Origin of the sequence: Facklamia sp. P13055, from assembly GCF_050409445.1 — a bacterium.
Classification (GTDB): Bacteria; Bacillota; Bacilli; order Lactobacillales; family Aerococcaceae; genus Facklamia.
The window spans coordinates 1-57,671 of sequence record NZ_JBNUPL010000001.1 but is presented as its reverse complement, the minus strand read 5'-3'; the positions used below and the strand labels follow the sequence as shown (position 1 = coordinate 57,671).

The 57,671-nt window shown below is 35.8% G+C and carries 50 protein-coding genes, 2 tRNA genes and 1 riboswitch (1 of these 53 running past the window's edge); of the genes, 9 read left to right on the top strand and 43 right to left on the bottom strand.

What is annotated here, in order from left to right; genetic code table 11:
- The 4 genes from queG to ACQV2O_RS00245 form a co-directional block, all read right to left on the bottom strand.
- Positions 1-1,088: the 5' portion of a tRNA epoxyqueuosine(34) reductase QueG gene (queG, locus tag ACQV2O_RS00260; RefSeq protein WP_428874738.1), read on the bottom strand. The gene continues 94 nt to the left of window position 1, outside the view; only the first 1,088 of its 1,182 coding nucleotides appear in the window; it begins with the start codon at positions 1,086-1,088; its stop codon lies beyond the left edge, outside the window.
- Positions 1,089-1,158: 70 nt separating this feature from the next.
- Positions 1,159-1,770, bottom strand: coding sequence for a 50S ribosomal protein L25 (locus ACQV2O_RS00255; protein ID WP_428872939.1), 612 nt, complete (start codon positions 1,768-1,770; stop codon positions 1,159-1,161).
- 653 nt (positions 1,771-2,423) lie between these two features.
- Positions 2,424-2,495, bottom strand: a tRNA-Arg gene (locus tag ACQV2O_RS00250).
- A gap of 120 nt (positions 2,496-2,615) precedes the next feature.
- Positions 2,616-3,383 (bottom strand): hypothetical protein, encoded by a 768-nt coding sequence (locus ACQV2O_RS00245; protein ID WP_428874645.1) that lies wholly within the window; start codon positions 3,381-3,383, stop codon positions 2,616-2,618.
- A gap of 240 nt (positions 3,384-3,623) precedes the next feature.
- Here ACQV2O_RS00245 and ACQV2O_RS00240 point away from each other — a divergent pair, with 240 nt between their 5' ends.
- From ACQV2O_RS00240 to ACQV2O_RS00230, 3 genes are all read left to right on the top strand, one after another.
- Positions 3,624-4,058, top strand: coding sequence for an HIT family protein (locus tag ACQV2O_RS00240; RefSeq protein ID WP_428874644.1), 435 nt, complete (start codon positions 3,624-3,626; stop codon positions 4,056-4,058).
- A 1-nt stretch (position 4,059) separates the two neighbouring features.
- Positions 4,060-4,419 (top strand): YtxH domain-containing protein, encoded by a 360-nt coding sequence (locus ACQV2O_RS00235; protein ID WP_428872935.1) that lies wholly within the window; start codon positions 4,060-4,062, stop codon positions 4,417-4,419.
- Positions 4,420-4,559: 140 nt separating this feature from the next.
- A complete protein-coding gene (locus ACQV2O_RS00230; RefSeq protein WP_428874643.1) occupies positions 4,560-5,531 on the top strand; it encodes a peptidylprolyl isomerase in 972 nt (323 codons plus the stop codon).
- 67 nt (positions 5,532-5,598) lie between these two features.
- Here the strand turns inward: ACQV2O_RS00230 and ACQV2O_RS00225 are convergent, their stop codons facing one another.
- The 14 genes from ACQV2O_RS00225 to ACQV2O_RS00160 form a co-directional block, all read right to left on the bottom strand.
- Positions 5,599-6,252, bottom strand: a complete 654-nt coding sequence (locus tag ACQV2O_RS00225; RefSeq protein WP_428874642.1) for an SRPBCC domain-containing protein — start codon at positions 6,250-6,252, stop codon at positions 5,599-5,601.
- Between the two features lie 8 nt (positions 6,253-6,260).
- Positions 6,261-7,208, bottom strand: coding sequence for a 3'-5' exoribonuclease YhaM family protein (locus ACQV2O_RS00220; protein ID WP_428872931.1), 948 nt, complete (start codon positions 7,206-7,208; stop codon positions 6,261-6,263).
- The gene (locus tag ACQV2O_RS00215; RefSeq protein WP_428874641.1) at positions 7,209-10,028 is read right to left on the bottom strand and encodes an AAA family ATPase; all 2,820 of its coding nucleotides are present in this window, start codon (positions 10,026-10,028) and stop codon (positions 7,209-7,211) included.
- Positions 10,018-11,286, bottom strand: a complete 1,269-nt coding sequence (locus tag ACQV2O_RS00210; RefSeq protein WP_428874640.1) for a metallophosphoesterase family protein — start codon at positions 11,284-11,286, stop codon at positions 10,018-10,020. Before ACQV2O_RS00210 ends, ACQV2O_RS00215 begins: the two co-directional genes overlap by 11 nt.
- A gap of 96 nt (positions 11,287-11,382) precedes the next feature.
- Positions 11,383-11,727: a YlbF family regulator gene (locus ACQV2O_RS00205; RefSeq protein WP_428872927.1), complete on the bottom strand. Its 345-nt coding sequence runs from the start codon at positions 11,725-11,727 to the stop codon at positions 11,383-11,385.
- 92 nt (positions 11,728-11,819) lie between these two features.
- Positions 11,820-13,946: a transglycosylase domain-containing protein gene (locus tag ACQV2O_RS00200; RefSeq protein WP_428874639.1), complete on the bottom strand. Its 2,127-nt coding sequence runs from the start codon at positions 13,944-13,946 to the stop codon at positions 11,820-11,822.
- Between the two features lie 218 nt (positions 13,947-14,164).
- Entirely contained in the window at positions 14,165-15,616 is a 1,452-nt protein-coding gene (gene glgA / locus ACQV2O_RS00195; protein WP_428874638.1) for a glycogen synthase GlgA, read from the bottom strand.
- Positions 15,617-15,626: 10 nt separating this feature from the next.
- Complete coding sequence (gene glgD / locus ACQV2O_RS00190) at positions 15,627-16,781, bottom strand: glucose-1-phosphate adenylyltransferase subunit GlgD (protein ID WP_428874637.1); 1,155 nt, start codon at positions 16,779-16,781, stop codon at positions 15,627-15,629.
- A complete protein-coding gene (locus ACQV2O_RS00185; protein WP_428872923.1) occupies positions 16,782-17,918 on the bottom strand; it encodes a glucose-1-phosphate adenylyltransferase in 1,137 nt (378 codons plus the stop codon).
- Position 17,919: 1 nt separating this feature from the next.
- On the bottom strand, positions 17,920-19,854 hold the full coding sequence (glgB, locus tag ACQV2O_RS00180) for a 1,4-alpha-glucan branching protein GlgB (RefSeq protein WP_428874636.1): 1,935 nt from the start codon (positions 19,852-19,854) through the stop codon (positions 17,920-17,922).
- Between the two features lie 489 nt (positions 19,855-20,343).
- On the bottom strand, positions 20,344-20,736 hold the full coding sequence (gene gloA / locus ACQV2O_RS00175) for a lactoylglutathione lyase (RefSeq protein WP_428874635.1): 393 nt from the start codon (positions 20,734-20,736) through the stop codon (positions 20,344-20,346).
- A gap of 20 nt (positions 20,737-20,756) precedes the next feature.
- A complete protein-coding gene (gene cdd / locus ACQV2O_RS00170; protein WP_428872834.1) occupies positions 20,757-21,164 on the bottom strand; it encodes a cytidine deaminase in 408 nt (135 codons plus the stop codon).
- Positions 21,165-21,200: 36 nt separating this feature from the next.
- Positions 21,201-22,481: a hypothetical protein gene (locus ACQV2O_RS00165; protein WP_428874634.1), complete on the bottom strand. Its 1,281-nt coding sequence runs from the start codon at positions 22,479-22,481 to the stop codon at positions 21,201-21,203.
- Positions 22,468-22,719, bottom strand: coding sequence for a hypothetical protein (locus ACQV2O_RS00160; protein WP_428872832.1), 252 nt, complete (start codon positions 22,717-22,719; stop codon positions 22,468-22,470). Before ACQV2O_RS00160 ends, ACQV2O_RS00165 begins: the two co-directional genes overlap by 14 nt.
- Before the next feature lie 140 nt (positions 22,720-22,859).
- Between ACQV2O_RS00160 and ACQV2O_RS00155 the strand changes: the two genes are divergently transcribed.
- The 3 genes from ACQV2O_RS00155 to lepB all read left to right on the top strand — a co-directional run bounded on the left by ACQV2O_RS00155 (position 22,860) and on the right by lepB (position 27,035).
- Positions 22,860-23,693, top strand: coding sequence for a DUF368 domain-containing protein (locus tag ACQV2O_RS00155; RefSeq protein WP_428874633.1), 834 nt, complete (start codon positions 22,860-22,862; stop codon positions 23,691-23,693).
- 187 nt (positions 23,694-23,880) lie between these two features.
- Positions 23,881-26,166 carry a glycogen/starch/alpha-glucan phosphorylase gene (locus ACQV2O_RS00150; protein WP_428872830.1) on the top strand — a complete coding sequence of 762 codons (2,286 nt, stop codon included), beginning with the start codon at positions 23,881-23,883 and terminating at the stop codon, positions 26,164-26,166.
- Positions 26,167-26,528: 362 nt separating this feature from the next.
- On the top strand, positions 26,529-27,035 hold the full coding sequence (lepB, locus tag ACQV2O_RS00145; protein WP_428874632.1) for a signal peptidase I: 507 nt from the start codon (positions 26,529-26,531) through the stop codon (positions 27,033-27,035).
- Positions 27,036-27,100: 65 nt separating this feature from the next.
- Here lepB and ACQV2O_RS00140 read toward each other — a convergent pair whose 3' ends face one another.
- The 10 genes from ACQV2O_RS00140 to ACQV2O_RS00095 all read right to left on the bottom strand — a co-directional run bounded on the left by ACQV2O_RS00140 (position 27,101) and on the right by ACQV2O_RS00095 (position 36,983).
- On the bottom strand, positions 27,101-27,754 hold the full coding sequence (locus ACQV2O_RS00140; RefSeq protein ID WP_428874737.1) for a YggS family pyridoxal phosphate-dependent enzyme: 654 nt from the start codon (positions 27,752-27,754) through the stop codon (positions 27,101-27,103).
- Positions 27,755-27,776: 22 nt separating this feature from the next.
- Entirely contained in the window at positions 27,777-28,712 is a 936-nt protein-coding gene (locus ACQV2O_RS00135) for an AEC family transporter (protein ID WP_428872826.1), read from the bottom strand.
- A 135-nt stretch (positions 28,713-28,847) separates the two neighbouring features.
- Entirely contained in the window at positions 28,848-30,332 is a 1,485-nt protein-coding gene (nagE, locus tag ACQV2O_RS00130) for an N-acetylglucosamine-specific PTS transporter subunit IIBC (RefSeq protein WP_428872824.1), read from the bottom strand.
- Between the two features lie 197 nt (positions 30,333-30,529).
- Positions 30,530-30,733, bottom strand: a complete 204-nt coding sequence (locus ACQV2O_RS00125; RefSeq protein ID WP_258435605.1) for a cold-shock protein — start codon at positions 30,731-30,733, stop codon at positions 30,530-30,532.
- Positions 30,734-30,922: 189 nt separating this feature from the next.
- On the bottom strand, positions 30,923-31,453 hold the full coding sequence (locus ACQV2O_RS00120) for an NADPH-dependent FMN reductase (RefSeq protein ID WP_428872823.1): 531 nt from the start codon (positions 31,451-31,453) through the stop codon (positions 30,923-30,925).
- A gap of 111 nt (positions 31,454-31,564) precedes the next feature.
- Positions 31,565-32,419 (bottom strand): glutathione S-transferase C-terminal domain-containing protein, encoded by an 855-nt coding sequence (locus tag ACQV2O_RS00115; protein WP_428874631.1) that lies wholly within the window; start codon positions 32,417-32,419, stop codon positions 31,565-31,567.
- Between the two features lie 702 nt (positions 32,420-33,121).
- On the bottom strand, positions 33,122-34,423 hold the full coding sequence (gene grdB, locus ACQV2O_RS00110; protein WP_428874630.1) for a glycine reductase complex selenoprotein B: 1,302 nt from the start codon (positions 34,421-34,423) through the stop codon (positions 33,122-33,124).
- Between the two features lie 23 nt (positions 34,424-34,446).
- A complete protein-coding gene (locus ACQV2O_RS00105) occupies positions 34,447-35,733 on the bottom strand; it encodes a glycine/sarcosine/betaine reductase component B subunit (protein ID WP_428872819.1) in 1,287 nt (428 codons plus the stop codon).
- A 36-nt stretch (positions 35,734-35,769) separates the two neighbouring features.
- Complete coding sequence (locus ACQV2O_RS00100; protein WP_428872818.1) at positions 35,770-36,168, bottom strand: GrdX family protein; 399 nt, start codon at positions 36,166-36,168, stop codon at positions 35,770-35,772.
- Between the two features lie 299 nt (positions 36,169-36,467).
- On the bottom strand, positions 36,468-36,983 hold the full coding sequence (locus ACQV2O_RS00095; RefSeq protein WP_428872816.1) for an SGNH/GDSL hydrolase family protein: 516 nt from the start codon (positions 36,981-36,983) through the stop codon (positions 36,468-36,470).
- Between the two features lie 204 nt (positions 36,984-37,187).
- Between ACQV2O_RS00095 and ACQV2O_RS00090 the strand changes: the two genes are divergently transcribed.
- Positions 37,188-37,415 (top strand): DUF3343 domain-containing protein, encoded by a 228-nt coding sequence (locus ACQV2O_RS00090; RefSeq protein ID WP_428872815.1) that lies wholly within the window; start codon positions 37,188-37,190, stop codon positions 37,413-37,415.
- A 106-nt stretch (positions 37,416-37,521) separates the two neighbouring features.
- Positions 37,522-38,052, top strand: a complete 531-nt coding sequence (locus ACQV2O_RS00085) for a hypothetical protein (RefSeq protein ID WP_428872814.1) — start codon at positions 37,522-37,524, stop codon at positions 38,050-38,052.
- Positions 38,053-38,736: 684 nt separating this feature from the next.
- On the opposite strand, the gene grdD is transcribed toward ACQV2O_RS00085, so the two are convergent.
- From grdD to grdA, 3 genes are all read right to left on the bottom strand, one after another.
- Positions 38,737-39,891, bottom strand: coding sequence for a glycine/sarcosine/betaine reductase complex component C subunit alpha (gene grdD, locus ACQV2O_RS00080; RefSeq protein ID WP_428874629.1), 1,155 nt, complete (start codon positions 39,889-39,891; stop codon positions 38,737-38,739).
- Between the two features lie 15 nt (positions 39,892-39,906).
- Positions 39,907-41,454, bottom strand: a complete 1,548-nt coding sequence (gene grdC, locus ACQV2O_RS00075) for a glycine/sarcosine/betaine reductase complex component C subunit beta (protein WP_428872812.1) — start codon at positions 41,452-41,454, stop codon at positions 39,907-39,909.
- Between the two features lie 148 nt (positions 41,455-41,602).
- On the bottom strand, positions 41,603-42,076 hold the full coding sequence (gene grdA / locus ACQV2O_RS00070) for a glycine/sarcosine/betaine reductase complex selenoprotein A (protein ID WP_258435592.1): 474 nt from the start codon (positions 42,074-42,076) through the stop codon (positions 41,603-41,605).
- Positions 42,077-42,339: 263 nt separating this feature from the next.
- Here grdA and ACQV2O_RS00065 point away from each other — a divergent pair, with 263 nt between their 5' ends.
- Complete coding sequence (locus ACQV2O_RS00065) at positions 42,340-43,584, top strand: glycosyltransferase family 4 protein (RefSeq protein WP_428872811.1); 1,245 nt, start codon at positions 42,340-42,342, stop codon at positions 43,582-43,584.
- A gap of 204 nt (positions 43,585-43,788) precedes the next feature.
- On the opposite strand, the gene selA is transcribed toward ACQV2O_RS00065, so the two are convergent.
- From selA to ACQV2O_RS00005, 12 genes are all read right to left on the bottom strand, one after another.
- Complete coding sequence (gene selA, locus ACQV2O_RS00060; RefSeq protein WP_428872810.1) at positions 43,789-45,174, bottom strand: L-seryl-tRNA(Sec) selenium transferase; 1,386 nt, start codon at positions 45,172-45,174, stop codon at positions 43,789-43,791.
- On the bottom strand, positions 45,174-47,087 hold the full coding sequence (selB, locus tag ACQV2O_RS00055; RefSeq protein ID WP_428872809.1) for a selenocysteine-specific translation elongation factor: 1,914 nt from the start codon (positions 47,085-47,087) through the stop codon (positions 45,174-45,176). Before selB ends, selA begins: the two co-directional genes overlap by 1 nt.
- A gap of 26 nt (positions 47,088-47,113) precedes the next feature.
- Positions 47,114-47,452, bottom strand: coding sequence for a sulfurtransferase-like selenium metabolism protein YedF (yedF, locus tag ACQV2O_RS00050; protein WP_428872808.1), 339 nt, complete (start codon positions 47,450-47,452; stop codon positions 47,114-47,116).
- A gap of 22 nt (positions 47,453-47,474) precedes the next feature.
- Entirely contained in the window at positions 47,475-48,452 is a 978-nt protein-coding gene (gene selD / locus ACQV2O_RS00045; protein WP_428873009.1) for a selenide, water dikinase SelD, read from the bottom strand.
- A gap of 198 nt (positions 48,453-48,650) precedes the next feature.
- Entirely contained in the window at positions 48,651-49,157 is a 507-nt protein-coding gene (locus tag ACQV2O_RS00040; protein ID WP_428872807.1) for a hypothetical protein, read from the bottom strand.
- Positions 49,158-50,366: 1,209 nt separating this feature from the next.
- Positions 50,367-50,939 carry an anaerobic ribonucleoside-triphosphate reductase activating protein gene (gene nrdG / locus ACQV2O_RS00035; protein WP_428873008.1) on the bottom strand — a complete coding sequence of 191 codons (573 nt, stop codon included), beginning with the start codon at positions 50,937-50,939 and terminating at the stop codon, positions 50,367-50,369.
- Positions 50,939-53,104 (bottom strand): anaerobic ribonucleoside-triphosphate reductase, encoded by a 2,166-nt coding sequence (gene nrdD, locus ACQV2O_RS00030; protein WP_428874627.1) that lies wholly within the window; start codon positions 53,102-53,104, stop codon positions 50,939-50,941. Before nrdD ends, nrdG begins: the two co-directional genes overlap by 1 nt.
- Positions 53,105-53,122: 18 nt before the next feature.
- A complete protein-coding gene (gene nrdF / locus ACQV2O_RS00025) occupies positions 53,123-54,118 on the bottom strand; it encodes a class 1b ribonucleoside-diphosphate reductase subunit beta (protein ID WP_428872803.1) in 996 nt (331 codons plus the stop codon).
- Between the two features lie 9 nt (positions 54,119-54,127).
- Positions 54,128-56,323 carry a class 1b ribonucleoside-diphosphate reductase subunit alpha gene (gene nrdE, locus ACQV2O_RS00020; protein ID WP_428872802.1) on the bottom strand — a complete coding sequence of 732 codons (2,196 nt, stop codon included), beginning with the start codon at positions 56,321-56,323 and terminating at the stop codon, positions 54,128-54,130.
- Complete coding sequence (nrdI, locus tag ACQV2O_RS00015; protein WP_428872801.1) at positions 56,316-56,684, bottom strand: class Ib ribonucleoside-diphosphate reductase assembly flavoprotein NrdI; 369 nt, start codon at positions 56,682-56,684, stop codon at positions 56,316-56,318. Before nrdI ends, nrdE begins: the two co-directional genes overlap by 8 nt.
- On the bottom strand, positions 56,678-56,911 hold the full coding sequence (locus ACQV2O_RS00010) for a glutaredoxin family protein (protein WP_428872800.1): 234 nt from the start codon (positions 56,909-56,911) through the stop codon (positions 56,678-56,680). Before ACQV2O_RS00010 ends, nrdI begins: the two co-directional genes overlap by 7 nt.
- A 148-nt stretch (positions 56,912-57,059) precedes the next feature.
- Positions 57,060-57,155: riboswitch (adenosylcobalamin-variant (AdoCbl-variant) riboswitch) on the bottom strand.
- 150 nt (positions 57,156-57,305) lie between these two features.
- Positions 57,306-57,402: transfer RNA gene (locus tag ACQV2O_RS00005), tRNA-Sec, on the bottom strand.
- Positions 57,403-57,671 lie beyond the last annotated feature (269 nt).

Here is a 57,671-nt window from a genome sequence, read left to right as displayed (position 1 = left end):
AGTTGGTCATAAATCATACTAATCATCGCTTGATTTTTATCTCTTTGGATTACACTAACAGCATAGGCAGCAGTTGCTCGAATCACTGGTCGTGGATCTTTTTCAATTAATTCAAGCAGATGCGGCAAGGCTGTTCGGTCCCGATAATTAGCCAAAGCGATAATTGCATTTCTTTGCAAGGGCTTCTTGCCTCGCCAAGACCCCGCTAAATGTCCAAATTGTCGTTTAAAGGCTCTATTGCTAAGTGATAACATATTCTTTAATATTGGTTTTACTTCGTCTTGGATAGGCTCCATTTCAGGATGAAGATGAAAATCAATGCCCTTGTTATAAGGACATGAAATCTGACAAATATCACAGCCATAAATGACATGAGTCATTTTTCGGCGATAGTCTTCAGCTAAATGACCTTTGGTTTGAGTCTGATAGGATAAACATTTCTGCGCATTCATCTTACCGTCACCAAAAAGAGCTTGAGTAGGACAGGCTGTCACACAACGATAACAATCGCCACAACCATATGTAACCCTTTGATCTGGCATAAAAGGAATGTTCGTGATAATTTCACCTAAATAAACGTAACTGCCAAATTCTTTAGTGACCAGCAAACCATTACGACCTATAAAGCCCAATCCAGCTCTTTCAGCCACAACCACATCAATCAATTCCCCCGTATCAACCATCGGTTTAAAACGAGCATCAGGAATTTCTGCTTGGATAAGATCAATAACCCTTTGCATACGTTCTGATAAAATATGATGGTAGTCTTCCCCCCAAGAAGCACGAGCAAAACTACCACGACGTTCTTCTTTATTAGAAGCTGGTTCCTTTCTAAAGTTACTAGGATAAGCCAAAGCAATCGAAATAATTGATTGGGCCCCTTCAAAGATTTTTTCAGGATAGATTCTCTCCTCAATGATAGGATGTTCAAAACCAGTGGTATGTCCTTTCGCCTTTTGCTCTCTTAAACTTTCCTCTAAATGGTCAAAAGGTTCCGCTGTCGTAAAACCGATCTTATCCACTCCTAAGTCTTTCAGCGTTTTTTTTAAAATGGATTTGACTTTAATAGCCTCTTCTTTTGAGATCAGTTTGTTCAACTCCTATCTAAAAAAAGCACCATAAACGACAAGCGTTTACAGTGCTTCATAATACAAATTTTTACTCTTCTTCTTCGTCTTTAGCACCAATTACTTCAGGTTCTATCACTTCAGTTTCTTCCTCTTCTTCTGGTTCTTCTGTTGGAGCAGAAACTGAAACGATTGTTTCAGTTGAATCTTCTAAGATTTCAACGCCTGCTGGAACTGCTAAGTCAGCAATTGTCTTAGTGTCACCAATTTCCATTCCAGTAACATCAATTTCAAATGAGTTCGGAATAGTGTCTGGTTTAGTTTCGATTTCCACTGTATTAAGTGTTTGTTCCACAATGCCAATTTTAACTGTTTCTTCGTTAATAATGCTTAATGGAACTTCAACAATAATCTTCTGATCAGCAGAGATAGCTTCTAGGTCAACTGAATAGAAAATATCTTTTAAAGCTGCTTTAGAAAAGTCTTTCAAGATTACTTTTTGCGTTTTACCGTCGTAGTTTAAATCAAAAACCGCGTTAGATCCTTCTTTTTTTAGAAGTGATTCGAATTCGCGACGATCAACTAATAAAGAAGTTGCTTCTAATTTTTGTCCATATAAAACTACTGGGATTTTACCTTCACGACGTGCTTGTTTAGAAGCACCGGTACCTGTCTTTGTTCTTAATTCTGCACTAATTGCCATATATAAGAGCTCCTTTATAACTTATTGCATATAGAATGCTAGATTTGCTGTAAATTTTTACACATAAATTATCATATCAAAAACCAGCTCACAATACCAGTGTTTTATGACTAGTCTTAGTGATTTTTCTATATAATTTTCTTTTTTGCCCTTATTCTTTTAAAAAATAACTACAAACTTAATTTATTTATCTTTGGTAGTGGTTTTTCTACTAGTCGTTTTATCTTTTGTTGTTACTTTTTAGCGCTTTTTTTCCTTTTCATAAATATTTGAGGGATTATCTAAATCAATATTTTGTTTATCTTGATTACCTTCTTGAGCAGCCTTAATAAGAGTATAAGTTGACATCTTATAAGCATCACTTGCAATATTTGCTTTATTGGTACTATCACAAGCAGCTAATACAAGAATGGTAATAAGAAATAAACTTACTCTTAAAAATGGGCTTTTTAATTTTCTAAGTTTTCCTTTCTAATTGCTTGTCTTATAACTAGTTAAATCTTAGTCAACCCTTGTGCGATTGTCTAGTCAATCCCCTTATTCTAGCTAGTCTAATTTAAAATAAAAAACAGCCAATCTGGCTGAACTCTCTAAAAAGTATTTTTTTAAAAAATATGAGATTTTTTGCTAAAAATCTTTAGCTTTATTACAAATACCGCCGGAGGGAATCGAACCCCCATCGAAAGAACCGGAATCTTCCGTGATATCCATTACACTACGGCGGCCTAACGATTACCTATTATACCAAACTCAAATTGCTAAAAGCAAGAAATAAGCCAATAAAAAAGGACTAACAATTAATGATGCTAGTCCTATTCTAAAAATAAGATTGTAAAAATTATCCACTATTGGTCCATGATTGAACCTTGTCTAGACCTAAGGTAAATTATTGGTGTGGTTGTGCCATCTGGATGAAGACGCTCAATTAAAATCAAACCTGCGTCATTGGCATAATAGATACGGATTGTATCTCCGTTATTCTTTGCCATCTCTTCAACAAGCAAAACATCAGTATAAATTTCTTGACCAATTGTTAGCGAGTCCACCCTACCAATTACTTTTTTCTTAATTTCTTCTTGATAGCCTGATTTAAAAATTGTTCCTTCACTTATATCTACAGGTAGAATGAGTGAAACATTGTCATCTGAAGCATCAGCGGAATACCTCAGGTCTTCCACCACCGTATAATCATCAAAGTAAGCGAGTTCATATAGACCATCGGGCTTAATTTGATAAACGTAGGCTACGGCTTTTGTATCTGTAAACTCTGCGACTTGAAAAACTCCATTTGCATCAGGCATGAATTCCATGATGATATCTTTAGTAGAGTATTCACTTCCATCTCCCACGTATTGATAATTTAAATAATGCACATAAGGAATGAGTTGCTTAAATAGACCGACATCAGGTAGAGGGTCAAAAACAGCTTCATTACTTGTTTCAAAAATTTCTTGACTAGACGGCTCGTCAGTTTGCTCTATCCCTACTTGCTCTTCTGTCGTTTCCTCTTGGCCGTGAACTATTGCTAAAGGATTTAAATTAAAAACCAGGAAAATGCCTAAAAGAGTTAAGAGCAGGTACATTTTTTGAAATTTACTTTTATTCAAATTCATTCTACCTCCCATGTAATTGTTATTATATCTATAATATATCCTTCTTCAACATAACTATTATATCATAGCTAGTTTAAAGGAGGCTTGAGTTAAAATGGAATATTTAATGAAATTAAGCCTGTAACACGCTAATCTTATGAATTTTTTATGAAGACTCATTTTAAGATGTTATTAATAGCGTTTTCTAAAATCCTTATGATATGCTATAGAGACAAGACGTAAGTTAAAGGAGAGAGAAAAATGACAAATTGTATTTTTTGTAAGATTATCAACGGAGAGGTTCCTAGCGCTAAGGTCTATGAAGATGATGAGGTCTTTGCCTTTTTAGATATCACTCAAGTTACCAAAGGACATACTTTAGTCATACCAAAGAAACATGTTAAAGATATTTTTGAGTATGATCCAGAGTTAGCAAGTACCGTTTTTAGTCGAATTCCGAAAATTGCCGACGCCATTAAAAAAAGCATACCAGGTGTTAAGGGCATGAATATTCTCAATAACAATGGAGAAGTCGCCTATCAATCTGTTTTCCATTCACACATTCACCTGATTCCACGTTATCATAAAGAAGAAGGATTTAAATTACATTTTGAAGACCATTCAGATGGTTACACTCAGGATGAATTTCAGCAATTGGCAGCATCAATTAAACAAACAATAGAAAGTGGCGATTAGTATGAAAAATTTCCCACAAGGTTTTCTAACTGGCTTAGCTCTTGGAGTACTAGCGGGGTTAATGAATGCTAAACAATCTGGTGAGAAAACAAGACATCAACTAAAAAAGACTTATAAAGATTTTAAAGTTGATTTCCAACAAGTTGATCAAGACTATGCCCGTTTTCATTCAGCTATTCAGTCATTGACTGCAGAAGCTAAGCAAACTATGGACTTTATTTCTCATTTAACCAATCAAACTAAACAAAAAGTCATGGATGAAACAGAACCTAGAATAAGAAGAATTAAAGAAAATGTTAAGCAATTAAATGAAGATATTGAGGGAATGTCTTCAGCTAATTTAAACTCATATAAGAATTAAATTCAGGTTTTAATTTATAAAAATTATGATGTTTTTTAGAATTTCTAGCTTATATTATCTTTTCTAATCATTAAGTGTTAAGATATATTTATGCTTATGTTATAGCAAATTATAGTAGAACTATAGGAGTGAAAATTAATATGAAAAAATCAATCCGTACTTGGATTTTAACAGCAGCAAGTGTCGCTCTTGTTGCATTGCCGAATTTAACAAGCGTTTCAGCTCAAGAGGGTGTAATTGCCACTATTGGAGAGACAACTATCACTGCTGAAGATTTTTATCAAGATATGAAAGAACAATTTGGCTCTACTGCTCTACGCTCAAAAATTATTGAAGCTGTTTTAATTGAAAATGTAGAAGACGCTGAAGGAGCTAAAACAAGAGCTGCTGAAGAAGTTCAGTCACAAATTCAAGAATTAGGTGGAGAAGAGGTATTCCAACAATTCTTATCTTACCAACAATTAGGTAGCGCTGAACAATATGAATACCAATTATATATCCGTAATCTTTTACAAGAAATTGTTGAAGGTCGCATCGATATGTCAGATGAAGCCATTCAAAATTTCTATGATAATGATTACCAACCAATGATGGAAGCACAGCATATTCTAGTTGATACGGAAGAAGAAGCTTTAAATGCTATTGAACGCATCAATAATGGCGAAGAATTCGATACCGTTGCTCAAGAATTATCTAAAGATGGTTCTGCAGAAAATGGTGGATTATTAGCCCCTTTCTCGCCAGGACAAATGGTTCCAGAATTTGAAGAAGCAGTTAAGTCTTTAGCTAATGGAGAAATGACGAGCGAACCTGTTCAATCTGAATTTGGCTACCACGTTATTAAAACAATCAACAATGGTGAAAAGAAACCATTAGAAGAGAGTAAAGAAGAAGTAGTTGAAGCATATAAACAAAGTAAGTATGCTGACTCTAACTTTACCTATGGAATTGTCGGAGAGCTTATTAAAAACTCTGACTTAAAGATTGAAGATCCTGAATTAAAAAATGCAGTGGATGATTTAATCAATTTAGCTGACCAACCAGAGAATGCTTCTGCTGAGGAAGTACCTGCTGCTGAAGAGGCTCCTGCTGAAGAGGCTCCTGCTGAATAGAAACTATTTTAAATATAAAAAGGTTGAGGAAAATCCTCAACCTTTTTTGTTTTACTGTATTAAAATATTAAAGCGTTTCACGTGATTTTTGCTCTTTAATTAAGTTATTAACTTCTGCCATCAATGCTTTCGGCAAGTCTTTAGTATCCATTAATTCATTATGAACAATAAAGTGTTCAAGTTCATAAAGATTTATAATCCATGGAGCTACATCCTCAGCATTGGCTTCTTCTCTATCAGCAAACCAATATTCAAAAGTAAAGAGCGTAGTATCTTTTTCTCCAGGATCGATTGTTAGAACCATATCGTCATTTTTCCATAAATAGGCCAATAAATGTCCTTCTTCAACATCTGTTAACATCAAATGATGCGCTTGTCCATTTCTTGTTACTTTAAATGACCCACCTGGTTTGCAGTCAATCATCCTCATATCTGACTTCCACTTAGATAAGTATTCATTATCAGTCAAATGGTTCCATACTGCTTCTGGAGTTGCATTAATTTCTCCTTCAAAGAATAGAGAAAAACCAAGATCAGTTTGAGGGTTTTCTACTTGTTCATGGTGACAACCACATCCATGATGGTAGTTATGTTCTGCATGATGATGGCATCCACATAAGTGCTCAGAGTTCGATTTAGAATGATTAACTTGGCATTGACTCTCATGATTAGACCCATGATTTTTGCAATTACATTTCTTTGGATTGCTATTATCTGTCATTTATTTGCCTACTTTCTGAAATTTGGTTTATAAAAACTACGACGATCCAATGGGAAAATTTGAGCACTTTCTTGACCTTCTTGTGTCTTATCTAAAACAGACAAAATCATATTAACAGTAGCATCTAAATTATCAATATGGTGAAGAATTTCTGCTTCAAGAATACGCGGTTGAACAGGACTACCATATTCCAATTTACCATGATGTGCTAGTACAACGTGCTTTAATAAAACAACGGCTTCTTTATTAGGATCAATACCAATTTGTTGACATACTTGTTCAATCATTTCTGACATAATGACGATATGACCTAACATTTTACCTTTAAAAGTATATTCGGTTGAGATAGCTCCAGATAGTTCAATTGTTTTGCCGATATCGTGAAGTATCAGTCCACCAATAAGTAGGCTAGAATTTATTTGCGGATAGATAGCCAAAAGTGCTCTAGCAATTTTCAACATAGAAACAGTATGATAACTTAAACCGCCTGCCATTGCATGATGGTTTCTTTTAGCAGCTGGATAGCTGTAAAAAGCTTCTTCATGTTCACTCAAAATTTTTCGCACAATTCGATTAATATTCGGTTCTTGAATGAGAAATAAAGCGTCATTAATCTGTTCTTTTATATCATCAATTTTCATAGAAATTCGTTCAACATAAAGTGTTGGATCGTTGGGTTCTCCTTCTTCAGCTAAACGAAGTGCTTTAATTTTTACTTGAGGACTTCCTTGATAAGTATCCCGATTAGCTCTCAGAAAAACAACCTTACCGACTTGGAATTTGTTAATTTCTTCTTCAGTAGCAGACCAATACATACCATCCATGGATCCAGAACGGTCTTGAAAACGGAAGGCAATAAATGGTTTGCCATTTCTAGCGGTTCTCACATCTGCTGCTTTAATAAGAACATAAATTCCAAATTCGTCTCCTTCATTAATCTCATATAATAAACTCATTTAGCTCTCCTCCTGGGTTGAATTCGTTTCTATTAGCTCGTCTAAGTTAATCATCGAATCAATCGCTAATGTATCCGCAGCCATTTGATCAAAAGTAAAGAATAAAACTTGATGATTTTGACTGATGGTCTCTAAAACTTTATACATGCTTGCTTTACGTATTTCGTCGAAGTTCACAAAAGCATCGTCGATTATGATAGGCATTGATACCATTGAAGAGGCATTCACTATAAAAGCTAAACGTAGAGCGACATATAATTGCTCCAAGGTTCCTTGCGAAAGTTCATGAGGTGAAAACAGCACATCTGAAAACTGTTTAACTTTGATTCCAGTTTTATTCAATTTAATTTGATCATAACGCCCATAGGTTAATTTAGAAAAAATTTCATTAGCCATTTTATTCATTTCAGGAATCGGACTATCCATTCCTTGTCTTAATGTTTGATAGATTAAATCGACAGCAATTTTTTTCTTACTCCACTCTTGAACATATTTAATGATTTCTGCTTTCTTATCTTCCAGTTTTTGTTGTAAGACTTGATAACTTCCATCTTGCTCAAGCTGATTTAAAGCCACTTCAATATTTGCACGCTGATATTGATGAGGTTGTACACGACTTTTATTAAGCGTTAATTCATTTTGAACCTTATTATATTGATTGATTAATGACTGTTTACTTTCGATAGCTGACATCTCATTTTCATAACCTCTAATCTGCTCACTATACAAGTGACGTTTTTCTTTGAGTTGCTGAATTTGATTATTGGCTTGAACTTTTTGTCTAAAGTCAACTTGGTCAAAGGAGTTTGTTGATTGATAAATTGATTCAATGATTTCTTGCTGCTCTTGTAGATGTTTTTTCTCTTGAGCAATGATATCTTGAGCATTTCTTATACGTTCCTCCATCGCTTTACCACGTTCCACTTGACGGGCGATTGAAACTTCAGTTTCTTCAACGTGGTGTATAAGAACCTTGATACTTTGATCTCCCAAAGGAAAACGCTCAAGTAGTGGAGCGATTTGTTTGCGCCATTTGGCAATCTCCACATTGAGATCATTTCGCTCTTCTTCATATTGTTGACGAATTGTTTCAGCTTGAAAGTACTCTTTAACCGGATTCGATTTAAGAACAATTTCTGCATCTGCAGTTGGATAAAAGCCTAAGGCAACTAACCATCGTTGCTGCTCTTGTCTTTTTCTGACTAAGTTTTCTTCAACCGATCGAAGATTGGCTTCTCGTTGATTGATGTCTTGACCTAGTTCTTGACTTCTATCTTGATAATGGCGCTCTTTTCTTTGTAATTCAGCCATTTTCTCAATTGCTGGAGAGGAATGAAATTTCTTTTTATATTTTAGATGCTCAAAGAAGACATAAGCGGTTGAAAGTATACCTAATCCGATTAAAATCAAAGCAATCCAACGGAAATTCGCCCCTGTCTGATTAAGTAAATGATAAATACCCATTGCTAGTCCTAAAATGATTGAAAGAGCCCCTATAAGATAATGCCTAATATTTGTAGCTTGTTGTAATTGAGCTCTTTCATTCATACGCATACTTTCTAGTTTTGCGTGCTGCTGTCTAACTGTGACAGAGTAGGTTTGCAATTCTTTTCGCTGATCTAGGAAAACTTTTCTCTCTGCTTGAATAGAATCTTTTTGTCCTTCAAAATCATCTATGGCCGCTTGAATTTCGTAACCTTGCTCGATTTCACGGTCAAACTCTGAGGACTTCTTTACTTTTTCAGGATAAAACTGTCCTTCACGAGCCAGTCGAGCCATAGTATTGGTTTGTTCTTGAATTCTTTCTAAAACGTGTTCTAAACGTAAATCCACCTTTTTAATATGGGCGGTATCACTTGACCATTGTCTCCTTTGGTCTTCGTGGTTTTTTCCCCAATTTAGACGGGTTAGGGTACTCATTTCATTGTTTAAATTGTGAATACGCTCTTGCATTTGTTGTATAGTCTTTTGACTATCATTTTTGGTCCGAACAGCCTCTTCTAATTTTTCTGGCATATCCTTATCCATTTTAGTAAAAACTAATTGCTCTAACTCTCTTTGAGCGACGAGGTCTTTTTGATAAATATCAAACCTTGTCATCAACTGATCCAATTGTCTTTGCTTTTCTTCTAAATCATGAATAGACTGATTAAGGGCTTCAATTTGATCTATTTCAGCTTGCTGTTGGTCGAACAGGTCATCATACTTCGCCATATTTTGCTTCATTTTCTCAATGGATTGACTAAGTTCTTCAAATTCCAATAACGCTTGATTAAGTTTAGGATTTTTCCCCTTTAATTTATAAAGTTGCCCCAGATCTTTTTCGAAATATTTAGCCACAGAAAGAAATTTATCTGATCCAACCGTTCCGATTGATAGGAAATAATCACCCAATTTTTCTGCATCAACATTTGACAGTTCCTGCAAATTTTGCAGTGAAAAGGCATAAAAGGAGTCAAAGAGGTTTTCATCTAATCCACTTAAGATTTGATCTAACACTAGTTGTTCAAGCTCATGCCCTTTTGTATCTGTTAAAGTTAGACCTCTATTAGTTCTTTCCACCCAAATATCTCCATGGCTAGTTTCTTTTAAAAGAATTCTGCCCCCATATACTTCACTAAGTTTGGGTTCATAGCGATTAATTTGATTGACCCGTCGATGTTTAGAAGGAAATCCGAAAAGAATACTTCGAATAAAAGATTGGAGTGTTGATTTCCCAGCTTCGTTCTGACCAAAAATCAACTGTAATTGATCATCTAAATCAAAGCGTTGATTAACCCATTTACCGTATCCATAGATATCAAGGGTGCTAATCTTCACTATCAATCGCCTCCTTAAATTCAAATCCGATTGCTTGAATCATTAACTCTTGTGCCGATCGAATAGATTCCTTCTTCAATTCTTCATCCAATGATAAATCTGACATCCTTTGCTTAATAATTGGGTGGTCAAATAATTCTGCTAGACTTTCATGATATGCTTTACCTTCTTGCATATCTTGACAAGCCGCTTGGAAGCTAGTTTTTAATGTTTTATCATATTCGAAGGCATCTAATACCATTTGACGCTCAAGCTTTACCCTAACAATAATCGCGAATTTTTCGATCGACTGGGGTTCAGTGAGTATCGATTCAACCTCACCTTTTTCAATTTGTTCTTGTATATCGATTGGCAAACGTTGTGCATTTTTTAAAGTTAAAGAAATAATCTTCGAAGGTAGGCCCTTATCAACCTCATCTTTAAAGTTATTGACTAAGGATTCTATCGCCCATAACAAATCATTAACTTGCCAGTTTTCCTGACACTCTATGATTTCATCTCTCCATTCAATTTCAGCTAAATGAATAAATTCAGATTTTACCTTTTGATCGACTTCTAAGGTGACTAAATAGGCTCCCTTGTCGCCAATCTCCAGGCGATTTCTACCTTGAGGACTACCAGCATATTGAATAAGCGGGAATGTGGATAAAGTATTTGCCTGATGGATATGTCCAAGAGCCCAGTAATCATAATTTTTTGAGATTAGTTGCTCCAATGTAAAAGGAGCATAATTTCCCTTTTGCGTCGTACTTAACAATTCCCCGTGATATAAGCCTACGGTAAAGTCCGTTTCATTGTTTTTTACAGGGAATTCTTGGGCCTTGGACTCATGAATCCAACGTTTATTATAAGAAAAACCATAGAAGCGACAAGTTTGATTATCATTTGTCTTTATATCGATATGGTCAATCGACTCATCTTTAAAGACGTAAACATTTTCAGGATATTGCATCAGTAAGCGTTGGTTATTAAGAAAGTCATGATTCCCATGACAAATAACCACTGGGATTTCTGCTGCTTTCAGTCGTTCTAATTCTTTTAAAAAAGCATGTTGAGCATAAATTGTTTGTTTTTGAGTGTCATAAATATCTCCTGCAATAACAACAGCGTCTACATCTTCTTTAATAGCGTATGAAACGCCTCGATGGAATGCCTTATATGGAGCTTGGATTAGAACTTCTTGTAAGCTAGGGTATTGTTTTTGCATTCCAGCAAAGGGGCTATCTAAATGTAGGTCAGCAAAATGCATGAAACGCATCTCGGTCTCCTCTCTCCAAAATAATTGGTTGATAAAAGCAACTGAAAGAACCTCGAAAGATAATTGTTCGATGGCTTCCAGTTGCCAAATTCAAATTTATTCAGTTGGCGCTTGATATAAGTCTTGTAGTGGCTTGGTAATAATTTGATTGATTTCTTCCATTAGAAATCCGAGTTGTTGTTCGTTTTCCATTAACTTCTTAATTGAAGGGTTTTCCATTACTTTTGCATACAAGTTTTGAACTTCTGTGATTTTCTCTTCACTCGGCTGTTCAGTCATTGTCTGAAGTGACTGTGAGACCTGACGAAACTCTTCAAACAACTGATTGCTTTCAGGATCTTTCTTTATTTCTTCGAGTGCCGATTTTACATTCAAATAAGCTGGCAACTGTCGTAATTCGCGTTCTAAAGTGTTAGCTGTATCATAAATATTAATGTTCATAATAACCTCATTTCTATATGATAATAGTATCAATTTTTAGTCTTTTTTTCAATCAAACTGAGGTGAAAGCACCCATTTTTATTGGGCGTTTTTTAAATAGGTAGGTCTAAGTTTTCGATCCAATTGATAACCTCTTGTGTTTTTTCACTACTAAAAGATTTAACCTTTTCCCATAGATTACTTCCGTTCTCTTTAAGTGTTGAAAAAAGTTCTCCGTCAAAGTTGAAATCAACATTTTCCAACCAATCACCACCCATTTTACCATTGGTATCTGCTTCCATTTGCGAAGCGTAGCTGACATCAAATGGTGTTTGTGGCGAGTATGCCATCATGTAAGAAGTTTGACTATTAAATAATCTCCCCATGCCAGTTGGCATAATTTCATCCAAATTAGCACTTTCTACGTCATCCAGACCAATCCATGTCGCTATCGCAAAATCTGGGGTATAACCAACCATCCAACGGTCTCGCGTTTGGGTTGAACCGTCTGATACTTCAGTTGTTCCTGTTTTACCAGCAATCAAACCTGTATTAGGGCCTGCGCCATATCCAGTACCATTGCCACCATATGTATCTAACATCATGCTGGTCATATCTGCGGCAATCGTTTTGGTCATGATTAAGTGACGTTTAGGTTTTTCGTTATCATATACAACTTTCCCAGAAATATCTTCAATTCGTCGAATAAAGTAAGATTCATTTCTTATTCCCTTATTAGCAAAAGTCGCATAAGCTGAGGCTAATTGCACAGGGCTTACTCCTGTCGAAAAAGCCCCTAAGGCCAAGGTCAACTGCTGGTCTTGTTGGGGAACTTCAATACCAAATTGATGCAGTTTATCGACTGCGGTTTGAATTCCTAATTTATCTAGTAAATAAACAGCGGATGTATTTTTACTTTGTGATAAAGCAAAGTATAAGGGGACTTCTCCTCTAGGATCCGTTTGACGATTAAAGTTTTCTGGAGCAAATTGATCCTTACCATAAGCCTTAACAACATCAGGAACCATCGAATGCATATTAAATCCATTCTCAAGAGCTGGTAAATAAACTGCTAAGGGCTTAATGGTCGATCCAGGAGCACGATACATATCGCTAGCACGGTTAAAGCCGCGATAGACATATTCTCCTCTTCCTCCATAAATTGCCATAATTCCCCCAGTACGAGTATCAACTATCGCACTTGCGCTTTGAACAATCGGCGCATCATATGCCCCATCATTAAATAAATAAGCATTCTCTTGATAAGCGTTATTAAGACCTTGTTGAGCATTGATATCTAAATTAGTATAAATTCGATAGCCCTTGGACATAAGGTCTTCTTCAGGGATGTTTACCTTACGAATAGCTTCATTGATCACCGCATCAAAGTAAAATGGATATTCATGTCCAGAACTGGCTGGAACATAATTGTCTAAAAGAGGTATAGACATTGCTTTGTAATCCTCTGCGTTAGAAAATGAGATAACCCCTTCATCAGCCAAAAGATCAGCAATGACATTTCGTCGGTCAATAGCTGCTTGATAATCATCAATTGGATTATATAAGGAAGGACCTTTTAAGATACCGGTTAGAACCATTGATTGATTCTGATCTAATTGGTAAGCATTAATGCCAAAGTATTTTTGAGCCGCATCTTGAATGCCCCAGACTCCATTACCAAAGTAGGCATTGTTTAAATACATTTCAAGAATTTGATCTTTTGAATAAGTTTTCTCAATTTCAAGTGCTAGAAACAATTCTTTTAATTTACGTTGAAAAGTTTGATCCAAGCTGAGAAAAGCATTTTTAGCTAATTGCTGTGTTAAGGTGGAGCCTCCCCCACCAGAAGTATTGCGATTAATAACTAAACGCAAAAACGCTCGACCAATTCCAATTGTATCGAATCCATTGTGATCATAAAAGCGCTTGTCTTCAGTTTTAACAACTGTTTCTTGCATTAAGGGAGATATCTCATCTAAGGTCACATAGCTTCCTTTTTGCGATAAGAGTGTACCTACATATTGATCTTGTTTGTCATAGATTTCTGTTTTTGTTTGCAGGGAATCTTGCAGTTGTTTAACATCAGTCGTTTTCGCAATAAAAACCAAATAAGAGGTTAAGAATAAGGTAAGTGATAAAGCAATAAACACTAACCACTTCCATCCTCGGTAATAGCGCCAAATATTTTTGATCCCTTGAAATATTTTATGTTTACTCGATTGCATTTTAAATTTCTCCATTTAATCATTCACCTACTTTGTTAATTCTATCCTAGACAGAATTATATCGACCGCCTTCCAACTAAAGGCCGAGGTCAATCTTTTTATTAAATTATACTAAATGATTAAGAAAATTTATGAAAGATTGTATGACTTTTGCCTAAGTATTCAAATAGCCATCTAACTGATGTCTCAATGAAACATTTTTAGAAGGCTAATAATTGAAAATTAATTAAATTCTATAAATTGACAGATGTATTTAAAAGTTCATCATAAACAGCTTTATATGCTTTAGCAGGTGCAGTCCAAGAGAAATCTTTACCCATGGCTTGCTTCACTAACTTCTGCCAAACTTCCTTTTGATTAATAAAAATATCTAAGGCCATATTAATGGTAAAAAGTAAATTGTCGCGGTTAAAACCTTTAAATGAAAAACCGGTTCCCTGGCCAGTATATTTATTATAAGCTTCGACAGTATCTTTTAAGCCTCCTGTCTCATGCACCAGAGGCAGTGTGCCATAGCGCATGGCAATCATTTGCGAGAGACCACAAGGTTCAAAAGCAGATGGCATCAAGAAAATATCGCTGGCAGCATATATTTGCTGAGCCAGTCCAAGATCAAATTGAATGCAAGCTCTCAGTTGATCAGGGTATTTCTGCTCGAAATAGCGAAATGAATCTTCAAAGTGTTGGTCTCCAGTACCTAAAATAACCATTTGAACATTTTGTTGCAGTAAATCATCCATAATTTGCTCAACTAATTGCAAACCTTTTTGGTCTGTCAGCCGGCTGACGATTCCAATTAAAGGGATCTGATTATCTTGTTTAAGAGTAAGTTGCCTTTGAAGGTAGCTTTTTACTTTAGCTTTGTTTGAAAGATCTGATTGATCATAATGATAAGGCAAATAGCTGTCTGTCTTGGGATTATTGATTTCTAAATCGATTCCATTAATAATTCCTTTAAGTTTCCATTCATTTCGCCTTAATACTGCATCTAAACCTTCACCAAATTCTGGAGTTAATATTTCTTGAGCGTAGGTCGGACTGACCGTTGTTACTCGATCGGCAAAGTTAATACCACCCTTAAGGTAATTCATATTGTTGTGGTACTTCAAACCATCGTCGGTAAAGGTATTAAAGCCAGTGCCAAAGACGTTCGAAAGCATGGATGCATCATAAATCCCTTGAAAACGTAAATTGTGAATAGTGAGTACTTTTCGAATATTTTTTAAGGATTCCTTCCAGTGATAACGATCGATTAAAAGAGCGGGTATCATAGCCGTTTGCCAATCATTGCAATGAATAATTTCTGGTATCCAATTAATTACTTCCAGCATTTCAATGATAGCAGTTGAAAAATAGGCAAAGCGTTCGCCATCATCCCATTCTCCATATAAAGAAGCGCGATCAAAATAAGCCAAATTATCAATGAAGTAATAGGTTACTCCATGGTCCTTCAATTGCTTAATTCCACAGTAGACATTTCGTTGCCCCAGTTGGAAACGAAAATGTGCAATTTCTTCTAGCTGTTGCGCATATTCATTAGCCATTTGACTATAGAAAGGAAGCACCACACGAACATCAAGCTCGGGTTCCTTCGCTAACTCTTTTGGCAATGCAGAAGCGACATCTCCTAGACCTCCTGTTTTAAAGAAAGGAGCCGCTTCAGCTGAGGCATAAAGTATTTTCATTTAAATCCTCCTAATCTACCCTTGCATCCACAATTTCATTTTTAGCTTTTACAATTAATTTATCAGGGCGTCCACGAATCACTGTGCCGGGCTTAACCACGACATTTTTATCTAAAATGACGTACTCTACTGTGGCTCCCTCTCCAATTTCAACCCCTTGTTGAATAATTGAATTTCTCACACTAGCATTCTCCCCAATTTGAACTCGCCGATTAATTAAAGAGTCGATTACTTCACCGTAAACGGTCGTTCCAGTTGCTAAAATTGCATTTCGCACATAGGAACGCTCATGGTAATAGGTTGGAATTCCATTTTTGGATTTGGTACGAACAGCCTGATCCGTATGGAATAAAGCTGCAAAGGATAAATGGTTTAACATGTCCATATTGGCTTGATAGTAGGCTTCTACCGTATTAATATTTGCGGTATAACCAGTATATTCATAAGGATGAATGCTATAATCCAATAAATAAAACTGAATAAGATCATCTATTTCAAGATACTGCTCTTCTCTATCAGCTCGGTCAATTAAAGCTAAAAGAATGTCTACAGATAGAAAATACATATCTAAGCTGGAACTAACGGATGCAAGAGCGGGTTTTTCTGAGTTAGGTAATAGATCGACGATATTTTTTTCTTCATCAAACGCAACGATGCGTTCGTTGGGATGGTCCATCCCTATAGTCGATGCAATCACATTTTTATAAACTAAAGTTACATCTTTCTTACTTCTAATGTGCGATTGACGTAAGTCATTAATATTTAAATTAGCGATAATCTTCGATCCAGATACAAAGACATACTTAGCTTTCGATCTTTCTAAGAAGATTCGATGATTATAATAGTAGTCTTCATGGTCGTTCTCTCGATGATAACGCGCCTTCCAGTCTTGTTGAGAGAAGGTGAAAATACCTCCTCTAATCCGTGAATCAAGATTCCATGAGGCTCCTGAGCGGATATGATCATACAGAGAGCGTCCGGACTCACCAATAAACATAGCCACCGATTGAACTTGAGCGTAAGAAAGAGAAGATAAAATAAAATCAATAATGCGATAACGACTCGCAAATGGCAAAGCTGCGATAGGACGATTATAAGTTAAAGGATATAGAGGTTGATTGTCTTCTGTTAAATTTAAAATTGCACAAGTCTTATGCTGAACCATTTAATTCTTCCTTTCTATCTGATCGCCAAAACCGACAACTGCAATGTCTCTTTCTGTTCCAATCACCATTGCTCCATCTGCTATTCGAGCATTCTCGCCAACAATTGCATACTCAATTCGACAAGATGCTCCAATCCTAGCATTAGCCATGATCACTGAATCGGTAATCTGAGAATCCAGCCCCACCTTTACGTTTTCGGAAAGAATAGACCGGTGAATTTCTCCTGATACATAACATCCATCAGTAACAAAGGAATCATAGATCGCCGCATGGTCCGTCACTACTTGCGGAGGTAGAACCGGATTATTCGAGTAGACACGCCAATCAGGATTGGAGTGATAGAGTGGGTGATCTTGATTCAAAATCTCCATATTTGCTTCCCATAAGGATGAAATAGTTCCCACATCTTTCCAGTAACCGTCAAAGGCATAAGCATAAGATGCTTCATCATTGGCTAAATAAAGTGGAATAACGTGTTTACCAAAATCTTCTAATTGATTATCTTGATCTTGATCTTCAATTAAATAGTTACGTAATTTCTGCCAATTGAAAATGTAGATCCCCATTGAAGCCAAATTTGATTGTGGCTGATCAGGTTTTTCCTCGAATTCAACGATACGATCATTTTTATCTGTGTTCATAATTCCAAAGCGTGTTGCTTCTTTGATAGGCACAGGTTTCACAGCAACTGTTAAAGAAGCGCCTTTTTCTTTATGAAAATCTAACATCTTTGAATAATCCATTTTATAAATATGATCTCCAGATAAAATTAAAACATATTCTGGATTAACAGAATCGATATAGGTTATGTTCTGATAAATAGCATTTGATGTCCCTTTAAACCACTTTTCTCCATCAGTGGATGAATAAGGTTGTAAAATAGTTGTGCCACCACCGCTAGCATTAAAGCCCCAAGCCTCCCCATTAGCGATATGACCATTTAATTCTAGAGGTTGGTACTGAGTAATGACCCCCACTTTATGAATGTTAGAATTTGCACAGTTACTTAAAGCAAAGTCAATAATACGATACCTTCCTCCAAATGGCACTGCGGGCTTAGCAATCTGCTTGGTCAAAACGCCCAACCTACTTCCTTGACCTCCGGCTAGTATCATCGCAATCATTTCATCTTTCATTTTAGCGTTTGGATACTAACTGCTTAGCATCCTTCTCCTTTCTATCTTGATGCAAATTTATATGTTCAATAAATTGAACGGATAAAGCTGGAACTTCAATCAAACAACAATAATCTTGCTTACAACAGCTTTTATTTTTTGCTTGGTAAAACTTTTGCCAATTTTGTTGATAACCTGCAAATTGATCTGCTTGACTATTAAGATAGACAAGAAAATCTCCACTTTCAGGGACACCTAATTCCACATCATAATAATGATTTTTTGAAAAATTAATCATTATCACAGAGTATGATTGTTTATTTTTAGACCAACGAATAAAACTTAGCAATCCTCTCTCTAAATCATCCGCATCCAAAACTGTTATTCCTTCTGGATGATGATCCAATTGATAAAATTCTGGCCTATTTAAGCCAATCTTATTGATGGTTCGCATAAACGCTTGATATTCACTATTATATTCTTGCTTTAGTCCTTGCCAATCTAATTCTTCATAATAGCGCCACTCTATAAATTGTCCCAATTCATTACCCATAAAATGAAGTTTTTTACCAGGTTGAGCTAACATATAGGCATGTAAAAGTCTCAAATCAGCAAATTGATCATAGCGACTACCTGGCATTTTAGCTAGCAAGGATTTTTTCCCATGAACAACCTCATCATGAGAGAAAGGAAGTAAGTAACGTTCTTTAAATTGATACATAAAAACAAAAGTAATGAGACGTAATTGAGCTGGCCTTTGATTGTAAGGAAGTTGGAAAAACCGTAAGACATCATTCATCCAACCCATATTCCATTTATAATCAAAACCCAATCCTCCATGAGCAATATCCAAAGTTATTCCGCTAGATGAAGTGGCTTCTTCAGCAATCATATAAACCTCAGGATAGTAATCTTGAACCCATTGATTCATTATGCGTAAGAAATGATAGCCTTCAAGGTTGTCATTTCCTCCATATTTATTAGGCGTCCAGGGACCTTGATCAAAGTCGAGATAAAGAATATTTGAAATAGCATCTGCTCGAATACCATCCAAATGAAATTCAGACAGCCAATAATTTAAATTTGAGATTAGAAAAGATTGTACCTGTAATTTTCCAAGGTCAAAATTTAAACTACCCCAGCTAATATTTTTAGCTCGTTGAGGATCTGCATACTCATAACAAGCCTGACCATCAAAATATGCCAAAGCATTCGCATTTTGATTGAAATGACCAGGTACCCAATCAAGAATGACACCAATGCCTTCTTGATGAGCATAATTAACGAAATATTTAAAATCTTCATTACTTCCATATTGACCAGCGACTGCATAATAGCCGGTTACCTGATAGCCCCAAGAAGGAGCATAAGGAAAGGCAGTTAGAGGCATAAACTCAATGTAGTTATAACCCATTTCTTTAACATAAGGAACTAAACTGTGAGCTAACTCTTTAAAAGAATAAGATCTTCCATCGGGATGCTGTCGCCATGAACTCTGATGAACTTCATAAATTTGTAAAGGACTGTCAAATTTATCTTTAGCCTTGCGTGCTTTTAGCCACTTTTGATCATTCCATGGGAATGGTGTGAGATCTTCGATAATCGATGCATCTTGAGGGGGTTTTTCAAATCGCATAGCGTAAGGATCAATTTTATATTCAATGTGATTATTTCCATGATCCATTCCATATTTATAACAATGTCCTGCTTGAGCGTTTTCAACATATAGACTCCATACACCGCCATCAAGTTTTTCCATCCATAGATTTTTCCAATTAGAAAAATCGCCTTGTAAATATACCTGCCAAGCATTGGGTGCCCATACACTAAACTGATAACCTTTTGAATTTGACTGAACCTGCTTGGCACCTAAAAAATGATAGGCTTGGTCATGCAATTGTGTTGAAAACTTTTCTATTTCTTTGTTTAAGCTACTTCGATCCAAGGAAAATGTCATTGGCAACCTTCCATTCTTATAATTGATAAGTTTGAGACGGACTATTAAGTGAATTAGGTAACTTGTTCAATTACCAATATTGTAACGGAACGCCCTCTATTTTAAAAGAATAATCCCATGACAACGCCCATTTTAAAGTCAAAATGATATGTTCATTAATATTGAAATTATTTAGTTATAAATATTAAAAATTTAAGCTCTAAAACTCTTGTTTTTTAAATTCATACAAAAAAGCCTCTAACTGACTGAATTTCAGAAAGTTAAAGGCTCTTTTATAAGGGACACTCCATAAGAGTGTCGGTGAGTAACTAGTACTCACGAATCGCAAAATATCCTAAGATACTGCAAGTTGCAGTTCACAGCTCCAACTTGCTCTGTCGCCTTCCTGGCTTGAGCTCTTAGCTCTAGACAGCTTGCTTCCAATCTACCAGATTGTATTCGACTCATCGCATGTATAAATCTTACCATAAGCAACGGGCATAGACAAGCTTATACTGCTAAGTTTTTATTATCCATCACTTCCAGTCGATAGCCATCAGGGTCAGATACAAAGAAGTAAGAAGCTTTTTGACCTGGAAGTCCTTTAAGCTCTGTTGTTTCGTAACCAGCTTCCTTACATTTTTGATGTTGCGCTTGAAGATTATCCACTCCAATAGCCATGTGAGAGAATCCATCTCCGATAGTATAGCCTTCCGAGTCATAGTTATAGGTTAATTCTAATTCAAAATCTGATCCAGGAACTTGTAAATAAAGCAAATCGAACTGATGTTCTGGAAAGCGACGATCACGCATCACTTTAAAATCAAAAACTTCCGTATAGAAAGTCAAGCTCGCTTTTCTATCTTTAATTCGATAGCAAGTATGTAACAATTTTTGTGTCATTATAATTCCTCCTGTATTTTTTACATATCTAGGCTTTGGAAAGCCATTGGTACAAGTTCACTGACTGTTGTTTGATAGATGGATTGGTCCTTACGTGTTAAATAGACAGGAGTGTCAGGCTCTGCCATTTCTACCAATACTTGACGGCAAATTGAGCAAGGCATTAAAAAGTCTTCCGTATCCCCTGCTACTGCAATTGCCTCAATAAAACCTGGACGGTATCCTTCGGATACAGCCGTAAAGATTGCTGAGCGCTCTGCACAATTAGTAGCACCAAAGGACACATTTTCAATATTAACACCTGTATAAACTTTACCGTCCTTAGTTAACAATGCTGCTCCAACGGGAAAATTTGAGTATGGGCAATAGGCTCTTTTTACTGCTTCACGAGCTTGTTCCATCAAAGAATTAATTGTTGTTTGATCCACTTTGATCCTTCTTCCTGTGTGTGATAATTAGTGATTTTATTCATCAATTTGAAGATTAATAATTTGATCTTGTTGTATACTTGCAATTAATTGGCGGATATTATCCGAAAAGCTCACCCATGAATAATAAGAAAAGCCAGTCATCATATAATATGCCGCACTATCAGCTGAACCGAGGTCTTCTTCAATTTCTGCTACTGTGATAGAACCATTGTTTTCATAATCTGTTAGCAGAGACTGGAAATCTTTACCTTCTTTAAAACAATTTTCATCGAAATAATGGAAATTAGCTTGCAACAATTGTTCTTCACTATAAATAAAGTTAAGATAGACTAAATTATTTTTAGAAAGAAAGTAATATTCGTCCGACTCTAAGTTATCTTGCTTTTTGCTCTTACTTGCTTGTCCTAATTGTTCGATAATAGATTCTCGAGAAAAATTATCAGCCGTAATCTCTGTCTGGATTCTGGATTGATAAAGCTTAATTTGATCTTCAAGACTTATAATATTATCTTGATAGTCATCAAATGCAACTATTTCAGACTCAGCTAAGGAAGCGGGTATCATGCCCTTTAATTTCTCTTCTAGAGGACGCTTATCGTCTTCTAAATCCTCTGACTTTTCATCTGTTGGATCAGGAATTTCTTTCTTTTCTGCTAATTCAAGGGTTAGTTGAGAATTGATGCCCTCAATCTTTTGGCTTTTTAAAAATTCATTGATCAGATAGTCTGATAAAACCGCTTGCTCTCTAAAATAAGCTAAACGATAGTCATCTTGCTTGTCTTTAGACGATACTTCTACTAACAGGCCGTCATCTTCCATAATATTCCCTTGCAGACTGGCCATTATTTGAAAATCTTTGGCAACAGCACGAGCTATTTCAATGGATTGATTTTGTTCTTCAATAAATTCGAGGGCCCCATAATATTGACTGGCTAGATAGACTAACTGATCGACTTGATAGATAGCAATTAATTCCATACCATATGGGGCATCTTCTCTTAAAAGGAAGGACTCCATACGGTAATTTTCTTCTAAATCGAGGGTCGTTCTTTTAGGTTCTAGATCATATTTCTTAGCCAATTGTTCTACTTTATACTCCACATCAAACTCTGTTAAGGAATCTTTTAAGGTTCGTAACTGTTGATCTTCTTGATCACTAACTTCAGTTGTTAAGTCATTTACTATCTCAATAGACATGTCATAAAAATCAGACTCCGTTTGGGCGTGGCTAGTCGGCAGTCTTAAAAAGAGGCTGAAAATAATGAAGGTAATACTTATAACTATTCTCTTGAAGACTTGTTTACTTTTTTTCATTAATTGTATCCAAATCATAGATTAACCGATCCTCAGAATATAAAACAGGAATACCCACATTGCCATTTTTTTTAACTTCATCGAATTCATTACGACTATCTCTTAATTTAAGAAACTCTTTTAAATTCTTCATTGAATCAGTTATATTGACTGCTTCGTAGCTCACTTCCATTTGATCTAAGCGGCTAATAAAAGCCTCCGTATTCGGACATTTATCAGAAAAATAAACTATGTTCATAACTTTTCCTCCTATATCATACTATTATTATTATACAATAAATTCCTCAAAAGACCTACTCAAGCATCATGCTAACTTTCATTGAAAATTTTACCAAGAAGGGCTAAACTGAAAAAGTATTGAACTATGGAGGGCAATTTATGAAAAAAACAATTGATTGGATTTGGCGTTTTGTCAAAGGCATGTTCATTGGATCAGGCTTTATTTTACCCGGAGTCTCTGGTGGTGCTTTAGCGGCAATTTTTGGTTTATATGAACGAATTATCCGTTTTCTAGCTAATATCACCAAAGACTTCGTTGAAAACATCATTTTCTTCATACCTGTCGGTTTAGGTGCCCTGTTTGGCATAGTCATCCTATCCTTCGGGGTTAGCCATGTTCTCGAAAATTATGAAACTTATGTCATGTGGTTTTTTGTAGGATGCATAGTGGGTATGATTCCTTCACTGTGGAAAGAAGCTAGTCAAGAAGGACGCAATCAGTCAGATTTGATTGTAATGGTTCTTTCTTTTATTGCGGCCTTATGTTTGCTTATATTTGGACAATCATGGTTTGGCGGACAGCTTTCAGCAAACTTCTTTACTTGGATGATCGCAGGTGCTTTGATTGCATTAGGAGTTCTGATTCCGGGATTGAGCCCTTCAAATTTTATTCTTTACATGGGCATGTACAAGCTAATGTCTGATGGGTTCAAAAGTTTAGACCTGACTGTAATTATTCCAATTGGAGTTGGTGGTCTATTAACAATACTGCTCTTGTCTAAACTAATTGAGAGAATTTTTGACCGCTACTATGCAAAGTTCTTCCACTTTATTTTCGGTGTTGTTCTGGCATCTACCTTTATGATCATTCCAACCGAATACACAAGTTTTCAACTTAGTGGCTATGCAATTTGCGGCCTCATGCTCTTATTAGGAAGTGCTTTAGGTTGGTGGATGGCACGCTTAGAAGAGAAGTATAAAAAATTTAATTAATTATAAGCGTTCACACTCCACCCTATTCATCAGCTTTAATCGATGGATGGGAACCTTTTTCGTCCCATTCAGTAGTAGATTAAATTGCAGGTCATTGCCCTTTCACTTATAATGAAGAAGACAAAAGGATATTTGAATTTTGTTATAAAACGATTCTTTTCAATAAATCGCTATAAAGGAGAAACTTATGACTTTACTAGAGCGTTATACTCAAGACCTCTTTCAAAAAAAAGTTTATGATTGTGATAATAAAGAACTATATACCGTATTAATGGAAGTGGTAAAAGATGAATCTCGCCGATTACCCTACCGAGATCAAGACCAAAAGCGAAAACTCTATTACTTTTCTGCAGAATTCTTAATTGGAAAAGTATTGAGTAACAATTTAATTAATTTAGGTATTTACAATCAAATTAATAACGAATTAATCGCTAACGGAAAGAACTTAATGGACATAGAACATGCTGAAAGAGAACCTTCCTTAGGAAACGGCGGCCTCGGTAGACTCGCTGCTTGTTTCGTCGATTCTATTACCAAGATGGGGATTAATGGTGATGGAATTGGCTTGAATTATCATTTTGGTTTATTCAAACAAGAGTTTTTTGATAATCAACAACACACCGTGCCAGATGCATGGTTAACTGGTCAAGACTGGATTAAAAAATCTCACCTGACTTTCGAAGTCCCCTATGCTTCTTTCACTCTAAAATCAACTCTGTATGACTTAGATGTTTTAGGTTATAAACAAACTCATCGTAATCGCTTGCGTCTATTTGATTTAGACACTGTCAATGAGTCTATTGTTTCTGAAGACTCAATTGATTTTGATAAGACAAATATTAAAGAAAACCTTACACTCTTCCTCTATCCTGATGATTCAGACCATGAAGGAAGATTGCTACGGATTTATCAACAATATTTTATGGTTTCAAATGGAGCGCAACTTGTTCTACATGAAGCTAAAGAAAAAGGTAGCAATTTACATGATTTAGCTGATTATGCCGTTATTCAAATCAATGATACCCATCCAAGCTTTATAATTCCTGAATTAGTGCGCCTTTTAATGAAGGAAGGCATTGACTTTGAAGAAGCCTATCAAATTGTGACTAAGATTACTGCTTTTACAAATCATACTATTTTAGCCGAAGCCTTAGAAACTTGGCCTTTCAATGATATTCAATTAATCATGCCAGAAATCGCCAATATTATTCAACGGCTCGACCAAGTGATTAGAAAACACTATCCCGATCAGGCTGAAGTTTGGATTATTGATAATTCAAATTATGTCCACATGGCTCATTTAGCCATTCACTTTGGTTTTTCTGTCAACGGTGTCGCAGAATTACATACTGAAATCTTAAAAACAACGGCTTTAAAACCTTTTTATGAGATCTATCCTGACAAGTTCCACAATATGACCAATGGCATCACCTTCCGCCGTTGGGTAATGGACGCTAACAAGGAACTTTCAGAATATCTAGACCTTAAAATCGGAACGCTTTGGCATAGAAATGCTGATCTTTCACAATTTATAGATTTTAAAGACGATGAGCGCACATTAAGTAAACTAAGAGCCATCAAACACAATAACAAGATGCGGTTGAAGAAAAGATTGCAAGACCGAATGAAGATTACAATTAATGAACACTCAATTATTGATATTCAAATCAAACGATTCCACGAATATAAACGACAACAGATGAATGCTTTATGGGTGATTCATAAATATTTAGATATTAAAAAGGGGAATATTCCTGAAACACCTATTACCGTTATTTTTGGAGGAAAAGCTGCACCCGCCTATACAATTGCACAAGATATTATTCATCTTATCTTAACTTTGTCACAATTGATTAGTTTAGATAAGGTGGTGGCTCCACACTTACAAGTAATAATGGTTGAAAATTATAATGTTACCAATGCTTCCTATCTTATTCCGGCAGCCGATATTTCTGAACAAATTTCCTTGGCTTCAAAAGAAGCTTCGGGTACAGGAAATATGAAATTTATGGCAAACGGTGCCCTAACGATTGGTACCTTAGATGGTGCTAATGTTGAAATTTTTGAAAAAGTTGGCCAAGATAATATCTATATTTTTGGAAAAGAAAGTCAGGAAATTATTCAACTCTATAAAAGTAATGGTTATTCATCCAATGAATATTATCAAAGAGAAACGATCAAACCTCTAGTAGACTTCATTGTTTCCCATGGTATGTTGTATTTTGGTAACGAAGAGCGTTTAAACCGTCTGCATCAGGAGTTAATTCATAAGGATTATTTTATGACTTTGATTGATTTAGAAGACTATATTGCAACTAAGGAACAGATGCTAAGAGACTATGAGGATATTGACACTTGGTATCAAAAATCAGTTGTTAATATTGCAAATTCTGGCTTCTTCTCAAGTGATCGGACCATTGGAGACTATAATGATGCCATTTGGCATTTGCCGGTCTCTTATGGTGATGAATAAATGAAAAGAGAGGGTGTTTTATCTATTATTAAACGGTAGCTCTCCTATCTAATTAATTGAATAAGACTATTTAAATAAATCTTTCTTAGCGCTGATCTTTTGATAATTCAATTAGGTAAAGACACTCGATAATATCATTCTACTCAATGTAACACCTACTAAATCAGAAATAACTTTAGAGAATGGATATTATTTACAATTAGTTTCAAAATATGCAAATATGCTATGAAGAAAGAATAGGAGAAAAGCTATTGCCTTTATTTAAATCTTTTTCTTATAAAATTTTTTATTCATAACTTAGTTCTATTTGCATAATTATTAAAAAATGTTTTCGTGATTTATGGAATGTAAGGAGACATATAATGAGAATTGAAATGAATACAATCCAGTCTTTAGTAAGAGATAATAAGTGGTTTATTTCACTCTTTATCGTCCTAATGATGCTAAGACTTTTTATCTTCAGTGTTTATAAAGTTGAAGGAGCTTCTATGATGAATACCTTTGAACAAAACGATATCGTTATAGGAAGTCAAATTACTAAGATTGACCGTTTTGATATAGTAGTATTTAACGTTCCGGAAAAAAAGAAAAAATATATTAAGAGAGTTATTGGCCTTCCGGGAGATACCATTGAATATATTGATAATATACTTTATATCAATGGTGAAAAAATTGATGAGCCCTATTTAACAGACCAAGTAACACAGGATCTTAAAGTTGATTCGATCCCAGAAGGTTACTTATATTGCTTAGGCGATAATCGTAAAAGTTCGGTAGATTCAAGAAAAATCGGTTTAATACCTGAAAAAAAACTACTTTCAGAAATTAAAATAATCCTCTTTCCTTTTGACAAACTAACTACCTTCTAACCGAAATATAATAATTATAATAAAGAGGAGTTTAAACGATCGTTTAAACTCCTCTTTAAAAATATTTATTTTTGATCATACAAGGCACTGCCCACTCGAATGTAAGTCGCTCCTTCTTCTAAGGCGATGCGATAGTCCCGTGACATCCCCATACTTAGCTCTCCACAAGGAGCCCATGGATAATTCTTGCCAAGTATTAATACTTGTAATTCTTTTAATTCGGCAAAATAATGATGAAGTTCCGTTTCGCTGGCATCAATCGGCGCCATCGTCATTAAACCGACTATTTCAATTTTGTTATAGTCTTTAATGGCTTCTACCGCCTCTATGACACGATCCGGATCAAATCCGCCTTTCGTCTCTTCACCTGAAACATTGACTTGTAGAAAGCATTTTACTGTCCGATCTGCTCTTTTTTGAATTTCTTTGGCTAATGATAATCGATCCAGTGAATGTAAATAATCGATCTGATTAATAATCAATTTCACTTGACGAGATTGGAGGTGACCAACAAAGTGCCAAGTAATTTCTGATGCAATATCATTCAAAGCTTCTAGTTTTGCTAAGAATTTATCCGAGCGATTTTCGCCCATATCTCGAACGCCTAAATTATATAACTCTCTCGTCGTTTCAGCATCCACAAATTTAGTGATCGCCACCATATGAGTCGGATAGGTCGAAATGTCTTCGAGTACACTTGCTAAATTGGTTGCTAATATTTTTTTATCCACGTGATTCCTCCTAAGAAAATAGATAATAGTTTTCAAAAAGCCATGTAGCTAAATTGAGTATTAAAGGAATGGTAACAAGTGAACACATTGTTGTCAGTAAAACAATTTTTGCTCCACTTAAATAATCACCACCTACAATTTGACTTAAAAGAGCTGTCATCATAGCAGAAGGTCCAGCTAGTATCATTACTAAAATAAAAAAACTTTCAAAGGTTAAACCAGGGATGAACAATAGCATAATCAAATTAATTAAAGGCCAAATAATAAGCTTTATGCTAGCTATTTTCCACAATTTCCAATCAAGATAGTCAGATAAAGTAGCAATGTCTTCAAAATAAGCACCTAGAATAATCATAGCAATCGGGGAATAAACCTGATTTAATTGATGAATCCCTTCGGATACAACCGATGGAACAGAGATCTTAAAAACTTGAATGACTACTCCTATCAGAAAAGCAAACAGAATTGGACGAGCAGAGAATGTTATTTTTGGTTCTTTTTCTTTGGCTCTAATCATTTTTAAACCAAGTGTCCAAGAAAAGAAATTTGTAACTAGAAATAAGCCTGTGGTAATCATGACATAGGAAGGTTCGAAAACTGCTAAGGTCAGAGGAATACCAATAAAACCAACATTACCAAAGACTGTTGCAAACTTGGATACCCCATCCTCATTTTTCCCAAAATACCAATGCCCTACGTAGATCCTCATTAACAGAAAAATAATATAAATAATCATTGCTAAGAAAAACTGAGTCATAAGGTCTTGCTGAATCGGCTTAAAAAAAGCTTCGATAATTATCAAAGGGGTCAAATATTTAACAATTACCGTATTCAATTGACTAATGGTCGTTTGCGTCAGAAGTTCTTTTTTAACTAAACTAAACCCAATCACCGCTATGGAAATCAGTATAATTAATTGCTTAAAAATGATGAGTGCTAAATCCATATCTCCCTCAATCTTTCATAACATTTTACTAGATATTATTATAACTCAACTTATCCCCTGAAGGAAGTTACCACCAATCAAGTAGGAGGCTAGTCAACTAATGGCTAGCCTCCTACTCAATTTATATCTAACTTATTATTCTTCGTCCATAACATCATGTAAAGCATCTGCCACAAATTGAACATTCGTTCCAATAATTACGTGGGCTGCATTTTCTCCCATGATCTTAACACCCGCAGCGCCAGAAGATTTTATTTTTTCTTGGTCAATTACTGAGGTGTCTTTAACATTCAAGCGAAGTCGTGTCGCGCAATTGGTAAAGTTTTCAATATTGTCTTTACCACCTAAAGCTTCAAGAATGCGGCGAGCTTGTTGGTATTCTTTTTCGGCTTTTGAATCCTTTAATTCTTTAGAATCCTTTTCAGGTAATGAACCTTTTCGCCCACTTCCAGCATCAAAGTCTAAAGACAAAGGACCTTTTCTTCCTGGTGAAGCAATATCCAATTTTTCAATTAAGAAAGAGAAGACCAAATAATATAGACCGGCGAAAACTAAGCCTTGTAATATTAACATAAAGGGCTTGTTCGCTATTGGAATTTGTGAAGATAAAATAAAGTCGATTGCTCCGGCAGAAAAGCCAAAACCAGCTGTCCATTGCATAAAGGCAGCAAATCCTAAAGATAGCATTGATAAAATAGCATGAGCAAAATAAAGAACTGGGGCTATAAACATAAACGAAAATTCAATGGGTTCAGTAACACCTGTAACAAAAGCTGTGACTGCGCCTGCTAAGTATAAGGACCCTACTTCTTTACGGTAGCGAGGATCAGCCTTACGATAGATCGCTAAACCAGCAGCTGGTAAACCAAACATCATAACCGGGAAGAAGCCAGCTTGATACATTCCTGTAACACCCTTTTCACCTACAGATGCCCAGAAATTACCGATATCATTAATACCTATTAAGTCGAACCAGAAAACAGCATTTAAAGCATGGTGTAAACCGGTAGGAATTAGTAGACGGTTGAAGAAACCATATAAGGCTGCTCCGAACCAGCCCATCCCTGAAATCCATTCTCCAAAGCCTACTAGCCCTTCATAAACAGGTGGCCAGATAAAATATAATAATCCTGAAACAAAAATCATAGCAATTGAAGTCAAAATGGGAACCATTCGACGCCCAGAGAAGAAAGCAAATGCATCAGGTAATCTAGTTTTTGAGAATTTATTATAAAGTGATGAAGCGGTAAGACCGGATATAATTCCGATAAAAGCATTATCTATTTTTTCAAAAGAATAGGATAATTCTTCTAAAGGAATATTGACAATATCTGTTAATTTATCCGGTTTCAGTAATGTAGTAACCATTAAAAATGCGACTAAACCTGATAAGGCACTTGACCCATCTCGATCGTTAGACATACCTAAAGCAACACCCAAAGCAAATAGAATGCCTAAATTACTGAGAATGGTATCTCCAGCAGTCATCAATAAAGCACTGAACTGGTTCCCACCTTGAGAGTCAATTGCATAGCCGATCCCTAGCATTAAGGCAGCAACAGGTAGTACCGCAACTGGTAACATTAATGAACGTCCCAGTCTTTGTAAATATGGATACATATTTTTCACTCCTTTTTATTTATCATATATAATATACCTCAATTTCGAAGCGTTTACAATCATAAATGTAAATTTACATTTTAGTGTGAACACTAAAAGGAGGTGTTGGGCTAATTTTTTTAACGATCTCTTCTAAAATCTAGCAAAAAAAGAAACGACAAACCAAAAGTTTGTCGTTTGAATGTTTATATTTAAGATTATGCTACAACTGACACATTACTAGCTTGTAAGCCACGTTCTCCTGATTCAACATCAAAAGTTACTTTTTGGCCCTCTTCTAAAGTCTTGAAGCCTTCGTTATTAATCGCTGAGAAATGCACGAATACATCTTCACCATTTTCTTGTTCAATAAAGCCAAAACCTTTTTCTGAGTTAAACCATTTTACTGTTCCATTATTCATAAATGAAATCCTCCTTGCGCTGAGCGCGATTTTTTTGCAGATGTTACATAAGATAAAGAAAAGGATTAATTATGATAATGAATTAAGCTTTTAAATATTTTATTACTCTCTACTCAATTAAGTATACTGTAATTAGTCATATTAGTCAATCACTACTATCCTTCATGCTTTATAATTCGAAAAACGAACTTATTTTAATAAATTTAAGTGTGCATCTACAGCAGTTTGTAAGAAGTCTAAGGTATCTTGAGGAGCTTTACCATCGTTCAATAAATTAGCTGAACTTGGTAACATAACCTCAGGTTGTCCCACTGTTGGCATATTTAAAAATGAAAGAATCTTAACCAAATCTTTATTGGCTATTGAGCCACCCATAGCAGAAATTGAATGGGACGCAATTAAAGCTGGTTTGCCATTCCATACAGATTGTCCCCATGGACGAGAAGCAACGTCTAATGCATTTTTTAATGCTGCTGAGATTGTACGGTTATGCTCTGGAGTTACGAATAAAATCAGATCTTGGCGTTTCACTGCTTCACGGAAATCAGTGTAGGCTTGTGGTGAATTTTCATCCAAATCTTGGTTATAAAGAGGTAAGTTTGCAATATCTAAAAACTCTACTTCTGTTCCCTCAGGGTATAAAGTCACAATATTATCTGCCCATTGTTTAGAAAAAGAATTTTTCCGAGTTGATCCTACAATTACACCTAGTTTAGTCATATTTAATCATCCTTTTTATATGTATTTGTTCTAGTAGTTATTTTACTGAACATATGTATTTTATCTCGAATTCGGAATAAAAGCAAGAGGAATAGTTAATTTTTTTATATTTTATTTCTCCCAATGTGAAAGATCTGGTAGCATTGGAACTACTTCTCTGCGAAAAAAAATACGTCCTGTTCTTCCAGAATATTGTCCAATTTGATAGTCTCTAAAGCTAGTAGTGGCTTTGAAGGCTGGCATTTGATAAAGTTGTTTCATATAGCGCCATAAATTAGGGTAATCGCGCAATGAATGATGGAATAAGCCATAGATTGGCATATAAAGTAAATCATGACGGATTAAAGGGGTATATAATATTAAATCGGCTTCAGTCAATTGATCACCTAATAAAAACTGATTCTCAGCGAAATGTTGATCTAACTCGGCTAATACTTTAAAGTAAGCCTCTGCATTTTGATCAAATTCTTCTTGAGAGCGAGTATATCCCGCACGATTTGCTCCTCCCAATACTTCATCAATTATTTTTTGGATCCAACTATCAATCTCTGATCTCAAATTTTCTGGATAAAGATCTGGAGCATTGTCAGCATGAAAAGGTTTAAAACGGGTTGTAAAGTCTCTTAAAATATCTAGTGACTCAGAGTTAACCACTGTCTTAGTTTTAATATCAATTAATGCAGGTACAGAAAAAGGACCCTCATATTCTGGATCAGTATTTTTATAAAGTTCCGAAACATATTCAACTTCTAAAATCGCATCTTTGCCTCCAGTTTCATTAGAAAAATCCCATACTTTACTAGTTTTTATTGGACTAGCGATAGCTAGACTAACTACTTTATCCAAACCTAGTAATCTTCTAGCAATATCAGCCCTTTGAGCATAAGGACATGGAAAACTAAACACAAGACGATAACGATTTGCTTCTACTGGATAAGCAAAATCTTCTTTATATACTTTTGGCATAAAATCACTCCTTTGTCTCATTATAGCAGTCTCTTACTCTTCTTTAGAATTTAATGCTCACTATTCGTAATTAAATTGGCAAGATTATAAATAAATTCTTTACAATCCATTGGATTATACTTGCTAGGCCCCTTGATTCTTTTACCAGCTTTCCGCATTTTGTCCTAAATGTCTTTTGAAGAAAAGATGTTCTCTATTATATTCAATATATAATCTGTCAGAATGATAATTCACGCGATATTTTGAAAATAATAAAGAAGTTATGCCATAATCTTGAGTAATTATAATATTAGCTTTTTAGCATTGGGAAAAAATAATTAATCGTATCTGCAGCTGCTTCAATATAGATGGTCTCTACCAAATCAAAAACAAATATTCTATTTGAAAAATAATCTATTGTCGTTATAACAAAGACCTTAATCTTATAAGCTGAGCTATTTGAATGGCTTCAGCCTTCACAGGACAAGCATCTATTAAAATCCTCATAACTCCTATTGTTTCAAAAACGGGTTGGGACAAAAGCCTTAAAGAAAGTCCGGTCAACGATACAATCGTTAATCGGACTTTTTCGGTCCTATAATCTACGTAAATACACAAAGCAGCGAGCCTAGTTTGGAAAGTAACTTTCCAATCTAGGCTCGCTGTAAGTTTTGAGGCGACTGAGAAAACCTTTTATCCTAGCCCCTTTATAATGAAGATTAATTAGTCTTCAAAAACAGTTTGTTCTGTAACTTCGGTAGTTAAAGCTTTCAAAGCTTTGTCTACTAAGTGAGTACGTAATTTGTATTCTTCTTCCATTGATAATGAAGGATTACCTAGTGGGTGAGGAATAGCAATTGCAGGAACGATACGGTTAGCACCTACTGTTAATGAGATAGGTGTTACAGTTGCCATATGTACTACAGGTAAACCTGTTTTTTCGATTTCTTTTACCATTGTTGCTCCGCAACGAGTACAAGTACCTCAAGTGGAGGTTAGAATAACTGCATCTACATTATGGTCTACTAAGTCCTTAGCAATTTCAGAAGCAAATGCTTTTGATGATGCAACTGAAGTACCATTACCTACAGTAGTATAGAAATAGTTATGTAATTCGCCAATTTCTCCATTACGTTCTTTTTCACGTAAAACATCCACTGGAATAACACGATCTGAATCTTGGTTAGCATAAACTGGGTCATAACCACCGTGAGCTGTTTCATATTCGCCTTCTTTAAGGTCTTCAACACCAGAAATGTCATAACGACCATATTTAGAAGCTGAAGAGGATTCAATATGGTCAGGGTTACCAAATGGAACAATACCACCTGAAGTAACAATCGCAATTTTAGCTTTGGTTAAGTCTTTAATTGCTTTTCCTGGTTCTACATTATCAAAATCAGGCATTGGGAATTCAGTAGTGAATTCTTCACCAGCTAATTTCTTAACTAACATATCCACTGCACGTTTAGAACCGCGATCTTCTGTAAAGAAGTTTTTACGGTGACGCTCAAAGTATTCGTCAGTAATTGGGTCTAATTCTTGGTCTGTCAAGATTTTGTTAACAACATTTGCAATTGCAGGAATTGCTTTACGCATTGTTGCAGCAGAGTTACCAGTCTTAACAATGTAAGGAACTTTCTTATACATGTCAACACCAGGGTTCTCTTCATACATACCGGCAACAGCTGGTACATTCAATTCTTGCATAACTGCAGTTGCAACAGCTCCAGCAGCTACACCGTATCGTCCAGCGTTAAATGCAGGTCCAGTGATTACTAAATCTGGTTCAAATGACTTAATCATTTCGATTACTTCATTAATAGCATCTGTATTTTCATTAAAGTATGAGTCACCACATACCACAGTTCCAACGATTTCTCCATTTTCAGCAATTGCACCATTGATTCCAACACCTGGTCCTACAACACCATCTTGTTTGAATGGTTTTGTATCAGCTTTTTCTTCTCCACCGATACCAGCGTAGAATTGATTAATGTAATGAACTACACGTTTTTTTGTCATGGTTTTACCTCCTTATTTAATAATTATACGCCACGAGCTGTGCGTTTGTTGAAGCCTAATTCGTTTGTAGCACCAGTAATTGCTTGAATTTCAACTTCAATTTCGCCATTTTCACGTAAGCTTCCGTCAAATCCGCCGGCAATTGTATCAACATAATCTAATGTTCCGATAACTTTATCCATTGGAGGTAAAACAACTACTTCATTGGCATTTCCACCTGTTACAACTGCGTTTGCAGATTTATCAGCGTCTGCTAATCCTTGAGAAGCTCCATCGCGTCCAGCGTACTCATCAGTAACAATTACTGTTTTAACGCCTTCAGCTTCAATCTTCTTAGTATTCATGATCAAGTCAGTATCAGGGTTACCGAATCCTTCTTGAGAAACAATTACACCATCTAAACCTAGGAATGAACATAATTTAGATGTCCAATCAGATGAACGTTTCTTATCATTTAAATATACAGCTTCGTTTGTGATGATAACTCCCATAAAGTTGATATCTTTACCATGACGCTCATAAAGATCCTCAATGATCGGATTGTTTAAGTGGTGGTAAGTAGTATTCTTATCACATGCAGACACACAGTTACCAGAAATAACTGCTCCATCCATTACTTCTGTAGGATATAAAATTGAAGGAACAATATGCTTAGCATCAGTTCCATAAACATAAGTATCATGTAATAACCCTTGAGTTTGTAACATGTATACATAACCAACTTTTGGAAGATCAGGATATTCTGAAATTTGTTCCAATAGTGGTTTTGTTTCATAAGTTACCACTTCGTCTGCTTCTGTTGCTGCAGCTAATGTTCCTAAATGCTTAGCAACCTTCAATCCAGCTTCACGAACTGCTTGCTCATAAGCGTATGTTTTTACACCTTCAGCTGGCTCAACCACTAAACAGATGTTGATTAATTGGGAGAATGGTGTTAATTCAGCACCAGGCCCTTGCATATCAACAATACCTTCTTGAAATCCTACAATTTTACCAACTGTAGCGACCGCACAACCTTTTAATACATGAGTACGGCCTTCCCCAACGCGATCAACTTTGCTGACTACACCTGGGAAAACTTCTGATGTTGAATCTACTTTACCACGTGGCTCAATAACATCTTTAATAGGTGTAATACGTACTGACTCACCAGGTTTTGCAATTTCGATTGAAACATTAGCAATATGATCGTCTTCTAAAACGATATTTTTAATTTCTTCTTCATTGATGTATAAAACATTGCCTTCTACTTTAGATGAATCTGCAAGTTTTACATCGTTAATTTGAATTTTACCTAATTCAAGTTTCATTCAATCACCTCTATTGTTATTTTCTAAATTCAGGAGTTAGTTAAAGCGTAATTCTGGTGAAAAATGAATACGCTGAAGGGTACTCTCCATTAAATCTAAATCGATCGTGGCAAAATCCTCCAAGACTGAATCTAGCCAATTTGGAGTTGCTCGGTCCTTGATGAATTTTTCATAAACTGCGATGGCTTGTTCAATTATCTCGAGACTTTCTAGATCGATTTGTGATTGTTTAGTAGTAGTGATAATTATTGATTTGTAGAAAGTTTCGTTCGGTTTGATTGAACCACTCAGTGGATGAGTCAACAACACATAATGTTCATTAATAACGAGCTTTTTAGTCTCATAAAGAACATCACCATAGTCCCCATCAATAAAAATGATTGGACATTGGTCGATAGTTTCATTCACTTTTGGATTATTCGATATGATTTTCATGGTTTCACCTCTAGACGCCAGTGCTTGCCATTTAACTAAGAACGATTACATCGGACTTTTCTAAATGTTAAGAACAAAGCCAAAACTTGGCCGCACTCTCCTTAGTTCTTGTGAACATTATAACAAAAACAAAAAAAATTTACAACAAAATTCCCCAATAAAGTATATTTTCCAAATGTGTTCTGTTTATAAAATCAATATAAAAATCACCTAAAACTCTAACAAGTTTAAAAAAATTTATTAGATTAGTGAACAATATATTGGAATAGATAACTTGTAAAATGTGAGTGATTTAGACTCTAATTTAACAATTGGAGTAAGTTATCTTCAAAAATTGCATAGCCTTCTTTCGTTAAGTGGATACCATCAATAGTATATCTATCCGAAATCTTACCGTTTGAGTCATAAACTCGTTCCCATGTTAATAATTTTATTTGAAATCTTTTTGATAGTTTTCTAAGTTCTTGATTTACCCAAGTGATTTTTTCTGGTTTTAGTCTTTCGGTTTCATCGGTTTGAATAATTTCAGAAAGGACTATTCTTATTTTAGGGTTCAATTCACTAATAAAAACTAATAATTGTGTCAAATAGGTAATAATAGACTCTTTTTTCATTTGATAATAAAGTTCATTAATTCCAAACATAATAAGAACTGCATCACTTTCAACTAATTCATTAGCAATTTTTTTAGCCATCTGCAGGCCCTCTTTAGCAATAATACCTTGTTTAGATACGTTAATAATCTTCCAGTCTCCCATACTTTCTTTCTTATAAAATGAGAGAATAGAATGTCCTAAAAATATAAGCTTTTTCATATTTCCTCCATTTTGAATTTCCTAAGTTACCGATTCATATAATCTTATTATAACATCATTATAATTTTGTGAACAAGATCACATGTTTATGGGTTTATTAGTATTATTTAACTTAAATTGTTAGAATTATAAATAATTATCCATTATAATTAATATCAGTTAGAAACATTAAGCTATCTTATTGTTTTAGAAAGAAGGTTTAATATGACTAAAAATAAATATTTGTATTTAACATTTGATTCTACAACTGATGCCATAGCTGCTGAAGCACAATTTAAAGCCGCTAATATTAAAGGTCGTCTGGTTATGATTCCTCGAGAACTTTCAGCAGGTTGTGGAATGTCTTGGAGATCTGAACCTCATTTAAAGGAAGTGTTACTAACGGTTGCTGAAAAAAATAATATAAATTTGAAACAAGTAGAAATCTTATAGCTTCAGATTTTTTACAAAGTATATCTATTTTCTAGTATCAGCTATTTATTCAGTTCTTATATCTGTTATAATTATGGGTGTAAATTGTTAATTAAGGAGAATGAACATGTTAAAAACGATTAAAATTAATTTTGAAACCATCGAATTAATGGACTTCTTTTGGCAAACAGCTGCTCGTCGTGAAAAATTAACCGATTCTTACTTTTTAGATATAGCCAATCGTCCAGAAATGGAAGTTATCTATACTGAGGGATTCGATTCAAACTCAGTAAGAAAAGTTTTATCGGCCGTTATTAACTATGAACCAGTCAATGAAGCAACTAAAAAAGAATTAGAATTCTATCAATCCAACAAATTCTTTGCTGATGATCCTGGAAATGTCGAACTTACCCTCCCTACTGTTAAAACTTTAAATGTCGATGAAATGAAAGAAACTTTTTCAGGAGACACAAAGTATGAAGAAGTAAAAATTAATTTTGTTCCTGCATACGACATCGTGGATCAAATTGATGGTGATACACTGACAATTAATTTCTTCAAACTTGGTATTGATTTCACAGATTTCGAAACGGTACTCATAGAAGGTAAAAAGCTTAAGGACTATTTAGAAGAAAAACTTAAAGAATTACTCGAATAAAGCTTAAACCTCATTTGAGGATAACTTAATCGAGACCCTGGCTTCAGTCTGGGAGACTGGGCTAAAAGTCCTCAATACAACATAAAAATCAGCGAGCCAGAGTGCTTAGGCTCGCTGATTTTTGCTGTTTTGATTAAAATAATAATTCTTGCATACTATACATAATAGTAATTAACAGCTAGGATGCCGATAAAAAGGGGCTTTTATGGATAAAAACTAAACCGTAGCTAAATATAATATTCTACTTCATTTAAACTTTGATATTCCTATGGATCAGGAAGCGCCATTAATCAGTCAGTACTTTCGTCTTAAATGACCACCATCTCTTCCAAGATAAAGTTTATTTACTGATGGCACGAAGCTAGAAGCCGATGCTGATTAGCATTCCTAACATTTACGCTCAATCCTAGTTTGATGCTGAGATAGTATTTGGTCGCAATTTTATTGTGCGAAGAATAAAGCTCAGGGGAGAAAAGGGATAAAAAATAACCGGAGTCTCCTTACAATAACTATGAATCTCACACAATCACCCCACTATTTACAAACTTCCCGACATTTTGGGCTTGTTATTCACTATTCTTATTCATTAAACGACAAAAACAGTGGCGAATCTCATGTTTAATGATTCGCCACTGTTTTTAGGACTTTTTGCTCAGTCCCGTTTTAATTACTTATGTAAAGTGATTACATATAACCTTTTTCTTTAACAATTTCATTGGCTTTCTTAGCATTTGCGCCACTAATCATTACGATAGGACCTGAACATCCCATCCCTGATTCAGCGTAAATACCTTCTTTCCATAATGCTTTAACAGCATCTTCAAGGTCTAATACATCAATTCCGTTAATTTGAGCTGTAACTACTTCTTTAGCTGGTGCTTTAATTTCTTCCTCAGCTACAGTAGCCTTAGGTTGAAGTCCTTCACGAACATCCTTAAGACCTGCTTTTTTAGCAGATTCATATTCTTGCTTAGCTACAGTCGTTAATTTACCTTTAGCCATTTGGAAAGCATATTTTAATGCATTGGCAATAACAGGTGCTCCTGAAGCACGTGATACGATATTAATAATATGGTCGTATCCATCTCCAACACCTGGACCATATCCGAATCCAGTTGTTTCGTAAGTACCACCTGAAGTGTATGATCCGAATAGTTTCATTAAGATATTACCTGTTAAAGAATCACAAACCATTACGTCTGCAGAACCCAATAACAAGTCATTACCACGTAAAACTACGCCACCATCTGAACGAGCAGACTCGCCAAATGTAATATCATAGCCTTTTTCTTGTAATTGTCTTAAAGCACGTTCAACAGTATTAGCTCCGTCAACGTTCACAATTCCAACTGTTGGGTTTTGAATTCCTTTGGCTTTAGCCACTGCGATACCATTAATAGCGTTTAAGACCATTGCTTCTGTACGGACAGTAGCTGTAGTACCAGTAGTTGTAGCAATGAACATTTCACGCCCTAAAGCAGGTGAAATTACACGGCCTACAGTTGATACACCAATCGGGAATGTATGGTGAAGTGTTACTGCCCCATGAATAGTTCCATCATTTAATAATTTTTCAAGCGTTTCTTCAACCGCTGATTCATCATTAGCTTCATAATGTTCGTATTCTTCAGTCCAGTCTAATTTTTCACCAATCAGAACGACTTCAAATAGACCTTCTGATTTTGCCAGAGCAGCTGCTTCACGCATAACATCAAACCCTAGTTCAGAGCCATTGATGGTTAGACCAATCTTAATAGATGGTCCAACTTGACCGCTCTCTAACGTATGAGCTAATTCGTTTATAACATCTTTAATTGCTTGATTCACTTGGTTAGACATGCGTATTGCTCACCTCTATTCTTCTTCTGATGAAAAGTTTTCAGCAAATTGGCGTAATGCCTTAGCAACTTCTGCTTTAACAACTTCTTTCAAGTCGCCGTCAACAGCTGTTTCAACTTCTCCTGAGTTACGTTCAATAATTATTGATACCCCGTCAAATAAGTTAGTCATACGTCCTAAGAATAATGAACCCTTACCAACGATCATTGCCCGATTAATACCTGAATCACTTGTCATATCGTCATAAGCGAATCCTAGGTAAGGAGCTCCTGAAGGAATATGACCTTGAGTTGGTGCCCAACCAGGAATTCCTTTTTCTGCAACAAAGTTAGCTAAATCAGCACGTTCTAATTCTTTACGTAATACTCCTACCGCACCAATCATCTTAAGGTTAGCAGTTGGCACATCTCCAGCACCAGCAGATTTAGTAATATCTGGGTTTTGCATTTCAACTGAGAAAATGTCAACATCTGGAATAGTTAAGCCTGCTTTATCTAAAGGATCTCCTACCAAAGCAGTCATAACCGCTTGAGGTGAAGAACCAGATGAAACAGTATGACGTCCAGTAACATCTGTACGGATCACTGGGCTCTTTCCATCGTTTTGAGAAATTAAGTAGGCCACACCAGCTACTGAATCCTCTAATAATGGCATATCTTTTTCATAATGAGATTTACCATTCATACCTAATTTAGCAGTAGAACCTCCGGCAACAACCGCTACTGCTTTATATGTTCCAGCTCTTACTAATGAAGCTGCACTGATCAAGGCATGTGTTGGTGCCCCACAGAAAGCACGTAAGTCAGATCCTGAAGCATTTTTTAGACCGCAAAGCTCTGCAATAGCTTTAGCCATGTTACCCCCACCACGCTGGTTCATGTCGCCGATTGCTTCTTCTGATGCCTCAATCACATATTCAATGTCTTCAGCATTGATATCTTCAGTATCTCGTAATAAGTGGCGTAAAGATAAAACACCTGAAGCTTTGTTAACTAAGTTTTCTAGCATGATATGAGCATTTAAGTTAGGGTCAATATCGTGGGCACGTGAAACCACGCCGACTAATTCACCTTCATAATATAGTCCCTCAGCTTCATACTCATCGATATGTTTTTGTAACCATTCAGCCGATTCGGTGTTTTTAATCTTGTCCACATCATCTTTAAAGATTTCATTTTCTGCCATAACTTCTTTTACCTTAGCAGCAAATCCTTCTTCAAGATATACTAAGTCAAATACGTCTACGATTGAAAGTAGTCCGTAAAATTCAATCTCTGGCATAATTTCGCCACGTTTTGAGTAACGTCCACCTTCAGCTTTAGTTTTGAAACGTGGTTCTTCAATTTTTTTCAATTCAGAATAATGCATATTATTAATATACGTTTGGTTATTAGGGTCTGTTAGAACCTCTTCGTAACTACGTAAATGTTTATCTATATTCTTAAGATATTCAGAATCTGGAGTGGTGATGCGCTCAGTGGTTTGAGTCGTACCATTATGAATTAACATATTAGGTGTATGTGCTAGAGTATAAGCTGCACCTTTCAATACTGGAAGAGTCATTTGCATTCTCCTTTTTTATGGTTAGTTTATATTGTATATTATTTCACATATCTGTTAAAAAAGCAAGTCTTTAGAACTCTCTGAATAAAAAAGCCAGCATAAGCAAACTGCTTTTACTGGCCCTCCTTTTAGATATAATTTTTAAAAATTATACTGAATATTTAGAAAATTGATCGCGAATTGATTTCATTTCTTCAGCGATTGAATCAACATCTAATACCATTTCCATCATACCGATTTGTTCATCGTAAATGTCTGGATCAGCGTATTCTTTGAACTCTGGTTCAGTTGCATGGTATACAGCTAAACCTAGAGGTGTGTTTGTTAAAGCACCCGCATAAGTTGGGTCTCCGTTGGTAACTGTTTCAGCTGCTAGACCAGCAGATTCTGCTTCAGCCCCACCTAAGATTACAACAAGATTTTCTGCACCGTGTTTTTCAGCAGCTTCTTTAATACGACGTTGGTTTTCCAAATCCATGGCTCCTGCAGCCGTTCAAACGAAGCACTCTGTTGATGACATTAAAATCTCAACTGGTTTACCTTCTAAACTAGCTTCGATTGCTTGTCCTGGAATACCGTCACGGTCTCCAATGATCAATAATTTTTTATTATCCATTGACATAATGTTACCTCCTAAGATATTCGAAATAAAATGTTCGCAACAACAATATATCACTACTATGACTGTAGTATAACCCTAGCTTTCATATTTGTCAAACCAATTTATAAACGATTACGTTTTATTCATTATTCACTAAATCCACCCTCCAAAAACACTTTAACAGCAAGCTTTAAGCATTTATTTAAATTTATAATAAATAATTTTTTAATAAGCATGTGTATCAATTTTAAGCTATAATAATGACAGATTTAGGAGGTTTTTCCATGAAGGTCTTACATGTTTTAGCCCAGCTACCTGCTCAAACAGGTTCTGGCATTTATTTTCAAAATTTAATCACGGGCTTAAAAGATAAAGGCATAGATAATGGCATTATCTACGCCACTCAACCCCCTTTTAAAGAATTATTGCAAACAGATAATTGTTACCCTGTTCATTTCCAATCCAATGAACTCCCCTTCTCAATTGTCGGTATGTCAGATGTGATGCCTTATCAAAATTCTATTTATTCTCAATTAACAGATCAGCAGACTGAACAATGGCAACAAGCTTTTATTAAAAGATTAATGCAAGCAAAAGAAGAATTTCAACCGGATATTATCTTAACCCATCATCTTTGGTACTTAACTTCTTTGGTGCTAGATACTTTTCCTGAAATTCCGGTGATTGGTATCAGTCATGGAACGGATATTCGGCAAGCTAGACGCCACCCTCATTTAAAAACACGCTATTTGGGTAATATGAACCGGCTGGCTTTGATTTTTTCTTTAACTCAAGATGATCGTGACAATTTAATCGAGGAGTTTCAAATTGATGCTGAAAAAATTATAGTTACCGGCAATGGTTTTAATTCTGCCATTTTTAATCTAGAAGGTTCACGAAAGTCTAAGCAGTCTTCAATAAATTTAATCTATGCTGGTAAAATCACTCGTTCTAAGGGTGTCTTTGAATTAGTTCTAGCTTTTGAAAAAGTCAAAAAATCTTTTCCTCAAAGCCAACTGTTACTAATTGGTAACGGCGATCCTAGTGAAATTAAAGAATTAAAAACAATTGTCTCTTCTTATGGAATAGAAGATATTCACTTTCTTTCAGCACTTCCTCAATTAGAATTAGCCAGTTGGATGAAAAAATCTGATATTTTTATTCTGCCATCATATTATGAAGGTTTAGCAACTATTTGTTTAGAAGCCATGGCTTGTGGTTTGCGTACAGTAGTTTCTGAATTAGCCCCTTTAAAGAATTTCTTAGCTGATGAGATTAACCAATCTCAATGGATTGAATATGTTCCGCTTCCACGCATTGTTGACCAAGATAAAGCACATCAAGAAGATATCCCAGAATTTATTGCAAACTTAAGTCAATCTATTATTTTACAAATAAATCGATTACAGTCGCAACAAGCCATCGATCCTCATATATATGATTTAATAATGCAATACTCATGGGAACGTTTAATAGATAAACAATATCATTGCATAAACTTCTTATTTAAAGAAAAAGATAAAGCATAAACTTTAAGACTGCAGGCAAAAACCCTTCAAATGTTTACTGTCTGCATTGGCTGACGTCATGGAAATCACCCGTTTTCTTTTTATTATACATGACAAAAATCCGTCCCTAACACTGTTACCACAGCGGGGACGGATTTTTACTGGGTGTTGGCGTAATTTATGTTGTCGCCTCTTGGTCTTCAATCTTAAACCTTATTCTTTTATTTACAATTGTTTTAAATAACTAATGATTTGCTCCATGTCTGCTAAAGAAAGTGTGCGAACATCAAATTGTACATGATTTTGCTGAACACGTGCTATAACTGGCTTATCTTGACTCCTTAGGTAAGATTCAATTTGACTTGCCGACAACTTTCGGTGGTCGACTTGAACCAAGATGGTTGATAGTGTTGATCCAGGGTATGATCCTCCCCCTACTTGCGATTGTCCTTCTATCAAATCTACTTGCCAAGAACCGGCTAATTCCCCAATGGCTTGTTGGAATTTTTGAGCCTTTTTAAGTAATTGTTCACGATCTTGGCTAATCATTTGTAAGACTGGTATTTTGCTAAAGGCCAGTTCTGGATTTAAATATTGTCGCATGGTCACTTCCAAGGCTGCAAGCGTTAGCTTGTCAGTTCGTAAGGCACGAGTTAATGGGTGGGCACGCATCTTATCTAACAATTCTTTTTTACCAACTATAACCCCTGCTTGCGGCCCACCTAGTAACTTATCGCCAGAGAAAGTTACTACATCGTATCCCGCTTGAATGGCTTCTTGAACCGTTGGTTCATAAGGCAGACCAAATGTTTGCATATCCATAAATAGGCCTGAACCTAAATCGTTTAATGCAAGAAGACTGTGTTCATGAGCCAAGTCTACTAGTTCTTGATCATCCACTTTTTCAGTAAAGCCAACTAAATGATAATTGGATGTATGGACTCTTAATAAAGCTCCGGTCTCTTCATTGATAGCAGCTTTATAATCACTAAGGTGTGTTTTGTTAGTAGATCCTACTTCATGGAGCAGGGCTCCTCCACGGGTTATCACATCAGGTATCCTAAATGAGCCGCCAATTTCAACCAACTCACCACGAGATATAACCACTTCTTTAGCTTCTGTTAGGGCTGAAAGCATTAAAAGTACTGCTGCAGCATTATTATTAACTACTAACGCATCCTCTGCACCTGTTATTTGTTTCAATACATCTTTTAAGTGAGTGTATCTAGAGCCACGTCTGCCCTCTTCTAAATCATACTCTAAGTTAGAGTAATTGGGCCCTAAATCAACAAGAGCATCAATAACTGTTTGAGATAAAGGCGCCCGTCCTAAATTGGTATGTAAAACTGTTCCGGTGGCATTAATTACTGGTTTAAGAGAGGGATTCAGTCTTTTAGCTAAAGCTTCTTCAATGTGTTTTATCACACTTTCAAACTCTAATGAACTAGCCTCAGTAATCTCCCCACTTAAGACACCTTGCCTGATAAAGTCAATTTGTTTTTGAATACTTTCTTTAACATAAGCTGGATCTAATTTTTCGGTCCATTTTCTAATACGTTCATCTTGTAGAACTCTATCAACTTTTGGTAGTGATGATAATAAATGTTTCATCAAATGAAAGCCTCCTCAATCTTTTGCAGATATTTAGGGTTCATTACACGTACATCCTCATTTCTTATGGTTATCCCACGCTTATCGAAATCCTCTAACAGTAAGAGAGTGTATTTACGACTGGTTCCTAAAAGGTTTCTAAAATCTGCCAAGGCAATTGTATCATGTTCTTTAAGGAAATCTCTCAACCTTTTGAGCGCCTCATTATAGTAAGAAACGTGAATCTCAGTTTGCTTATCCAAACGGTAAAATTCATTTTGTTTACGCATCAACCTATAAACTTCTCGCATGTTTTTATCTTTACCAACCACTTCTTCAAAAAGTGGCGGTGCGAAAGGGGTTTCAGCTAATTTTGCTTCAATAGCTTTTCTTGCTTTCGCTTGAGCTGGCGTAATAGCAATCGAGTGGTCAACTAAGCGAATTAAATCGCCCTCAATTACAAAGTGGCCCTGACCAACTATGGTTTGAATGATTGCATTCAGCTCCTTAGGTGCAATTTTATTAAAGCGTGAACGGAATTCTTCTAAGGACATACCAGCAATCATATTATTCACCTGGTGAAATTCTGATAATGTTTCTTCCATTTCTTTTTGAATGGCATCAAATGAAACTCGGGCCATATAGAACTGTCCAAATTTCATTAAGTCGCCGGCTTCGACCATCTCTTTCACATATCCTTCAATCGTACGCATTTCTTCATTCAGATAGTCAGCCATTTCTTTAATGGATGTAAAGCCGGCAGAACGATGGGATAAGAAATCCAATAACACATCTGACATAGTGCCTGATTCTAGCACTTCTAATGACTCAATGACATCTTGATTGTAACGTTTATGTTTCTTAGGGGTAGGATCGAGAACCTCGCCCCCTCCGATTGTAATTACAGGTGAATAATTTCTTAAAATAAAACGATCGCCTTTCTTTACAGCAATTTGTTCTTCTAAACGTATTTGCATAAAAGCTGTCTGTCCCGGTTGAACTTTTTCAACGCCTAAGGGTACAAGTCTACCAATAACTTCACGCGTTCCAATATGCACATGTACTCTATCCCAAAGTTCCATCGGTTGGCTGGCATCTTTAAGACATTGCACCTTGGTGTCCAACATATATGAAGACTCTAAAGGCGCTGCACTTAGGACATCGCCACGACCAATTTGATCAAGGTCGACCTTGGTTAAGTTGATAGCGGTCCGATTGCCAGCATGCGCCTCTTCTTGATCTTGTTCGTGAATTTGAATTGTACGGATCCGAGTTGGTATGCCAGATGGATAAATCGTTAAATCGTCACCTACTCGAATAGAACCATCAATTAGAGTGCCTGTTACGACAGTCCCAAATCCTTTAACAGAAAAAGCGCGATCAACATTTAAGCGTGCCGGTAAGGATTCATTATCCCGTTGAATCTTCTCAACCTTTTCAGCCAGTAAGGCCTTTACTTTTTCAATACCAATGCCTGAAATAGCGTCCGTTTCAACGATAGGTGCGTCTTCCAATGGCGTTCCTTCAAATTGTTCACGAATATCTTCGTAAACTAGTAGTTTAAGCTCTTCATCTGCATCCGCTACCTTTGTTAAGACAATGATGAAATCTTTAATACCTAACAAGTTAAGGACAGAAACATGTTCTTTAGTTTGCGGCATTATGCCTTCGTTCACATCAATCACTAGCATTACTAGATCAATACCGGCCGCACCTGCTAACATGTTTTTGATGAACTTTTCGTGTCCGGGAACATCTACTATACCAACTCGTTCCCCATTATTTAAATCAATATAAGCAAAGCCTAAATTGATAGAAAGGCCACGCTGCTTCTCTTCCTTAGAAGTATCTGTTTCGATACCTGTTAAGGCTTTGATGAGCGTGGTCTTTCCATGATCAATATGGCCTGCCGTTCCTAAAACGACATTTTTCATTAAGTAATTCCTTTCTTATCAACTAACTAGGGTCTTACAACTCGGTCATAAGATCTTAATTGTTCAAGAATATAGCGCATATTGGTTTCTTCACCGACCGCAAGCTTGTCTTTTAATTCGTAGAACGAAACACAAGTCCCACAAGCTTTAACTGCAACCCCTTTGTCAAGGAGCGTTTGTAAATCTTCGACGGTGTCAGCACCTTCTGCTGCTAAGGTTACTCCACCATTGTATAATAAAATTTCTTTTGGTAGTTCTTCTTCTTGAGCTAATACACTAATAAACGATTTAATTAGTGTACGACCTAGATCATTATTACCTTCTCCTAGTTTGTCACTTGCAATAACTACAATGTAATCAGTCAAATTATTTCCTCCTAAACTTCACTTATTTTACCACAATTGCCTTGTCTTTTTTTTCAACCATATAACCAATATGAGCGGCTTGAATGGATTTTTCTTTATAAGCCACTAAAATTGCTTCTAGCTGATCTTCAGGAACTGTTATTAATAAGCCTCCTGAGGTCTGTGGATCAAATAGCACTTCCTCCATGGTTGAATCCTCAATTTGAAAATCAATATTCTTAGCATAATGAGCGCGGTTACGTTTGGCACCACCAGTGGTTAAATGTTCTTTAGCTGCTTGGTAGGCACCTTCAATAATTGGTATTTTATCGGCAAATATTTCTGCCGTCAACTGCTCATCACACATCTCCATCAAATGACCTAAAATGCCAAAGCCAGTTATATCTGTACATGCGGTAGCTTGATAATCCAACATGACTTCAGCTGCATACTTATTCAAAGTTGTCATTAATTCAATTGCTTCATCAAAAGCCTTTTCATCAATTAATCCTTTGTTATGTGCAGTGGTTACAATGCCTACTCCCAATTTTTTAGTCGCAATGATAGCATCGCCAGCTTTTGCACCATTGTTGGTAATTATTTTATCAGGATGCACAACTCCTGCTACTGCTAAACCATATAGCGGTGTGGATTGACGAATCGTATGTCCTCCCGCTAGAACTCCTCCAGCTTCTAAGACTTTTTCAGCTCCCCCACGTAGAATTTCAGCTAAATTTTCGAGCGGTTGACTGTCATCAGGATAAGCTACTATGTTGAGTGCCGTAATCACTTTTCCTCCCATTGAATAAACATCCGATAAAGCATTGGTTGCTGATATTTGACCAAAAACATATGGATCTTTGACCATTGAAGGGAAGAAATCAGTTGTTTGAATAACTGCAACATCCGGTGAAACTTGGTAAACTGCTGCATCATCACTAGAATCATAACCTACTAGTAAATTACCATCAAATTGCTTGGGTAATCCTTCTAAAATTTCAGACAAACTGCCTGGTCCAATTTTAGCGTTTCATCCACCACATATTTCTAATTCATTCATTTTTTCTTTATCTATCATTTATATCTCCCCACTTCCTTTTATGATAGTCCTATTATAGCCTTTTTAATTATTGTTTTCAGTAATCAAAAACTTGGATTTATTAGTTTTCATAATAAAAGCAGCACAAGTCTGACTTGTGCTGCTAAGTTAAAATTTTGATTAGAACTCAACTTTTTCAGATTTAACACGACCTTTTTCATTAACATAGTATAAGTCTACACGGTCAGTGAAAGGTGTTGCGTCTGCTCCTACACCATCTTTACGAAGTGAAACTTGTAAAGCTTTATGATCAAAGCCTTCAGTTTCTTTGAGAACTGATTTCATAACCTTCATGATAGAGATTGGTGTTTCAGGTTCTTTTAATGTAACGATTGCTTTACCTTTTTTCAATGCTGCTGCAACTAAATCTTCAACTTGATCAGCTGGCGCTCCAAAGATTAAATAGTAGTCGCCTTCTTTTTCTAAGTCTTCAGCTTTACGAACTTGAACAGAATCATGCGTTTTCTTAGCTAATTGCATGATGTTAGCCATCAAAGGGCGAGATCCAGTTGAGCGGTGTCCAGCAATAATTACTGAAGATTTTTCTGCAAAAGCCTCTTCAATTGCGTTTGCTACTTTCTCGTTAAATAATCCATCTTCAACAAATTTACCTAAAATTGCGTTCATAATTAAACCTCCATATAGTTAGTTATGTGTATAGGTTCACAATATCACAAATTTTACATTTTGCAAAGGGGTTGGCCTCATCTTTTCACTTATAAACAAAAGATGTGAATTTTTATTTATTTAGATTTATAATAAAAAAGACTTTATTTAAAAGGAGCTAGTCCGATATCAAATAAGCACCTACTAAAAATGCTTGCTAATCGTATCAAAAAGTCAGCCGCTGACTTTTATCATGAGATTGTTATAGAAAAATAAAAACACAGCTAGATAATAATAAATTAAGACGGACTATTGGATAATCTGTTGAAAATATAGCTTTTGCACCGGAGGAATCAAATATAAGGTTAGGTTTCGCCAATCCTCATGAGAAAGCTAAACCTCAATTAGGTGAAACAGTCGTCGATTTAGCTTGTAGTAAAGTTTTTGATGCTTTTTATTGCGGCTAAAACGGCTGGTAAAGAATGAACATCTGCACTTAATGGTATTAAAGTCCCACTACTTGACCCGATGGCTGTCTCACCAGTATTAGCCAGTGCGCCAATTACTGCACCTTCACCACCGATACACGTTAGAATAAATGGTCATCCTAAAGGTCATCTTATTGCATAAATTAATGGTTCACCCATTCCAAAAATACCTACTGGTAAGCCACCCTTTATCATTGAGATCAATTACTTGTTCTGACGATCTTTAACTCTTAAAAAGCTTCTGTTATGTATGAAAATGAGAAGCTGACTGAGTACAATCTTCTACTTAATTTAGACTTTGGTCTTCCTAAGGATCGTGAAGCGTCTTTAATCAGTTTGTTCTTTCGCTTTAAAAGACAATCATCTCTTCCAAGTTAAAGTTTTATTTCTTGACGGCACAAAGCTGTATGCGCCGGTGCTGATAAGTATTCCTTGCGCTTATGCTCAACCTAAGATTGTTGTTGAGAGAGTATTCGATCGCAAGAAGGGTGTAATTCTAGTATGCGAACAGCTTGGAGGAGAAAAAAGACAATAAATAACCTGGGTCTCTTCTTAATGGCTATAAAACTCACCCAATCAGTTCATTATTTACGAACTTCCCACCCCTTTAATGCTTGCTGGTCACTATTTTTATTCTTTAAACCACAAAAACAGTGGCGAATCTCATATTTGATGATTCGCCACTGTTTTTAAGGCTTTTGGTCCAGCCTCTTAATTGTTTAATAAATTATAATAACAATTTTTAATGATAAGAACCTTGGTGCCATAAGGACACTTGCCCTTGCCGTAAAGATTGTTGAACATCAATAATCCTTTGATTACTACTTCCTCTAAATTGCAAACTGAGGTCTTTTTTGTCATTATCAAAGCGACCGTCGACAAGCACATCCACTAATGACAAGAGTTCTAGTTTATCAGAGGAATCTTTTAATAGCTCTTCCCAATAATAACCCGACCAAGACCAAATGTCTTTACGGTCTCCATAAATAGATCGCACTTTTTTGACTAAGGGAATTAGAATTGGTGTAGAAAGAAAGGGTTCGCCACCCAATAAGGTTAAACCTTGAACATAATCATGGGCTAAATCTTCAATAATCTGATTTTCAAGTTCTTTAGTATAAGGCACACCATAATTGAAGTTTTGGACCCGACGATTAAAACAACCCTTACAATTAAAGAGGCAGCCGCTGACATAAAGACTATTACGTACTCCTTCCCCATCCACAAAATTAAAAGGTTTATAGTCTGCTATCTTTCCTAAACAATAATCTTGGGCTAGCCATTCTTTTGGTTTAGGATTTTTGAAATTTTCAATCACTGGTCACACATTCTTTCGGTTAAATGTTTTTGACGGGATTGAATCTCCTTATGACGTCCTTTGACCATCGGTCTTATATTCGGATTACCGAGGTAACCACAGGTTCTCTTCACTACATCACAAGTTTCAGGATTACGATTGTCACATTGCGGACAAGCAAAACCTTTTTCTGTAGGATTAAATTCTCCTTGGAAGCCACATTCATAGCAATGATCGATAGGGGTGTTGGTCCCTAAATACCCAATTTTGTCATAGGCATAATCCCAAACTGCTTCTAAGGCCTTAGGATTTTGACGTAAATTGGGATATTCACAATAATGAATAAAACCTCCTGAAGTATATGGAGCATAGTCCTTTTCGAAATCAATTTTTTCAAAAGGATTTGGACTTTTACGCACATCATAATGAAAAGAATTAGTGTAATAATCCTTGTCTGTCAAATCCTTAATAGCACCAAATTTAGCTCGATCTAAACGGCAGAAGCGATCCGTCAAGGACTCACTCGGAGTCGAATAAACAGAGAAATGATAATCGTATTGCTGAGCTAATTGATCGGCCTTCTTTTTAAGTTCTTGGATTACTTTCAATGAAAAAGTTTTAGCCGCGTCATTCTGCTCCCAATTAGAACCAAAGAAATAAGCCGTAATCTCATACAGACCAATATAACCTAAAGATATGGTGGCGCGCTTATTTTTAAATAATTGGTCAACATTCTCATCAGCTTTCAGATAATGACCAAAAGCTCCTTCACGGTATAGAATTGGAGCATTCTCCGTCTTAGCTTGTTTGACTCGCTCTGCTCGATACACAAGAGCTCGACCGACAACTTCCAGGCGATCATGCAACAATTCCCAAAAATTATCGAAGGAATGATCCGACTCCATAGCGATACGGGGAAGATTTAAGGTGACTACCCCTAAATTCATTCGTCCACTATTTACTTCTTTTCCTTTTTCATCTTGCCAACCTTGAAGAAATGATCGGCATCCCATTGGCACTTTAAAGCTTCCAGTTAGTTCCTTGATCTTATCATACATTAGAACATCTGGATACATCCGATTACAAGCGCACTTGAGGGCTAATTGTTTAATGTCATAATTGGGATCTTTCATTAAAAGATTAGTTCCCTTGCGTAAGCTGAAAACTAATTTAGGAAAAATAGCTGTACGGTGTTCTTTACCTAAACCATTCAAACGAATTTTCAATATAGCTTTTTGAATTTCGCGTGCATACCAAGATGTTCCTAAACCAAATCCAAGTGTAGTAAATGGTGTTTGACCATTTGATGAATAAAGTGTATTGATTTCATACTCCAAACTCTGCATGGCATCATATATATCTTTTTGCGTTTTATTCTTAGCAAAATTCTCAGCCTGTTGAGGATCATCCGTCAATTCTTTAGCTAAGCTAAGATTCTTCTTAAAATTTAAATCCGCATAAGGAGCCAGCACCTCATCAATTCGATCAATCGAGCATCCCCCGTATTGACAAGAAGAAACATTGGCAATAATTTGAGCAATTTGTGCTGTAGCTGTATTGATAGATCGCGGACTTTCCACTTCTGCATTCCCTATATGAAAACCGTGCTTCAGCATAGTCTCAATATCAATCAAGCAGCAATTAGTCATTGGACTATAGGGCGAATAATCTAGATCATGAAAATGTATGTTCCCCTTCAAATGTCCATTAGCTACTTGCTCGGGCAGCATATTCAAGCCAATGGCTTTGGCCGTAACCCCACAGGTAAGGTCTCTCAAGGTGTTAAAAACACGACTATCCTTATTGGCATTTTCATTGACTAAAGTCGGATCGCGTTTAATCAGTTGATCCATACGGTCCTGTAACCGCATCTGCGATTGATAGTCTGCTAATTTAGTTTCAGCAAAAGCGACATATTTATTTGCGGCTGTTTCCAATCCTCGCTTGTTTAATTGCTCAATAACCGATTGCTTGATGTCAGAACTGTTCATCAAGTGAACAACTTGTCTTTCTATTTCATTACATATACCTTCAATTAAAACATGGTCTTTGGTATCTAACGCTTTTTTTAGTGAGGCTTTTAGTTTCCCCCTAATAAACTTTTCAATACTGCCGTCTCTTTTATTTATTTTAATTCTAACTTTACTCGATTGTTCTTGTTTTAATGTTGCAGTTTGAACCATTGTCTTATCGTCACTCCTTTATAAATACTGGTAATCTTCGTCCTCCATTGCTTCTACTCGGCCCATTAAATAACCGGAACCTACTTGAGAGAAAAAATCATGATTAGTTGTTTCTGTCGACAGACCGTTATAGACTATTGGATTAATATCTTGCGCACTCGCTCCATCAAATACTGCTTCAAAGCCTAGATTTTGTAATGCCTTATTGGCATTATATTTAACAAAGCAATCTACTTCTTCTACCCAACCAATCTCTGTATATACCTCCTGAGTATATTGGGTTTCATTCATATAGAGATCAAACACTAAATTATAGGCCCATTCTTTAAGTTGAGCTTGTTCTTGATCACTTAATTCTTGATAACCTAATTGAAATTTGTAGCCTAGATAGGTTCCATGAACCGACTCATCACGAATAATTAGCTTGATAATTTCAGCCACATTGGCTAGTTTATTATTTCCTAAATAGTACAAAGGGGTATAAAAACCACTATAAAAGAGAAAGGATTCTAGAAAAACACTGGCTATTTTTTTCTTGAGGCCGTTAATTATTTGTTCTTTACTCTCTTTTCCAGAAGGTAAAAGATAAACATCTTCAATTACTTTAGCCTTGTACTGCAAGGAGGGATGATTATTCCCCCACTCGAAGATTTCATCAATGGTAGCTGAATCGTTTAAAGAAATAAAAATAGTCGAATAAGATTTGGCATGGACTGATTCCATAAATAAAATATTATTCAGCACTGCCTCTTCGTGAGGGGAGCGAATATCATTTCGCATGACATTTGCGCCTTCTTCTGATTGCAAAGTATCTAAAAGAGTCAATCCCACAAAAGCTTTATTGACCACATCTTTTTCAACCTCAGTCAGTGAACGCCAATCTTTCAAATCGTTTGAAACTGGAATACGCGTATCTAGCCAGAACTGAGAAGTTAATTTTTCCCAAGTCATTTTATCTACTATGTCTTCAATACGATTCCAATCAATAGCTTGATAATGTAAATAATTGGTCATAATTTCCTCCTAAATCATACATGACTCACATTGATTAGCTCCAACAATCTCACCATCCAGACTATGTGTTCGGACATAGTAAAGTGACTTAATCCCTTTAGAGAAGGCATAGTGACGTAAAATATTCAAATCACGTGTAGTCATTTGATTAAGCCCTGCTTTTTTCCACTCATAAAGACCTGCTGGAATCTCTGATAGCATAAATAAAGTCAAAGACATTCCCTGGTCAATATGCTTTTGAGCGGCGGCATAAACATCTATAATTTTTCTTTGATCCATCTCGTAAGCTGTTTGATAATAGGGCAGCGTTTCATTTGAAAGTCCTGGAGCTGGATAATAAATGGCCCCATTTTTCTGTTCTTGCCTTAATTCCATTCGATGAGTAATCGGGTGTAAGGAAGCAGAAGTTTCATTAAGGTAAGAGATTGACCCATTCGGTGCAACAGCTAAACGATTACGATGATAAAGACCATCTACTTTAACCTTAGCTGCTAGATCTTGCCAATCTTTAGGAGTGGGTAATTTTACAGCTTTGAAAAGTTCAGCCGCTGCCATTTCTTCAAATTTAAAAGCTTCCTCAATATAAGGAGCAAAATAAGACCCGTCTGCATATTTTGATTGCTCAAACTTGTGGAATGTCTGCCCTTTTTCTTTTGCTAATTTATTAGATGCAAGCAAGCTATAGTAGTTGAGAGCCATAAAATACGCTTCAATAATTTCGATAGATGCTTTAGACCCATAAGTGATTTTATTTTTTGCTAAGAGAGTGTGAAAGCCCATCGCTCCTAAGCCAATAGTATGATAAAGATCATTACCATTTTGAACCGTTGGCACTTCGGCAATTTTAGTTTTATCAGAAACGGTGGTTAAAGCTCGCACAGCCACTTCTACTGACTTACCAAAATCAGGACTGGTCAACATTTTTTCCATGTTAGTGGAAGCTAAGTTACAGGAAATATCGCTACCTAATCTTTGATAAGATAAATCATCGTTTAAGAGTGAAGGTTCTTGAACTTGAAAAATCTCTGAACAGAGGTTGGACATAATGATTTTTCCATGGACTGGATTCGCTCGATTAACTGTATCGATATTAATGATGTAGGGATAGCCGGATTCTTGCTGTAATTTAGAAATTTCTGTTTCTAACTCACGCGCTTGAATTTTCTTTTTACGGATTCTTGGATTATCTACTAAAGCTTGATAATTCTCACTTATATCAAAGTATGAAAAAGGGAGACCGTACTCTTTTTCGATGTCATAAGGGCTAAAAAGATACATTGGTTGATTGTTTTTTACCAACTCATAAAATTTATCAGGCACTACAATTCCTAGAGAGAGAGTTTTGACACGGATTTTTTCATCGGCATTTTCTTTTTTACACGATAAGAAAGCTAAGATATCTGGATGGAAAACATTTAGGTAAACTACACCTGCCCCATTCCTCTGCCCTAACTGATTGGAATAAGAAAACGAGTCTTCTAACAATTTCATGACAGGAACGACACCTGAAGAAGCATTTTCAATCGCTTTAATAGGGTCGCCCGCTGCTCGAATATTAGACAAATTAACGCCAACTCCGCCTCCTTTTCTTGAAAGTTGCAAAGCTGAGTTAATGGCTCGACCAATCGACAGCATGGAATCATCAACATCTAACAAGAAGCATGACACCATTTCACCTCGACGCTTTTTACCTGCATTTAAGAAAGTAGGTGTAGCGGGTTGATAGCGTTGCGAAATTAATTCTTCAGCAATAGCCATAGCCAATTGTCGGTCTCCATCTGCTAAATACAAGGCATTCATAGCCACTCGATCTATGAACCCTTCCAGATATTGACGACCATCATTTGATTTTAAAGCATATTGATTGAAAAATTTGTAAGCAGCCATAAAAGATTTAAAGTTAAAATTCTTAGCTTGTAAGAAGTCATATAGTTTCTTGATAAAAGCATAAGGATCTTTATCATTTACATCAGCTTCTAAATATTTATTGATGAGGTCTTCTTCTAAGTAATCATTCTCCAATAAATAATTTAAGCGATCCTCTAAAGACGCAAACTTTGGACTATTGGCTTCAATTTCTTCTTGGTAATAAGCTTCCAATGCCTTTTGATCTTTATAAAGAGGAATAGCTCCATCTTCCGGTATATTCAATTGATTATTCCATTGGAAATAGCTTTTTTTCTTTAATGATTGTCTCTCAGTCATTCAGCATTACCTCCTTAATATATGAAACATCTGACTCGTTTCCTTGGAATTCAAACTTATGAATTAAAGGAATTTGATAGTCACGACTAATGTCTTTAGCAGTAAAACAAAATAATTGGGCGAAATTCAAATTACCACCACCTACTACTCCGCGACAATTTTGTCGATTAACTTCATTTTCAAAAAAATCATCCACTAAGTCTCTTACCACTTCTTGATAAGTGGGAACAATCAATAAATAGGGCTGATTGACTATCATGTCACATGTAAGATCGTCCAATTCTAATTGGTAATCAGCTGATAGTTTTTCAACAAAACGACGGGTTTGACCTGTTAAGCTAATAAAGACAATCGCTAACATTGACTGAGTAGCCTCTCAATTACATCCGGTTGGAAACCAACAACAGGAGCTGATTGCCCGATGAGAACAACTGGCAAACTCTGACAATTGAGTTCTCTTACTTCTTCTAAGTAACTTTCGTCTTCGACATTTTTTTCTAAATAGTTAAGACCTTTGCTATCTAAATATCTTTTTAAGAAAACGCACTGTCCGCAACCCGTTTTACTATATAATGTGATTTTTTCCATAAAATGCTCCTCCTCGACAAAAAACGGCTTTCCCTTCCCAGGAAAGCCGATGGTAAAATCAAAAGAAAGCAAAGCATAGGTGTACCTATACTCACTACTAAAGAATATTTCCAAAGATCACTAAACCCTGAGAAGTGATAAGTGTAATAAATAACCTGGCGATCTGACTTATGAGCGAGCTCAAATACAGTAGCATAGGGACTGTGTAGGATTCTAACCTGCTTCCCCAGAATTATTTACATTTTGTCTATATATTGTGTCTTAAAGTTAGATTAACACAAGATGTTGGGTTAGACAAGAGCAATTATCGAAATAATACAAATCAATTAAAAGCAAAAATAATAGCCTAGTTAATCACAGTTAAACTGTGATTAACTAGGCTAGTTTAGTTTCCTGGCGGGAACGTGTGAGAATCGAACTCACCCAAGACGCTCTTAACGCCTCATACTGGTTTTGAAGACCAGAGGGCACACCAGAACCCATCCGCTCCCAATTAAAATCTTTAAAGAAGACTCTTATAATATTAACAATATTTAAAGGAAAACGCAAGTGCTTTTATGAGTCTATTAAGAAACATTCTTTAAGCAAAAGGGGGGCTGTATCATAAGTCCATTTTTGCTATAACCTTTAAAATAAGACCCGAGATAAAATGTCCACGCATTTTGTCTCGGGTCTTTATTTTTTCTTGTTCTTGGATATATAACACCAGTTTATTGATATTGTATGCCAGTAATGCAATGCCTAATTCAATTTTCACCTT

Excerpts from the sequence above, each read along its gene's own strand:
- ACQV2O_RS00255 (WP_428872939.1), bottom strand. The coding sequence starts at position 1,770 with ATGGCAATTAGTGCAGAATTAAGAACAAAGACAGGTACCGGTGCTTCT.
- ACQV2O_RS00245 (WP_428874645.1), bottom strand. The coding sequence starts at position 3,383 with ATGAATTTGAATAAAAGTAAATTTCAAAAAATGTACCTGCTCTTAACT.
- ACQV2O_RS00240 (WP_428874644.1), top strand. The coding sequence starts at position 3,624 with ATGACAAATTGTATTTTTTGTAAGATTATCAACGGAGAGGTTCCTAGC.
- ACQV2O_RS00235 (WP_428872935.1), top strand. The coding sequence starts at position 4,060 with ATGAAAAATTTCCCACAAGGTTTTCTAACTGGCTTAGCTCTTGGAGTA.
- ACQV2O_RS00230 (WP_428874643.1), top strand. The coding sequence starts at position 4,560 with ATGAAAAAATCAATCCGTACTTGGATTTTAACAGCAGCAAGTGTCGCT.
- ACQV2O_RS00225 (WP_428874642.1), bottom strand. The coding sequence starts at position 6,252 with ATGACAGATAATAGCAATCCAAAGAAATGTAATTGCAAAAATCATGGG.
- ACQV2O_RS00220 (WP_428872931.1), bottom strand. The coding sequence starts at position 7,208 with ATGAGTTTATTATATGAGATTAATGAAGGAGACGAATTTGGAATTTAT.
- ACQV2O_RS00210 (WP_428874640.1), bottom strand. The coding sequence starts at position 11,286 with ATGCGTTTCATGCATTTTGCTGACCTACATTTAGATAGCCCCTTTGCT.
- ACQV2O_RS00205 (WP_428872927.1), bottom strand. The coding sequence starts at position 11,727 with ATGAACATTAATATTTATGATACAGCTAACACTTTAGAACGCGAATTA.
- ACQV2O_RS00200 (WP_428874639.1), bottom strand. The coding sequence starts at position 13,946 with ATGGAGAAATTTAAAATGCAATCGAGTAAACATAAAATATTTCAAGGG.
- glgA (WP_428874638.1), bottom strand. The coding sequence starts at position 15,616 with ATGAAAATACTTTATGCCTCAGCTGAAGCGGCTCCTTTCTTTAAAACA.
- glgD (WP_428874637.1), bottom strand. The coding sequence starts at position 16,781 with ATGGTTCAGCATAAGACTTGTGCAATTTTAAATTTAACAGAAGACAAT.
- ACQV2O_RS00185 (WP_428872923.1), bottom strand. The coding sequence starts at position 17,918 with ATGAAAGATGAAATGATTGCGATGATACTAGCCGGAGGTCAAGGAAGT.
- glgB (WP_428874636.1), bottom strand. The coding sequence starts at position 19,854 with ATGACATTTTCCTTGGATCGAAGTAGCTTAAACAAAGAAATAGAAAAG.
- gloA (WP_428874635.1), bottom strand. The coding sequence starts at position 20,736 with ATGACACAAAAATTGTTACATACTTGCTATCGAATTAAAGATAGAAAA.
- ACQV2O_RS00165 (WP_428874634.1), bottom strand. The coding sequence starts at position 22,481 with ATGAAAAAAAGTAAACAAGTCTTCAAGAGAATAGTTATAAGTATTACC.
- ACQV2O_RS00160 (WP_428872832.1), bottom strand. The coding sequence starts at position 22,719 with ATGAACATAGTTTATTTTTCTGATAAATGTCCGAATACGGAGGCTTTT.
- ACQV2O_RS00155 (WP_428874633.1), top strand. The coding sequence starts at position 22,860 with ATGAAAAAAACAATTGATTGGATTTGGCGTTTTGTCAAAGGCATGTTC.
- ACQV2O_RS00150 (WP_428872830.1), top strand. The coding sequence starts at position 23,881 with ATGACTTTACTAGAGCGTTATACTCAAGACCTCTTTCAAAAAAAAGTT.
- lepB (WP_428874632.1), top strand. The coding sequence starts at position 26,529 with ATGAGAATTGAAATGAATACAATCCAGTCTTTAGTAAGAGATAATAAG.
- ACQV2O_RS00135 (WP_428872826.1), bottom strand. The coding sequence starts at position 28,712 with ATGGATTTAGCACTCATCATTTTTAAGCAATTAATTATACTGATTTCC.
- nagE (WP_428872824.1), bottom strand. The coding sequence starts at position 30,332 with ATGTATCCATATTTACAAAGACTGGGACGTTCATTAATGTTACCAGTT.
- ACQV2O_RS00125 (WP_258435605.1), bottom strand. The coding sequence starts at position 30,733 with ATGAATAATGGAACAGTAAAATGGTTTAACTCAGAAAAAGGTTTTGGC.
- ACQV2O_RS00120 (WP_428872823.1), bottom strand. The coding sequence starts at position 31,453 with ATGACTAAACTAGGTGTAATTGTAGGATCAACTCGGAAAAATTCTTTT.
- ACQV2O_RS00115 (WP_428874631.1), bottom strand. The coding sequence starts at position 32,419 with ATGCCAAAAGTATATAAAGAAGATTTTGCTTATCCAGTAGAAGCAAAT.
- ACQV2O_RS00105 (WP_428872819.1), bottom strand. The coding sequence starts at position 35,733 with ATGAAACTTGAATTAGGTAAAATTCAAATTAACGATGTAAAACTTGCA.
- ACQV2O_RS00100 (WP_428872818.1), bottom strand. The coding sequence starts at position 36,168 with ATGAAAATCATATCGAATAATCCAAAAGTGAATGAAACTATCGACCAA.
- ACQV2O_RS00095 (WP_428872816.1), bottom strand. The coding sequence starts at position 36,983 with ATGAAAAAGCTTATATTTTTAGGACATTCTATTCTCTCATTTTATAAG.
- ACQV2O_RS00090 (WP_428872815.1), top strand. The coding sequence starts at position 37,188 with ATGACTAAAAATAAATATTTGTATTTAACATTTGATTCTACAACTGAT.
- ACQV2O_RS00085 (WP_428872814.1), top strand. The coding sequence starts at position 37,522 with ATGTTAAAAACGATTAAAATTAATTTTGAAACCATCGAATTAATGGAC.
- grdD (WP_428874629.1), bottom strand. The coding sequence starts at position 39,891 with ATGTCTAACCAAGTGAATCAAGCAATTAAAGATGTTATAAACGAATTA.
- grdC (WP_428872812.1), bottom strand. The coding sequence starts at position 41,454 with ATGACTCTTCCAGTATTGAAAGGTGCAGCTTATACTCTAGCACATACA.
- ACQV2O_RS00065 (WP_428872811.1), top strand. The coding sequence starts at position 42,340 with ATGAAGGTCTTACATGTTTTAGCCCAGCTACCTGCTCAAACAGGTTCT.
- selA (WP_428872810.1), bottom strand. The coding sequence starts at position 45,174 with ATGAAACATTTATTATCATCACTACCAAAAGTTGATAGAGTTCTACAA.
- selB (WP_428872809.1), bottom strand. The coding sequence starts at position 47,087 with ATGAAAAATGTCGTTTTAGGAACGGCAGGCCATATTGATCATGGAAAG.
- ACQV2O_RS00040 (WP_428872807.1), bottom strand. The coding sequence starts at position 49,157 with ATGAACGCAATTTTAGGTAAATTTGTTGAAGATGGATTATTTAACGAG.
- nrdD (WP_428874627.1), bottom strand. The coding sequence starts at position 53,104 with ATGGTTCAAACTGCAACATTAAAACAAGAACAATCGAGTAAAGTTAGA.
- nrdF (WP_428872803.1), bottom strand. The coding sequence starts at position 54,118 with ATGACCAATTATTTACATTATCAAGCTATTGATTGGAATCGTATTGAA.
- nrdE (WP_428872802.1), bottom strand. The coding sequence starts at position 56,323 with ATGACTGAGAGACAATCATTAAAGAAAAAAAGCTATTTCCAATGGAAT.
- nrdI (WP_428872801.1), bottom strand. The coding sequence starts at position 56,684 with ATGTTAGCGATTGTCTTTATTAGCTTAACAGGTCAAACCCGTCGTTTT.
- ACQV2O_RS00010 (WP_428872800.1), bottom strand. The coding sequence starts at position 56,911 with ATGGAAAAAATCACATTATATAGTAAAACGGGTTGCGGACAGTGCGTT.